Genomic DNA, 57,671 nt, shown 5'->3' with positions numbered 1-57,671 from the left:
AGCAACTTTTATATCTTATCACATCCGAACCAACTTTGCAAGCTCTTTTTTTAAAGTTTCTTTCGAAGCTTATTTCATTTGCTTGCCGCACCGTGTAAACCGTGTTTTCTTGGCCGGAATTAGAATATACCATGTGCAGATATTGAATGCAAGTCTTTTTTTGAAACTATATTAACAATCGGATTGATCTAATAACGGACGTACATATGGTATTCTCCCAACTTAGCAAGTTCATACGCACGTCCACCTAACTTTTTAATGTTTAACATTCCTAGCAGGAACCTTTCTTGGCCATAAACTGTAACTAAAGCTTATCAGAAAATCGATTCCGAGTATCATTCCCCACACTCTGATCAGATTATTGAAGACAGCTGTACGTTCAGCATCTCCAATCCACCATATCATGGCGAATAGAAAAGCACTTCCTATAGCCCAAGCCAATAGATGTCTAAACCATCCACTACGCTCACGACTCGCATGTTCTCTACCATATAACTTGTTACTACGAGGGTTTTCTCCACCTTTGAACCAATATAGGAAATATCGATCCGCCCAAGCGATCATCTGGTGACCATAGGCAATGCTTGCTCCTATATACACCGCAGCTATACCATGAATCATACTTGCTGTAGCTCCTCGCTGTAGATCCATAACTGTAGCTACCAGCAATAACAGATCGATAACCGGCGTCGCCATTAACATACCGATGCCTAATCGCTTCATGCCAAGGAGATACCTGACACTCAGACCCGCGAACACAAACACCCAAAAGGCAATCTCACAACCTATAATGAAATAACCAATCATTTCAGCCTCTCCTTTTTTGATACAAATGTATTAAATATAATTTAGCACGTGTGTACTATAATAATCAACAGTGATATAATATGCCTATGCCTAAAATTGTTGATCACGATAAACAGCGCGTGCTCGTGGCCGAGGCAGCTTGGCGTATTATACGAAGAGATGGCATGGAACAGGCCTCTGTTCGGAATATTGCTGAAGAAGCTGGAGTTTCGGTCGGTTCGATGCGTCACTACTTTTCTACTCAATCGGAACTACTACGATATGCCATGAATTTGGTATCTGAACGGGTGTCTCATCGAGTCCAAAAAATGTCCTTTACCGGCTCTCCCATGGACAATGTGAAATGCCTATTGCTCGAATTCTTACCAAACACAGAAGAAAAACTGGCCGAAATGGAGGTGTGGTACGCTTTTACAGCCAGATCGAAAACCGATTCTACACTCAAAGAACTTGCTAATACCGTATATGATGAACTCAGACAAGCTGTAGGTTCTGTTATCAACTACCTGATAAAGCACGACCTCTCCAGACCCGATCTGGACAAAGAACTGGAGATCGAGAGATTGTATGCACTGGTAGATGGCTTAGGCATACATACCGTGCTTAGACCGGATCAGATGAATGCCAAGCTCATGGACGATGTTCTCACTTTGCATCTTGCTTCCTTGTGCCGTTAAACCAAAAAAACCGCAGCACATTCGTTGTGACTAAGGCCCGTTACGATAACAGGAGTTAGTTCTGAATGTCTGACGGTTTTTCTTTTTATCCGATAATGATCCGGCCCTCCGGATGACGATACAGTTTCTTCTCTTTGCGCGGACGAAGGGCATACGCGATGGTTAATGGCCCAATCCGACCTACAAACATGGTAAAGGTAATAATGATTTTTCCCCAATTGGTCAACTCATCAGTCACTCCCACAGAAAGACCCACGGTACCGATTGCGGATGCAGCTTCAAACATCAGTGAAAGGAATGGCTCATCCTCTGTCGTAAGCAGAAGCATCACCACGATCATGAATATGATCAGAGAAACCATAATAATGGTCAACGCCCTCATCAGCAGTTCTTTCGGAACACGCTGGCGGAAAAACACAATATCCTTATTTCCCCGAATCATGGCATACACCGCACCAATCATGATCAGGAATGTAGTCGTCTTGATTCCGCCCCCGGTCGATCCTGGGGAAGCCCCGATAAACATCAGCAGAATGAAGAAGAATTGGGTAGCCTGCCTCATCTCCGTGATATCGATTGTACTCGTTCCCGACGAACGTGTAGAGACAGACTGGAAGAAGGACGCATAGATCTTCTCGCTCCATGTGAGTGAAGCCAGTGTATGTCCATTGGTGAATTCGAAAACAAACAACACAATCGCTCCTATACCGATCAGCGCTCCGGATACAGACAGCACCAGTTTGGACTGAAGAGATAGACGGCGGCGTTTGCGATACTCGAACAGATCATTTAATACAACAAAACCCAACCCACCAGAGACAACCAGCACAGAAGCGGTCACATTGAATATCCAATCTCCAGTATAGTATTGAAAGCTGTTGCCAAACAGATCAAATCCGCCATTATTAAACAATGAAACGGAATGAAATATTCCATAGTATACGGCCTGACCCAATGGCATCTCCGTTGCCCAGCGCAGCGCTAGTATGACAGCAGCCACCCCTTCAATGGTAAAGGAGAATATCAACACCTTGCGGATAATGCGTACTATCCCTTCCATACTGTCTGCATTAATGGCTTCTTTGAGTAATAACCTGTCCTTGAGTGAGATTCGCTTGCCCAATACAAGTGCAAAGAGAGTAGCCATGGTCATGAATCCGAGTCCACCAAGCTGCATTAATACCATGATGACGAACTGACCAAACAAATTAAACGTTGTCCCTACATCCACAACAACCAATCCAGTCACACATGCAGCAGAGGTTGATGTAAAGAGCGCGTCAATAAACGCCAAATGTATGCCGCTTTGGTTGGAGATTGGCAACATGAGAAGCACCGTTCCAATCGCAATGATAAGCAGAAAACCACCGACCAGAATTAACGGAGGAGATAAGAATTTGGCAAAGTGAAGCCTGAACTTCATGAAGGGCACCTCTTTTAACAAAAATACGAACAGTTAATCTAACAATTTCAAGACGCGGTGTTACCCTAATGATGTGCTGTGAGCAAGGGCCATCTGACAAACTTTATTTTTAGCGTCTATGTAAACCTAAAGAGGAACTTGCCCCAGCATGATACTGAACGGCAGGTTCCTCTTCTATTATGAACGTATCCTACGTTCCTTATTTAATCTTGCGTACGAGGACGCATGTGCGGGAAGAGCAGTACGTCACGAATCGATGGGGAGTTGGTAAGCAGCATGATCAGACGATCCACCCCGATTCCCAATCCGCCTGTTGGTGGCATACCATATTCGAGCGCACGGATGAAGTCGTCATCCATCTCATGAGCTTCGTCGTTCCCATGTTCTTTCTCCAGCATCTGTGCTTCAAAGCGCTGACGCTGATCGATTGGATCATTCAGCTCTGTGAAGGCATTGGCATGCTCGCGTCCAACGATGAACAATTCGAAGCGATCCGTGAAACGCGGATCTACATCATTTTTCTTCGCTAGTGGCGAGATTTCAAGAGGATGTCCCATAATGAATGTCGGTTGAATCAACGTCTCTTCTACAAATTCTTCAAAGAACGCGTTCAGAATATGACCAAATGTCATATGTTTTTCAACCGGAACCTTATGTTCCTTCGCCAAGTTATGCGCTTCCTCATCCGTCATGTGTACGGAGAAGTCAACGCCCACAACTTCCTTAACTGCATCCACCATCGTAACACGGCGCCACTGCGGCGTAAGATCTACTTCATAATCTCCATACTGGATCACTTGCGTACCCAGTACTTCCTGTGCAATATGAGCAACCAGGTTCTCCGTCAATTGCATAATATCCTTGTAGTCGGCATATGCCTCATACAATTCAATCATGGTGAACTCCGGATTGTGACGTGTGGACATACCTTCGTTCCGATATACACGGCCGATCTCGTATACCTTCTCCAGTCCGCCAACAATCAGACGTTTCAGGTGAAGTTCAATCGCAATCCGCATGTACAGTTCCATATCCAGCGCATTGTGATGTGTGATGAACGGACGTGCTGCCGCTCCTCCTGCGATGGTATGCAACGTAGGTGTTTCCACTTCCAGATATCCAAGGGAATCCAGGTAACGACGCATCGATTGAATGATTTTGGAACGTGCGATAAAGGTCTGTTGTACGTCCGGGCTCATAATCAGGTCAACATAACGCTGGCGGTAACGCAGCTCTACGTCAGTGAGACCATGGAATTTATCCGGAAGCGGATAGAGCGATTTGGACAGCACTTCAAGATCTTTCACTTTGACAGAAGTTTCACCTGTTTTGGTCTTAAAGATCACACCTGTTACCCCAACGATATCGCCAAGGTCCAGCAGGCTAAATGCCGCATACTTGTCTTCAGGCATGCTATCCTGACGAACATAGATCTGGATTCTGCCGCTCAGGTCCTGAATATGTGCGAAGCTTGCTTTACCCATTCCCCGCTTCGCCATAATCCGTCCGGCAATACTGACTTCGATGTGCTTCTCTTCCAGCTCTTCCTTGGTCAGTTCTTCATACTTCTTCAGAATGGAGCCGGCTTCTTCGGTACGTACGTATTTTTGGCCAAAAGGGTCGATTCCCAATTTGCGGAGCTCGTCCAATTTGTCACGGCGAATTTGTAAAAGCTCGCTAAGTTCGGTTTCCTGATTCAAGACTTCATCCGTCATGATCTGTATTCATCTCCTTATTTACATTGCAGGCATCGTGAGAGGACGTTTTTCCTCTAATGTTGAAAAAGCTTCCCTAAGGAAGCTTTTGTTTACCGCGCCCAACTGCTTCGTTGCTATAGCTTTTTAATGTCCATAATTTTATATTGAATTACGCCAGCAGGCACACTTACATCAACAACTGTACCTTTTTTCTTGCCGAGAATCGCTTTACCTACAGGGCTCTCGTTCGATATCTTGTTCTGAAGCGGATCTGCCTCCGCAGTACCTACAATCGTATATTCCGTGATGTCGCCAAACTCCAGATCTTCTACAGTGACGGTTGCACCCACGCTTACGGCATCGGTATCGATCTCGTCGCTGTTAATAATCCGCGCGTTACGAAGCAATTTCTCCAACGTAATTACACGTCCTTCAATGAAAGCTTGCTCATTCTTCGCGTCTTCGTATTCAGAGTTTTCACTGATATCTCCATACCCGATGGCTACCTTAATCCGTTCAGCCACTTCGCGGCGCTTCACTGATTTCAATGTTTCCAATTCTTCTTCCAGCTTCTTGAGTCCTTCTGGTGTAAGGATAACTTCCTTGTCGCTCATCTCAACCGATTCTCCTGTCATGGGAATAAATTTGATTGTACGGCAACGGAATCAGTGCTTGTTACAGAGCTCCGCCCGCATACATCTTCAAAACTATATGAAGTTCTCCAGAGAAATAGAATATTCCTCCTGATGCTATAGCCTTATTAACGCACATGGCGAATTTATACTGAGAAATTATAGGGGAACGATCTCGAAAAGTCAATGTTACGTTCCCTATAGGTGTAAACGTTTTACAGATGCGTTTATAATTAAGATGCATTTCCGGCAATTACCGGTTCTGACTCCAAATTACCTTCGCGTTTCAGCTGACTCACAAAGTTCTCCAGAATCTGTACCATCTCGTCCCGCTTGGTTCCTTCCATAATAACGTCCTTGATGCGAGCAGATCCTTTCAAACCTTTCAAATACCAAGCCAGATGTTTGCGCATCTCGCGTACGGCAACCGTCTCATTCTTCAATGCGATCAGGCGATCCATATGCAGGATGGCAACACGGATCTTCTCTTCGCCATTCGGGTCAGGAAGCAATTCCCCCGTGCTTAAGTATTGAATGGTACGATACAGCATCCATGGGTTACCCAGGGCAGCACGACCGATCATAACTCCGTCACAACCCGTTTCATCCAGCATACGGCGTGCATCCTCTGGTGTATGGACATCACCATTGCCGATCACTGGGATAGAGACAGCTTCTTTTACATCTTTGATGTGTGACCAGTCAGCTGTGCCTGTATAGAGTTGCTCACGCGTACGGCCGTGTACACTTACTGCCTGTCCACCAGCACGTTCAACCGCGAGCGCATTCTCCACCGCGAAGATATGCTCGTTATCCCACCCGATACGCATCTTGACCGTCACCGGCTTCTCCACCGCGTCCACGACAGCGGATACCATCTCATAGATTTTGTTCGGATCAAGCAACCAACGTGCACCGGCATCACATTTCGTTACCTTTGGCACAGGGCATCCCATGTTAATATCGATGATGTCTGCATTGGTTTCTTTGTCCACGATTTTGGCTGCTTCTACGAGGGAATCACGATCTCCCCCAAAAATCTGAAGGCTCAGCGGTTTCTCACGCTCATCTACAAACAACATCTCACGTGTACGCTGGTTGCCATGGACAATGGCTTTGCCACTCACCATCTCCGCACATACGAGGCCTGTTCCGAATTCTTTTGCGATCAAACGAAAAGCCGGATTACATACGCCAGCCATCGGCGCAAGTACGACCTGGTTTTTCATTTCAATGCCACCAATGTTAAGCACGGTAGTCGTTCCACTCCTTTTTTAATTCTGTATATATCACGATATAAAGTTTGATCGGTGTCTTGGTTGTTGTAACATGGCGAAACCGAAACGGTCCTAGTTGCCCCGCAACTCCTCGATACTGATTGCCAGCACACCAGCAATTCGATCGAGTTCTTGCTGTGATACCTTACGGTTTCCCCGTTCAATGGTTCCCAGAATGGCCAGCGAGATGCCGGTCTCGGCCGCAAGTTCATGTTGTGTTAAACCTTTCAGCTTCCGGAATGCCCGGATTCGGTTGGCCAATTGCATGTTTTCCAAAGCTGTATTCCATCCTTTCCATCCAGTACAGACAACGATGAGTGTACAAAGGTATACAAACCTGAAATCTCGCCCTCCGGTACGATATCCGACAGTGGTACCAGTACAAAAGCCCGTTCTCCCATGCGAGGATGAGGCAATTGAAGCAATTCGGTATCTCGCGTCTCACCATGCATCCAGAGCAGATCCAGATCAACGGTGCGCGGTCCCCAGCGAATATCACGAACACGACCGAGACGGTTCTCGATATCCAATAATTCCGTGAGCAACTGCTCAGGTGTCAGCATCGCCTGTACGGCGACTGCCATATTCAGAAATGCAGGCTGATCTACATATCCTACAGGCTCCGTCTCATATAGTGCAGAACAACGCAGAACGGATATATGAGGGTGTTCATCCAGCAAAGACAATGCTTCAAACAGCGTCTGTTCCCGGTCACCCAAATTGGCCCCTAAAGCAATATAAGCCTCTGAAGATTCAGAGGTCGAATGTGCAATCATGATCGGTTCTCACTTTCTTGTGCGGCGAAGCTCTACCGTTACGCCCTCAAAATGAATATCGAATGGCGGATGTGGCTTCGTCACCTTGACTGTCAATGCATTGATAATAGTATAAGTGTCTAGTAAAGAAGATGCAATATGTTCGCCCAAAGCTTCAATTAACTGGAATGATTTATTCTCTACAATCTGTTTTACCAGCTCATGGATCTCCGCATAATTAATCGTTTTGGTCAGATCATCGTTACGTCCGGCCTCACCCAGGTCCATATCAATCTCCAGATCAATATAGTACCGCTGCCCAAGCTTCCGTTCTTCTGCAAAAACACCATGATATCCGTAATACTCCATACGATGCAATACCATTCTATCCATACGATCCGCCTGCCCTCTATATATATTGAAATTTTAATCTATTTGAAGTTATGCCTTAGCTTCGCCTTTGAAAAACGCTGCGCTTCCACTGGACGGGTCACCAGGGACCCGCCAACATTATTTCCTCCGTATACCCGGAGAAGCATACAACATGGCATCACACATGTCTGCCGTCCGCCGAATCGACTTCACATCATGAACCCGAACCATCTGGCAGCCTTGGGCAATGCCAAATGCAGCGGTCGCAGCCGTTCCTTCCAGCGCATCATCCGCCCCGACATCCAGAGTGTTCTGGATGAATCTTTTGCGTGAGGTGGCTAGCAGAACGGGATACCCCATTTCATTGAGCAAACCGAGCGATGACATGAGCTTCAGATTTTCTCCGAGATCCTTCACAAAACCAATGCCCGGGTCCAGGATAATTTGATCTGCTTTCACGCCGGCTGTTAACGCAATCTGTATACTCTCCTGCAAATCACTGACGACATCACTCAGATAATCGGTGTAATTCCGATCCTGCCGATTATGCATCAAAATGATGGGACACCCCAGTTCGGCTGCCGTGCGGGCCATATCTGGATCTGCCTTGGCACCCCACACATCATTAATAATATGAGCACCGGCCAGAATAGCCTGACGTGCAACATCGGCCTTATACGTGTCTACCGATATCGGAATGTGCGGGGCTTGCTGATGCAATGCTTCAATAACCGGAATAATCCGGCTAAGCTCTTCATCGGCGCCCACAATATCTGAACCTGGCCGGGTGGACTCCCCGCCGATATCAATCAGGTCCGCCCCATCCTCCATCATCTGCTTGGCATGGGCAACCGCCCGCTCCACGTTGGTATAACGTCCACCATCCGAGAACGAGTCAGGCGTGACGTTAAGAATGCCCATAATCTGTGTTCTTGTACCCAGCTTCAATTCAGCTGGCCCCCATGCATAGTTCCGTTCATAGATGACAGGTGTAAGTGTCATGAAGTATACCCCGCTTTCTGCCGGTACATACCCAGAAGGACTGCTGTAACCGGGCCAATATGTCCGTTGCTAATTATCGTTTCGGCTCCGTCCTGATCCCGCAGAGTTGTCACCGGAACCACTTCGGCCACCGAGCCGGTTAGAAATATTTCATCTGCTTGCAGGAGATCCTCCCAGGAAGCTAACGTTTCTATGCAGGGGATTCCTTGCTGCGAGGCAATCTCCATTACCACAGCTCTCGTGATACCCTGCAGAATGCCGGTTGAGAGTGCTGGCGTGTAAAGCACATTTTCCCGTACCCAAAACACATTGCTGACGATCCCTTCCGCTATATGACCATCCCGGGTTAATTGTAGCCCTTCTGCACCCTGCACATGCTGCCCGTATCCATTAAGCTCCCGTTTCGCCAGAATACTGTTCATGTAATGCAGCGACTTGAACCGAACTTCTCCTTCGGGCGTGTTGCGAGGTGTAGACAACCGTTGAATCATTTTTCCACTCTCATATAAAGAGGGAGAAGGATCAGGTAATGCTTTTGCCAGTAAAATATGATTTGGCTTCGAATAATCACCAGAAGGTAAGCCTAGCGGTGCTTCACCGGCTGATACCGTGTATCGCACATACGCATCCCGAAGTCCGTTCGCATCCATCAAACGTTGAAGCCAACCTGTCACCTCTGCCGCGGTCGTTGTAAAAGGAATGCCAAGTTCCTTACACCCCGAAGCCATGCGCTCCAGATGCCGTTCCAAAAGATATGGGACACCTTGATACGTCCGGAACGTCTCAAACAGTCCAAGTCCGTACAAAAAGCCGTGATCCGTTACAGGAACCACGGCCGCCGCCATATTGACCAACTCTCCGTTTATCGCGGCATATTGCATGTTATACCTTCACTTGTTGGGACAAAAAGTTACGAAGCATCTGATGACCATGGTCTGTAATAATGGATTCCGGGTGGAATTGAACCCCTTCAATCGCATATTCTTTGTGGCGCAAACCCATAATCTCACCTTCAGCTGTCTCCGCTGTAATCTCCAGGCAGTCAGGCAAGCTGCTGCGCTCGACAATCAGGGAGTGGTAACGGGTAGCTGTGAATGGAGATGGCAATCCGGCAAAGACCGATGTCCCGTTATGGTGCATCTCGGATGTTTTGCCGTGCATCATACGCTCCGCACGAATGACATTGCCACCAAACGCTTGTCCAATGGACTGATGCCCCAGGCACACACCAAAGATCGGAATGCTTCCCTTGAAATGATCAATGACTGCCAAGCTAATGCCTGCTTCATTCGGTGTACACGGGCCTGGAGAGATCAGAATATGATCAGGTGCCAGTGCCTCTATGCCTGCCAGATCAATCTCGTCGTTGCGGCGAACTTCCACCGTCTCGCCCAGTTCACCCAGATATTGAACCAGGTTATACGTGAAAGAATCGTAATTATCGATAACCAGTATCATATGCCTGCTCCTCCTCATCTTCCGTCAATGCAAGTGACGGTTGCTTCGTTTTATTTTATTTTAGTTTAGTTTAGTTAACAGCTTCTGTTCTTTTCGCTTGTTCTTGTTGAATAGCTCTGCTTGCTTCCGCCTCTTCGCTGTAATTCACAGCTCTCATCATGGCTCTTGCCTTGTTGCGGCATTCCTTGTATTCCCGATATGGATCGGAATCAATAACAATCCCTGCCCCGGCCTGTACATAACCAATACCATCCTTGATGGCAAGTGTACGAATGACGATGTTCAATTCCATATTCCCACTGTAATCCATCCACCCGATGGAACCCGTATAAGGCCCACGCCGCACAGGCTCAAGTTCCTCGATAATCTCCATGGTGCGGACTTTCGGGGCTCCGGTAATCGTTCCACCCGGGAATGTCGCAGCAATCACATCAAATACGGATAACCCTTCTGCCAGCCTGCCTTCCACTTGGGAAACGAGATGCATGACATGGGAATACTTCTCGATGGTCATCAATTCAGGCACATGAACCGAACCGTAGGCCGCAATCCGTCCGATATCATTACGTTCCAGATCAACGAGCATAATATGCTCTGCCCGTTCCTTCTCACTGCTGAGCAGTTCATCCGCCATAGCTTTATCCTCTGCTTCATCACGGCCCCTTCTTCGGGTCCCTGCGATGGGACGTGCACTGACTTTGCCATTCTCCACTTTGACCAGAAGTTCGGGAGATCCGCTTACCAGTTGGAAGTCTGGGCTACGCAGCATACCCATGTACGGTGATGGATTCACAAGACGCAGCCATTCATAAATATGCTCAGCGCTTGAATGAAGCCGCTTTTCCTGTCTTAAGGACAGATTCACCTGGAACACATCACCCTGCCTGATATATTCCTGCACCGTGCGTACAGCTTGTTCAAAGTCCTCCTGGGGAAAGGAGGTCTCCCATCCTTCGGATTCCCTTTCAGCATCTTCAGGCTGCGGTGTACGATTGACCTGCTTGTTGCGGCGTTCCAGTGCCTGCTGTTGTTCCTCGGCCTGTGCAGCCCCCATAATATGAAGCCAACGTTTCTGCATCGCTGTCGCTCGTACTTCGGCCGTTGCATATAGGCTACGGATATCCGTTTCGTTCCGATTAGGCTCTATAGCCAGATGAACCATGCAAAAAAGCGCCTGCTGCTCATGGTCATACGCCCATATTTCTTCAAAACGCATCCACCAATAATCCGGCATAGCCGGGTTATCTTCAGCCAAAGCTGGAAGCTTCTCCAACGATCTTGCTACATCATAGCTGAGATAACCTGCGTAGCCACCCCCAAAGTCTGGGGCCCCATTAACCTTAGGTGCGCTATAAGGTGCTGTCCATCTCTTCAATACATCAAGCGGCTTGCCGCTGTCTGTCGAGGTGGTTCCTTGCATCACATCATGAATAACCGCTTCTTGACCCTTGCCGGAAATAACAGATACGGGGTCTAGCCCCAGAAATGTATATCTCCCGCCTTTGCCATTCTCCAGCACAATTGCGTATGGTGACGCCTGCTGCCAGGCTGCCTCCCACGATAACGGTAAACCGCCATGATACGGTCCCTCATCCGACTTCATGATATAGGGCATCATGGTCCAGCCTTGTCCAGCCCACTCCGTCCAGTCGGCGTATGTTGTCATCAGGTGTGTCATTGCGGTGTGCCGCCCTCCATCTGTCGCTAGTTCTATTGTCTGATAGTATACTAAAGCGCCGCCCCTTTTAAAAGCATTACGCCAAAAATCCTCCATACCCGTCATACGGGCAAGGAGGATTGGTTTTGTCATTTGCAGACTTAGCCTTCAAAGTTGTAAAGAGGTGTGCTGAGGTAACGTTCGCCGTTACTTGGCACGATTACGACAACGCGCTTGCCTTCACCCAACTGTTTCGCTACCTGAAGACCTGCACGGATCGCCGCACCGGAAGAAATACCAGACAGAATGCCCTCTTCCTTCGCTACCTGACGAGCCGTCTCGAATGCATCATCATTCTCAATGTGAATAATCTCATCATAGATTTCCTGATCCAGAATCTCAGGGATAAAGTTGGCACCAATCCCCTGGATCTTATGTGGTCCTGGTTTGCCGCCCGCCAGAATTGGCGAAGCTGCTGGCTCAACCGCAACAATTTTAATACCAGCGAAAGCTTCTTTCAGCACTTCGCCTGTACCTGTAATTGTTCCACCTGTACCGATTCCTGCAACGAAAGCATCCAACGTACCGCCTACAGATTGAATTGCTTCAACAATCTCAGGGCCAGTCGTTTCACGGTGGATCTTCACGTTGGCTTTATTTTTAAATTGCTCAGCCATGAAATAGGAAGGGTTTTCTTTCAGCAGTTCTTCGGCTTTTTTAACAGCACCATTCATACCTTCAGCTCCAGGTGTAAGCACAAGCTCAGCACCATACGCACGAAGCAAGTTGCGACGCTCCAAGCTCATCGTCTCAGGCATTACAATAACGGACTTGTAACCTTTGGCTGCAGCCACCATCGCGAGTCCAATTCCCGTGTTACCACTTGTTGCTTCAATAATGGTATCACCTGGTTTTAGCTTGCCTTCTTTTTCCGCTTCTTCCACAATGCTAATTGCGATACGGTCTTTCACGCTTGAACCTGGATTCTGGTACTCCAGCTTCACGAATACTTCAGCACTGCCTTCAGGTACGATACGGTTCAGACGAACAAGCGGAGTACCTCCGATGAGTTCTGTTACGTTATTAACTACTTTAGCCATATGAATGCCCTCCTTAGTGGATGAATAAAACTTGAGTCCTGTTAACCTATACTGTGCGGCCGGTAGCCTCTAGCTGTTATAGAAGAACTGCGGAAATCCTGTTAATCCTATCCCTTACTGCTAAGATTTCTAGCAGGGCGGAGGTTTCCGAAAGTTTCTTTGTTCATAAATAAATCTTTTATATCCGAGTAAACGAGTAGGTATTTATTATTTTCATCTTATCAACGTTAACCCTTATTGTCAATATGAGTACTCAAAAAAAATACTCTGCCTTTGGCCCTAAGACCGCAGACAGAGTATTTTTATCAAGATGCAGCAGTACGAGACAATCTTTTCCATTGCATTCAGGAGGCCGGAATCTCGGACAGGATTACGGCTTCATACTTGTTACGCAGCATTTGCTCTACCTGCGGCAACGGATCAGCCTGACTCAGAGCCAGTTGCATTCGAATCTCCTCACGAACCTCTTCGGCCGACTGCACCTGGCGTTCTTCTTTATCATTAAGTCTGATAATAACATAACCTTCTTCCACTCGAACCGGTCCGGCAATATCGCCTACATCCAGCCCGGCAGCAAGTTGAAGGATTTCTTCTGACTGGAATGGATCATTCCGCTCAATCCACCCCAGCCTCCCACCAGCATCACGAGAGAAGCTGTCTGTCGATTGCTTGCGAGCAGCTTCTTCAAAGTCCTCCCCCTTCTCCAACGCATCCAGTAAGGAATCGGCTTCGGCTTCTTCCTTCACTACGATGATGGACAAGTCATATTTCTCGGGGGAAACGTAATCCTCACGGTGTTCAGTCCAGTAATGCTCAATATCTGCATCCTTGATCTGTATGCCGATCGTTGCGATTTTCTCAAGCAGCAGCCTGTAGCCGGCTTCCAACTCAAGTTCCTGTTTCGACAGGCCCAATTGAGACTTCATTTCGTCAAAATATGATTTCTCTGAATCGTACCCATCCATCGCGGCGGCAAGTTCTCTTGCAATCTCTTGGGGAGTGACGATCAGCTTGCGTTCAATTGCTTCGGCAAATACTGCTTTACGGTTTAACATCTGGAGTAATAACTCGCTGCCATAGCGTCTTTTCAGCGCATCGGTCCACTCTTTGTCCGTGATAACTTCTCCGTTGATCGTCGCTACGGTGCTTCCTTCTTCCGTATTAGCATCATGGGATGCATCTGCCTCGTCTTTGCCCTGTCTGAGACCATGCATAGCCATCACACTACCCATGACCAGCATACCTAGCGTCAAGACAATTACAGCCGTCCACAACCCTTTTTCCTGTCTTGTCATTCCGCATCCCGTCCCCGCATAGATCAGTTCTTGGCTTGCTCTAGGATGGTCTCAAGTTGTTCTTTGTTAAAGTCATAGGCTTCATTACAGAATTGGCAGACCACTTCAGCCTGGCCCTCTTCTTCAATTAATTGCTCCATCTCCGTTTGGCCCAGGCTGATTAGTGTCTTCTCTACCCGCTCACGTGAACACTCACAGCTAAAATGAATATCCAATCCTTCCATCACTTGTACATCTGGCAACAATCGGCGAAGCAACTCTTCCAATTCAAGTCCCTGCTCCAGCAACGTCGTCACTGGCGGCAACGTACTAATGGCGTTTTCGATCGCCGTGATCTCTGGATCTGTCAATCCCGGCAACAGCTGCATAATGAATCCACCTGAGACAATAACGGAATTATCCGTATCAACGAGCACACCAACGCCTACAGCAGAAGGGGTTTGCTCCGATTGAGCAAAGTAGTACGTGAAGTCTTCGCCCAGTTCTCCTGAAATAATAGGCACACTGCCACGATATGGCTCTTTCAGTCCCAAATCCTTCGTTATGTTGATGAAACCTTCCGTTCCAACTGCGCCTGCAACGTCCAGTTTTCCCACACTATTGCTTGGCAAATGTACATGCGGATTAGAAACATATCCTCGTACTTCGCCTTTCGCATTGGCATCAGCTACAATCTGTCCAATGGGCCCATCACCGTTGACTTGTACCGTTAACTTCTCTTCACCTTTGAGCATTGCACCCATAATGGCTGCTGTTGTAACCGTACGCCCCATGGCAGCTGTAGCCGTGGGAAACGTATCGTGTCTTCTGCGTAGTTCCTCAACCAGTTCCGTAGTCTGGATAGCAAAGGCTCTTACCTTTCCATTCATTGCTGTACCACGAATTAACCGGTCATGCTTGTTGTTGTTTTCCAAGTCATTCAGCCTCCTTTGGCGTATCGCCATAATAGTCGTAACACAGAAAAAACGGCACAACACTTAAGCTGTAATCTCAGCCCGCTGTATGCCGTCACTATGCTCACCTTTCCCGGTTCCGCTCATATATAATACGCAGCCCTTCAAGCGTAAGCAGCGGATCAACTTCTTCTATACTACGGGTTTCTTCTGCGATAAGTGTAGCGAGACCACCCGTCGCGATAACTCGGGGCTTCGCTCCCATCTCCTCGCGAATACGTTCTACAATACCATCTACCTGCCCTGCATAGCCAAATATAATACCCGCTTGCATAGCATGAATAGTATTACGGCCAATGACCTTTTTAGGTTTCTCCAGCTCTATACGAGGCAACTTGGATGCACGCTCATAGAGCGCTTCAGTGGCGATCTGAATGCCAGGTACAATAGCTCCCCCCAGGTAGTGACCTTTCTCGTCAATACAGTCAAAGGTCGTTGCAGTACCAAAATCGACCACGACGAGAGGGCCGCCATACTTCTCAACGGCTGCCACTGCATTAACAATACGATCTGCACCCACTTCACGAGGGTTCTCGTATCGCAGATTCAAGCCAGTTTTGATACCAGGCCCAACGAGCAAAGCTTTTTTGCCTACATACTTCTCACACATCGCTTCGATTACATTCACCAGTGGCGGAACCACAGATGAGATGATGACACCTTCGATGTCACTTGCCCTGATGCCGGACATATGAAATAAATTATAAATCAATACGCCGTATTCATCCACTGTTGACTGACGTGATGTACTCAGACGAAAGTGGTGCAGCAATTCCCGGCCTTGATATACGCCGAGCACCATATTGCTGTTCCCCACGTCTACAACTAGAATCAAAGAGGTTCACCCCTCTTTCTTTTCATTTAAATCCAGACTAATATCCAGGCTCTCAAAGGAATAGGTTAACCTGCCAACCGAGATTACATCCACACCACTCTCTGCGATACCACGAATGGTCTGAAGAGACACGTTACCGGATGCTTCAACCTTCACATGAGGAGCCTGTTCACGAATAAGTTCAACCGCTTCACGCATCCGCTCTGGATGCATGTTATCCAGCATAATGATATCTGCCCCGGCTTGCAAGGCTTCTCTCACCTGCTCCAGATTTTCAGTCTCCACTTCAATCGTCATCGTATGTGGGATAACGGTTCGCGCACGCTGTACCGCCTCGGTGATTCCGCCTGCACCCTTGATGTGGTTATCCTTAATCATAACGGCATCGTACAGTCCAAATCGATGATTCGCTCCGCCACCCACGCGCACCGCATATTTCTCAAGTAATCGGTGGCCCGGCGTTGTCTTACGTGTATCCACGAGCCTGGTCTCAAGACCATCCAGCACATCCACGTAGCTACGCGTACGCGTAGCTATTCCGGACATACGCTGCAGCAAGTTAAGTGCCAGTCGTTCCCCCGTAAGCAGTGAATGTGTACTTCCCTCTACCTCGGCCAAAATCGTGCCATGGGCAACCTTGTCGCCGTCTGTTACCTTCGGTGAAAATACAAGATCAGGATCAACGACTTGAAATACAAGTTCAGCTACGGTCATGCCTGCAATAATACCATTGTCTTTGGCGTGTATAATGGCCTTGGATTGGTTGCCTGCCGGGATCGTCACACTTGTTGTAACGTCACCTGCACCAACATCTTCACGAAGCCAGTTTTTGATCGATTCGATAAGCCCTTCATTATATCCATTCAGTATCATGACATCAATTCCTCCACAATCGCTTGTTCTCGCTGTTGCAGACTATGCTTCTGCCACACGATATCATCACGCGCCGGGAAATCCTCACGATAGTGAGCACCCCGACTCTCCTCGCGGTGTAATGCCCCGCTGGTAACTAACCAGGCACAGGTCAGAAGGTTGGCATACTCCAGCTCTTCCTTATGAGTGAGTGTCTGATCAAAAAATTGCAATTCCTGTTGCAGCTTGTCCATGGCCTTCTGCAGGTCCTCACCATTCCGGCGCAAGCCTACCTGACGAACCATCATTTTCTGTAATCGTAAACGTCTTTCGGATACCGGCTTTTGCTCTTCCGTGATCTTATTGATCTTGTTATTCATGTCCACAGATGAATGCGCAGCCCCACTTACTTGTAATGAACCGAGCGGGGAAAGTGATTGAATGCGATCAACAATTCTCCGGCCAAATACAATCGCTTCTGACAAGGAGTTGCTTGCCAGACGGTTGGCTCCATGCACTCCTGTAGAAGACACCTCGCCACAAGCAAATAATCGGGAGATGCTGCTCTCTCCACTTAAATCCGTTTTCACTCCACCCATCATGTAATGGGCAGCAGGTGCAACGGGAATCCAGTCCGTTGTCATGTCCAATCCATAACGCATACAAGTCTCATATATGGTAGGGAACCGATGCTTGATCATCTCTGGCTGTTCATGTGTAATGTCCAAGTACACAAAGGTACTGTTGGTGGACTCCATCTCACTAACAATCGCTCGTGCCACGATATCTCGTGGGGCCAGTTCAAGCTGGGCATGATAACGATCCATGAAGCGCTCACCCTTCACATTGCGCAAATATGCTCCTTCGCCGCGTACGGCTTCTGACACAAGGAAACGCGGGGCCCCAGGGTAACATAGAGAGGTGGGGTGGAATTGGATAAATTCCATGTCACGAACAATAGCCCCAGCCCGATAAGCCATGGCTACACCATCGGCAGTAGCTACATCCGGATTCGTCGTGTATCGGTACAGTTGTCCTGCCCCACCAGAACAAAGAACGGTTGCCTGTGCCTTCACGAACACTTGCGATCCGTCATCCTTCTGAACCAGAGCGCCAATGCATTCCCCTCGATCTCGATCCGTAATCAGGTCAACAACAAAATGCTCATCCCAAACTTCAATCCCGAGATGCTCATTCACTTCAACAGCAAGCGCACGTACAATCTCATATCCTGTTGCATCTCCGTTGGCATGCAAAATACGGCGGTGGCTATGCGCACCTTCCTGCGTCAACGCCAACTCGCCGTTCTCCAGATCAAATAAAGTACCCAAACGAATCAGTTCCTTCACTCCGTCCGGCCCCTCATTCACCAATACCTCTACCGCTTCGGAGCGGCATAAGCCCGCTCCTGCTACAAGTGTATCCTGCAAGTGGTAAGCAGGTGAATCATCCTCAGCAATAACCGCAGCGATGCCTCCCTGCGCATATCTGGTGTTACTTTCAAGTAATGACTTCTTCGTGATCATTAATACACGTTGTTGTTCACTTGCCTTAATGGCAGTAAACAAACCAGCAATCCCTGAGCCTATAACCAGTACATCCGTCTCTACCATGGGTAGGGCAGACAGATCAAAATCAACTAAATATTGCGGTATCATGTTATTCACCTGTCTTGGAGCAAGAGTAGCGCATCCTACTTTACCAACAACATGCGCTCTAGCGATTCTCTGGCTTTGTCGGCAACGGCCGGTGGCACGTAGATTTGCGGCTTCATCGTTTCCAGGCATTTCACCAGTTTCTTCAAGTTGTTCACCTTCATGTTGGGACATACGAGGAACTTGGTAGCAAAGTGGAACTGTTTATCCGGACTATCCAGACGAAGCTGATATCCTGTACCATCTTCGGTACCTACGATAAATTCCTTCGCTGATGAATTTTTGCAATACTCCAGAATAGCTGTTGTGCTGCCTACAAAATCACCCATTTCTACAACCTCAGGGCGACACTCTGGATGGACAACAAACTCTGCATTTGGATGCTTGGCTCTCATCTCCACCACATCTTTGACTGTAAGCATATCGTGAGTGTTGCAGTAACCTTCCCAGATAATCATTTTCTTGTCTGTATGCTGCTGCACATAATGTCCCAGGTTTTTATCCGGTACCCAGATAATTTCGTCGGAATCCACCGATTGAATAACCCGGACTGCGTTCGCTGATGTACAACAGATGTCAGTCTCTGCTTTGATCTCAGCCGAGGAATTGATATACGTAACCACCTTGGCATTAGGATGTTGTGCTTTCAATTTGCGTAGTCCATCCACATTCACCATATCTGCCATTGGGCAGCCCGCACGTTCGTCCGGGATAATAACTGTTTTATTTGGCGCAAGAATTTTAGCGCTTTCACCCATAAAATGAACACCACAGAAAACGATCACATCCGCATCTGTCTGTGCTGCCTTCTGGGCTAACAGAAACGAATCTCCACGGAAGTCGGCAACCTCCTGTACTTCGTCACGTTGATAATAATGGGCAAGAATAATAGCATTACGTTCCTTCTTCAACACCATAAGCCGCTCACGCAGCTCGCGGTTCATCTCAGCCTTGCGCTCTAAAGCCAGAGCTTCCACCTGTGATCCTCTCCTTTATCGGGACAGCGTCATGCGCTGTTTCGTGGGCTAACCTAAGTCGTTATCTTCGCTTGAGAAACGAATCACAAGCGGTTTAACAACTAATTTACACAACGTTCACGACTCTGTCAATAAATGAAAAAGGCCCGGAACAGCGCTGTAACCACCTGTTTGCTAACTGGTTCGCCATCTAACTCCCGTTTATCTTTATCTATCCTCTTTTAAAATAATGGATAAAAAAAGAGAGCCTCTAGGGCTCTCTTGATTTCACCTGCTATCATAGCCAGATGTATTGTGCATTAAGACGTTGGCTTAGTTCCGCCATCATCCGGGTTATTGTTATTACCCTTTTCCAGATTCGGAGCTTCGTTTGGAATATCTCCGGCTGGTGGCTCAGGCGTTTCATCTTTACCTTGAATACGAACACGCACATCACCGATGGTGTCGATGATTGGCTCTCCGCCTTCAGTTGGTGTGCCTTCACCATCATTGTCATTCTCTGCTTTTGGAGTCAAAGAACCTGTTTCGATCAATTGCTTGATCTGATCCATTTCCAAAGTCTCAACCTCAAGCAAAGTTTGAGCGATCAGGTGCATCTCTTTTGAATGTTTAACAAGCAAGTCCTTACACTTCTCATAACAGTCATTGATAAAGCGTTGCATTTCCTGATCAATCTCGTAAGCAATGGAATCCGAGTAATTCTGTTCATGACCGATATCCCGACCAAGGAATACCTGTCCTTGTGAACTTCCAAATTGCATAGGTCCCAATTTCTCACTCATACCGTATTCCATAACCATGCTGCGAACAATACCTGTCGCTTGCTGGAAGTCACTGTATGCACCAGTACCAATTTCTCCGATGAACAATTCTTCAGCTACACGACCCCCGAGAAGTCCGGTTACTTTATCCAGCAATTCCTGCTTGGTAACCAGCATACGGTCTTCTTTTGGCAACATGATTACATATCCACCCGCACGTCCGCGCGGAATAATGGTCACTTTATGTACCATATCAGCATGTTCGAGGAAGTATCCGACAATGGTATGACCTGCTTCGTGATAAGCAACGATTCGTTTCTCGCGATCACTGATGACACGGCTTTTCTTCTCCGTACCAACGATGACACGGTCAATCGCTTCGTCAACTTCCTTCATGGAAATATCTTTACGGTTACGACGCGCTGCAAGCAATGCCGCTTCGTTCAAGAGATTCTCCAAATCCGCACCAGAGAAACCTGTTGTACGCTTCGCGATAATATCCATCTTCACATCTTTGGTCAGTGGTTTATTACGGGAATGTACTTTCAGGACAGCTTCACGACCTCTTACATCAGGGCGGTCAACCGTAATTTGACGGTCAAAACGTCCTGGACGCAGCAAGGCAGGGTCCAAAATATCTGCACGGTTCGTTGCGGCAATGATGATAATACCTTCGTTAACTCCGAATCCGTCCATCTCAACGAGCAACTGGTTGAGTGTCTGTTCACGTTCATCGTGACCACCACCGAGACCAGCACCACGCTGACGTCCTACAGCATCAATCTCATCGATAAAGATGATACATGGGGCATTTTTCTTCGCATTTTCAAACAAATCACGAACACGTGATGCACCGACACCGACAAACATTTCCACGAAGTCGGAACCTGAAATAGTGAAGAATGGTACACCCGCTTCACCGGCTACGGCACGAGCGAGCAATGTTTTACCGGTACCTGGAGGCCCTACGAGCAATACGCCCTTAGGAATCCGCGCACCTACTGCTGCGAATTTACGAGGGTCCTTGAGGAAGTCTACAACCTCAACAAGTTCCTGTTTCTCTTCGTCAGCACCCGCAACATCTTCAAATGTAACCCGCTTCTTCTCTTCGTTGTAGAGACGAGCACGGCTTTTACCAAAGTTCATTACTTTACCGCCGCCGCCTTGAGCCTGATTAAACAGGAAGAAGAACAGCAGGAACATAATGATCAAAGGAATAAAGGAAGTCAGCAACGTCAACCAGATGCTGTCACCTTTCATTGGCTCCTGATGATATTGGAAATTGTTAGTTTCACTTGCAGCTACAAGCTCACTAATTGCCTCATCCGTAGGAGGAATATACGTTGAGAAATTTTCTGATTTGGCGCCATCAGGTGCCTTCTTGTATTGACCGGTCACGAGATACGTTTGACCGTTGAATTGAACCGTCAATTCAGAGACATTGTTGGCTTTGATCGCTGCACGCAACTGATCATATCTAGGATTATCGGTGGCTTCGCCGCCATTGCTGACGAACTGGACTATCCCCACCACAACTAAAAAAAGAATCAAATAAAAACCAGAATTCCGGATGAACCGATTCATCCCCTACCTCCTCTCGAGACACTTTAATTATTTTAACATAGCCCGACATGGCTTCTCAACAGAAGCCAAGAACAGCTCAAGGCTTGGGTCGGGCAGGATATTAGCTACTATAGACTTCCGGCTTCAAAATCCCGATATAGGGCAGGTTCCGGTACTTCTCCGCAAAATCCAAACCGTAACCAACGATGAACGCGTCAGGAATGTCAAAGCCTGTGTAATGAGCTTCCAACTCAACTTTACGGCCTGAAGGCTTGTCGAACAGCGTAACCACACGCACCGACTCGGCACCGCGGTTTTCTAGCAGTTCAATCAGATAGCTGAGTGTAAGTCCACTGTCGATAATATCTTCGACAATCAGAACTTCCCGTCCTTCAACGGATACATCCAGATCCTTAATGATTTTGACAACACCTGATGACTTGGTGGAAGCGCCATAACTGGATACCGCCATAAAATCCATTTCAACAGGTACCGTTATGTTTTTAACCAAATCAGCCATAAATATAAACGCACCCTTGAGCACACAAATGACCAAAGGATTGCGATTTGCATATTCGGCACTTAGTGTTGCGCCTAATTCCTTGACTTTACTCTGAATTTCTTCTTCACTGATCAATACTTCCTGAATGTCGTTCTGCAACTGTGCGAACCTCCTAAGTTATACTATGAAAGCCTTACCTGAACCATAACCACTACCCCTGAATCGCTGAATCGCCTACAGTCATGTACAGGATTGCGGAAGTGCCCTCCCTGACAGGAGCCACATTGGACCGTCGAACACCCGGTAACCAGATGATATGACCTGCTCCATCACATACCACAGGAATACGTGGACGGACAGATGGGGGGATTTTCTCATCGATGAAAATATTTTTCACCTTTTTGCTTCCGTTTAATCCCATCACTTTCATGGTATCTCCAGGTAACCGTGAACGCACAACCAGCGGCATAAGCAGTTGATCCGCATCAAACGCGGCTTGATCCGCCGATTCCGGTACATGATAGTCCTCGGGACTCACCGTCATCAACCGAATATACCGGTTAATTGGGGTGAGTGAAAGCTCATAAGTTCCACTCCATTGCGCAAGACGATACTCGTAAGATTGATCCTGTACGTCCGTCCGTATTCCAAAAGAAATCAGATTATACTCCCGAGTGCAGGCGAGTGTCTGTCCTATATCCAGGCTCCAGGTCGTCACATGGGTCTCCATGACCTTGTGCCGAATGGTTTCTATACGGGTAAAGTCCACAAAATCACTGTCCAAAGGCAGATAATTCAATATTAGTTTAATCAACCTTCGTTGTAAAGCGACATGTAACTTCAAGAAGGAAGGCACCTCAAAGGTTTGCCTTCCGCCGTTCACCTGCACTAGACACCTGTATGTGTCATATGCACTCTGCTCCATGAAATCGTCTTCATCACCCACAATTTCGGCAAGCCGATTCAATGACGGCGTGAGTTGTCCATTATACTGCCCCAAAAAAGGAAGCACATCCAAGCGAATGGCATTACGCCGATATTTACGCAGGGCGTTGCTCTCATCATTGAAATACATAAAACCCTGGGTATTACAAGCTTCTACAAGGTCTGTCTTGTTTATACGAAGGCATGGACGAATAAGTTCCACATTTTTTTCTCGTCTTTTAAACTTCATTCCTGAGAGTCCCGACAAGCCGGTTCCACGAAGCAAATGAAGCATGACCGTCTCCGCCTGATCATCGGCATGATGTGCCAAAGCGATGCTTGCCGCATTATATTTGGAAGCCACTTCGTGCAAAAAGGCATATCGCTTGTTGCGGGCTGCTTCCTGTGGTCCTTGACCAGTAAGCTCCATATATGAAGGTACATCGGCCTTGGTCCATTCAAATGTAATACCAAGCTGCTGTGCCAGTTCCATCATTTTCTCCGCTTCATCATCAGATTCACTCCGGAAGCCATGATGCACGTGGGCACAGATCAATTCAAGTGGCACATGCCGCTTGCTGATCTCGTGCATGATATGCAAAAAAGCTACCGAGTCCGGCCCGCCCGATACTGCGACGACAATCCGATCCCCGGGAACCCATAACTGATGCTCTTCCGCTGCATCCAGCACGTTCTTCACCAGCATGTTCCAGCGTAAAGCCTCCATACCTGTTCCTCATTCCTTGCGTTATGTATATGCACTCTCAGAGATCAGAAAAGTAGTGCATAGATGAGCACTCCAATAAGTAATATCACAGATACAGCAAATGCGTTTTTAAGCCAGCGCGGTGTTGTACTTTTGGAACGATGGCGGAGAGGCGTGGGGCGTGCCATCATTTCCTTCCACCCTTGTGCCGCATGACCTGCATCACGAAACTGACCTCGTAATGCCTGAGTCGTCCAATTGCGAAAAGGACCCAGTCGTTCACTGCGCTCCACCAGCGCTACGAGCTGATTCACACTTCGCAGTTGCGGTAATCCTTCGGCTGCCAGTGCCTTGAGCGCGTCTGCTTCAAGTACATGAATCAACAATAATGCAAATGCAAATACATCATAGGTACCATCTGCCGTACGGCTGCCTGCATTCCAGAAGCCCCGATCATACCATTCAGTGAACTGTTTGACGCTTCGACCAATCGACGTAACTCCGCCGTAGTCGATCAATTCCACCTGCCCATAGTCGGATACCAACACATTCTGAGGTTTGAGATCACCAAACACCCATCCCGCCTGATGCAATTGTGCCAGCTTCTGCAAGAGTCTAAGTCCCACCAGAAGTGTCCAGTCTGTCCCCTGACGCCGAATGAAGTGATGAAGTGCCTCACCTCTAACGTAACGCATCACATAAAAGGGAATATCCCGGCCACGAACGGCATAATCATCCACATCTTTAAGATAGGAAGGAATGCCGCTCTGCCGAAGGGCTTCATGATTACGCTGTAGTTGAAAAGATTTGAGCACATTAACTTCCGATTGCAGATCAACCGGATCAAATCCCATTTTTAGCGCGTAGTGTTTGCCATTTTCACCCCGTTGGACAAGAAAAACGATGCCATTGGCTCCTTTGCCCAGTAGCTTCCGAATCGTGTAACGACTGCGATTCCATTTCCCTGTAACCACTGTTCCTGGCGGGAAAGAGGCGTCAGACAACGTTGTCACCGAGCATCCCTTCTCTTTCAATGCGATAGTTCCCTTCTATTTCCTGCTGTTTCTCCAGTGTACCATAACGGTAAAAATCAATCACCTTCTGAATTGCAGGACCTGTCGGCGTTGCACCCTTCATCTGCAACCTCCCAAACAGGGACCGAACACGGCCTGGATCCGTTGTCCAGTCAATATCCATTACCGCATCTTCTCCGCTGTGTCGTCCCGGAAAATGAAATACGGAAAGTTTGCTCTGACCTATACGCGCCTGCAAACTTAACATTAAATCACGAATGCCTTCTTCTACCGCAGCCAATTTGGGCTTCATGCTGGCACTGACGTCGATTAGCAATATAACCTGTAAGGCTGTAGTTTCAGCCATATCATCCATCATTTCCACGACCCGGGCGCGTTGTGCAGGCTCCAGATCGGTTACCGTTTTGGGCTCCTTCTCTCCCAAAATTTGTGTTAACTCTCTATTAACCGCCTGTTGAATGGTCTGAACCACCGTTTTCCTTGTCATCATCTGCATCGTATGGGCAAGCTGACGTGTACCTACAATTTGGCTGATTCCACCTCCGGCTCTGGCAATATCCTCAATCTCCCGACTGCCCAACTCACCAATGGTTCCATAATCAATCACGCCAACCACATTAACCGTAATCCCCTCTTCCAGCGCTTCGGCCGCTGCCAGCACCGGACTTGGTCCTACATTGGAACAACCGTCGGTGATCAATAAGATTTGCTTCATCCGATATCCCTCCGTTATTCGTTACTCTCCAACTCTATGACTAGCATTGCCAGAATGAAGAGACTTCAAACAGAAGAATATGCAATTAACTGACGGTCCGTGGACGCTCCATCCGGTTGATGCCAGGCACACGCAGTGTGGCCCATTCAGGGCGGAAATGCTCTACTTTTCCAACAACGACGGTCATATCATCCAATATCTCATGCTGCTGATATCTTATGACACTTTCAAGCAGGCAATCGGCCAAATCTTGCGGATCATCTGTATCAATCTCTTGAATGAGCCGTTTCATCCATAACTCTTTGTTCACTGCATACCCCGGTGCATCATAGATGCCATCCGTCATCATAATGAGGATATCCCCCGGCTGAAGCTGTACCGTCACCAGATCCACTTCAATATCCTTAATAATACCGATTGGCAAATTGCTGGCTGAAACCTGAATAACCTCCTGTCCTCGTTTGATAAAACTTGGCGTCGATCCGATTTTCATAAACGTGGTCTCTGCCGTATATTCATCAATCAGTGCCATATCCACAGTGGCATACATCTCTTCAGGGGAGCGCAGCATCAGAACGGAGTTCACGGATTTGATCGCCAGTTTCTCGTCCATGCCGGACTGTAACAACTGTTCCAGTATGTTCAGCGCCGCGCTGCTCTCCATGCGTGCCCGTTCTCCATTGCCCATTCCATCACTGAGCGCCACTGCAAATGTACCATTGCCTAACTCAACCGTACTGAAGCTGTCGCCTGACATCACATCTCCCCCTTTTGCGGCGGCAGCAACACCCGTGGTAACCTCGAAGGTTTTGGCCGAACCAAACGTGACGGTTGCCAGTCCCTGACGAGGATCGGTCATGGTCTCATGCAAGACGGCAATATGCTCGTCCAGTACATCCGAGATCAGCGGAGCAATCATTTTCCGGCACTCATCGAATCCACGTGTATATGCATGTACAATCTCAATCTCTACATTGCCCGCTTCCAGATTGATGATCTCAATGGAGTGAATGGACAAGCCCAATGACTCCAGTGCGTCCCGAATCTGCTCCTCCTGCTGTACCATCTCATCACTTTCCCGCTGAATTTCTTTGGCCAGGTCCTCCATGACCTGAGATACACCGGATAATTGCTCTGCAACCAGTTGCCGGCTATCAATAATTTGACGCTTCCATTGCATGTTATGTTGATGCAGTCCATACTGGGCACGCATGACTTCTAGGACCTCTTCCGGTTTCGCACACACCCTGTTCCAGTCCACTGGAATCTGCTTGCCTGAGATCTCCGGGTTTCCTTCAATCGTACTCATCACGTCCGTCATATATTTGTAGGTTTGAATAAACTTCGCATCCCAGCATTGTGTACGCTTGAAGCAGCTTGCACATGTGCTCTCGGCAACCGCATTCATGAAATGGTCCATTCCGCCTTCTTTCTGTACCTGCTCTCCTGCACCCGACATCTGATCGAAGCTACGTGACAATTGACGGAATACCTGTGAGAACCGGGTTACCCGTTCTGCCGTGATATCCCGTATCCGTTTGGCATACTCATGCTGCGATTTGGTATGATCCTGCGTACCCGGTACATATTTGGATATCGCCGTCATCAGGCTTTTAGGTGTTAACATGAATAGTGCGATAGCTGCACACGTCTCCCATAATGAGTTCATCACATCGCCCGGTCCGCCCAGATATATGGATAGAATGGACGAACCCAGCAGCATACCCAGTGCAACCGCCGCACGTTTGCCCTCTCGAAGCATACCCGCCAGCATCCCGGCAAAAGCAAGCAGGCTCATCTGATACACCGCTGACATGTCAGCCAGACTAAGAATCAAGCCGGTAATAACCCCAACTGAGGCTCCGAGGGGGGCTCCGCCCACCAGCGCAAAGATTAATATGAGATAACGGGAGAGCATATGCTCGACGGATAAGGACTGAATGGTCCACCCTACCGCTCCCGTCATAACGGAAGCGAGCAATATGATCAGGCAGAGGATCTCCTCGTTCTTTAGGCTGAACTTTTTTTTGCGGTAAGTGAAGATCGGTATGGCTTGAATAAAAACAAGGGTGAGCACAAAACTTAATACGGAATCCATCGTGAGCATCAGCATGGCGTACCAACTGAAGGATGGCCCGATCACGACCGCGAATAATTTGACCATAAATGTAGTCGTAAACACCATCGTTGGTGCATAAGATAATTCAGCACGATCATATGACTCCAGACCGCGGAAGAGCAGATAAAAGATGGCGATCTCCGATGCAACAATGAGTGGTACCGGAAACGGTGCAAAGAGACTGCCTGCGAGAAGTGCAGCGCCTACCGGAATGATGTAATCCCTGCGCATGAAAGCAATTACAGCGAAGTAAGCAATGGCAAAGGGAGATAACTCATTCAGGATCATTGCCTTTCCGAGCAGGAACCCCATAAACGTAAGCAGCAGTACCCATTTGCGGGAAGCAACCATCTGGACAGCCTTGCGGGAGCCAAGCCATTGTTTCAGACGTACCGACAGCTCCTCCCGAGCTTCCGTACCTCCTTTACCTGCTTTCATTCCCGGAAATTGAATGACATTCCACTTTTCCATCATCCTCAAGGCACCCCATTCGATTAATTTGAATTTTCGTGTTTCGTTCTCGATGGTTCTGATTATAGATAGATTAGAAGACGTAGTTTGTCAGAATAGGTGGGCAGGGTCCAAAAAGTTTACGACAAAAGAAACAAGCCTGGCGCGGTGGAGCGAAACCCCGGCCTTATTGTGGTTTCATTCATTCTCCTACTTGATTCCGACAATCGGAATGTCTGATTTTGAACCGGAGATGGTTTGGTCTCGCCACCATTTGAGCAGGATAACTGTGGAATGCCACGGAAACCTGTCGGTAAAAAATGGTAGACGACAAATGTTCTTATGGTTTCATTTTTCCGTGCAGAAAAACTGGGGATATGGAGCTTCACCTTACAAAAAAAGCTATTCAACTACTTATCTGTGAAAGAAACGCAAAAAAAACCGTTAGCCCATGGGCTAACGGTTTTACTTATATGTTTAGATCAGGTTGTGACAGATTACACACGCTTAGCTCCACGGCCTCCGCGTTTGCCTTCTGTGTTCTTCTTAAGCGAAGAGATCCGCTCTTCACTATCTTTCAGGAAGCGTGACATTTTATCCTCAAATGAAGGTTTGCCTGCTGCGGGCTTGAAAGAACGGCCTCCGCGGTCACCACGGTTAAATCCACCGCCGCCACCACCACGACCTTGGCCACCACTTGGGCCTCCGCCGCTGAATCGTTCGCGATCTCCTCCACTGCGTTCCGGTCTAGGAGCTCTCGGGGGTCTAGATTGGGTTTGTTGCTCAACCGGTTTGTCAACAGCTTGCTTAATGGAAAGTCCGATCTTGCCATCCTTGTCAACGTTGATAACCTTCACTGTAACGAGGTCATTCAGCTTCAGGTGGTCGTTGACATCTTTGACATAATTGTCGGCGATTTCCGAGATGTGAACGAGACCCGTGACACCTCCTGACAGATCCACAAATGCTCCAAAATGCGTGATTCCTGTCACCTTGCCCTCTAACTTGGTGCCCACTTCAATTGCCATAGAATAAAATGATCCTCCCTTAAAAATATACAACCCGATTTTTTGAATGCCAAAATCAATGCTGCGCTAATGTAATTATACCTTATGCCATAAACCAAGGTCAACTGAACACTACCCCATCAGAGAGCCTATTTTTTCCGGTTTAACGGCTTCAGTCACACGGATAACAAACCTAGCTCGGTAATAGACCGAATTCCATCAGTTCCCTGACCCTTCAACCTGGATCGGCGTTTCCTCAGGAAGATAATATCCTTTTTTCCGTGCCAGCTGTCCTATGTATTCAGGGTCATTCAACCGGCTGACTTCGTACTTCAACTGTTCCAGCTTCTTCAACGTATCTTCCTTTGAAGCTTGCTGAGTGGCCAGATGAGAACTCTTGTCCGAAATTTGTGCATTCTGCACAAGGAATGTATATCCTGCCCATATTACAAATACAATCATAAACGTCATCCAAAGCATGAGGCGCCTTTTTGCACCGGCAGATTTTCCTTGGTTAGTTGGAGCCTTTGATCTGCCCACAGGTGTTTTACCCATTACGGACCTCCTTAAAACCAGCGTTTCCACATCGCTGCAATTCTTGTACCCACACGGATCATGAAGCGTGGCGTTACCCAATGTTTCAGGAGCGGCCTAAACATCCAGCGGAACAACTTGCCGAAAGGTACCAAACATTGCAGCACCAGCCTGCCCAGGAATAATAGTATCGCAATTACAAAACCGAATAATACGCGAATTAACTTATAAATTCCTTTAGCCGGCATAACGATCAGGATGTTAAGGATATGTCCACACCAATGAATCAGCGTTCTTGCGAGTTTAATTAACATTACCACAAAACGCTGGGTTGTAACACTTAAAAGCCAAAAATAGAAGCAAACCCCTATAATCAGCCCCAAAAAGACATAAAACCGCAACTGTCCGTGGTTTCCGGCGTATAGCATCCGAAAAACGAACAGCGCGGAAGCAACCCAGTACAACAGATCGAGCGTGTGAATACTCCATCTCGGAAACCGTAGCTGTCCGGACAGTACCCGGTAACTGTCGTAGGCCATTCCCATCACGACCCCCGAAGTAAGCATCCACATCAATGTGATCCATTGAGTATCCGGACTCATCGGAACATCTTGCCAAACAGGCCTTTACCATTTTTGGACTGGGAACCGGGGTCCAGATATTGGAGCGAACTGACTGTGCCTTCAATGGATAACAGTCCTTCCTCCAGGCTCAGGTTTTTGATATGTAAATTGTGCCCCCGGATGGTCAGATGCCCAAGTTCAGTCTGCAGCAAAAATTCCTCACTGTCGAAGCTCTCCACGTTGGAGACACCCGTCAGATCCAGCAGTTTCCGATTCTGCATGCTCAGATGATGCTGTTTGGCCTTACCGTGCTCAACCATGGCATGTACCCCTCCTTCTTACACCTAGCTTATGGGTGTGGAGGTTGGAATAGAACCAGCGTTGTTGAACAAATAACCCGGCATCCAGTTAAAAACAAAAACGCCCTTCCCTGTTACAGGAGGACGTTTTGATTCAACTTGCATTAAATGAATATTTAATACCAGATGTACTGTTACCAGTTCATTCCGTTATCCTTGGCGATCGGCTCTTCCTTCACCAAGGTGTAGAGGCTGCTCGCCTCATCCTTCTTAGTACTCTCGGCAATTCGTTCCACCTTCACGGTGACCAGTTTCTGACCAAACTGAACCGTCAGCTCATCGCCCACTTTGACAGCGGCGCTGGGCTTAGCTTCACGTCCGTTCACCAGAACACGTCCCTGTTCAGAGACGTCCTTGGCCACAGTGCGGCGTTTGATTAGCCGGGAGACCTTCAGGAATTTATCAAGACGCATTATTTTACGGCTTCTTTAAGTTTGTTGCCTGCTTTGAATGCAGGAACAGTGGACTCAGGAATCACGATTTCATTCCCTGTTTGTGGGTTACGTCCGGTACGACCGGAACGTTTGCGGGTCTCAAAAGTGCCAAAGCCGATCAATTGTACTTTGTCTCCGCTGGCAAGTGCATCTGTAATTTCTCCCAAAAAGCCGTTCAATACGGACTCAACGTCTTTTTTAGTCAAACCACTTTTGGTTGAAATGTTGTTAATCAGATCTGTTTTGTTCATTTTTAAAAGCCTCCCAAATTGAAAAAAAAGTATCTGCGAGCCTGAGCAATAGGTTATTGCCGCTGGTTTCGCGTTAGGTTACTACACATGTATTCTGGCTTGGCATCTGAAATCCTGCCTTGGTCCGCGACTTTTTTTAGCTTTTTGTCGATGGTCCGCAGGCAACAGTCTAAGACCAGTACCCGAAACCATCGGTCGCTAAACACCTATCCCAGTCAACACAGATGAACACATGTTCGTATATCATAACACACTGCATAACATGATGGAATAAGGTTTGTCGGTATTTACCAGAAAATTGAACCCGTTATAATCCTGCTTTCTTCGCATCCTGCCAGAATTGCTCCATCTCTTCTACATTGCTATCTGCTGGTGTTCTTCCCTGTTCACGCAAACGCTCCTCGATGTACTGGAACCGCCCAACAAACTTGCGGTTGGTCGCAGCAAGCGCCTCTTCCGGGTCCGTATCGATGAATCTTGCAACGTTGGCAGCTACGAATAATAAATCACCCAGTTCGAGCTTCCGTTCTTCCGCAGACTGGCCTTGTTGCACCGCTTCTTTCAACTCCGCCAGTTCTTCCTCGATCTTGGCAAATACACCTTCAACATCATCCCAGTCAAAGCCTACTTTGGCTGCTTTCTTCTGTAACTTGTATCCCTTCATCAATGCAGGCAAGTCACGCGGTATACCATCCAGCACGGAAACCTTCTGCTGATCCTGGCCTTTGCGCTTCTTCTCCTCTGCCTTCATCTGTTCCCAGTTCTGAAGAGCTTCATTCGCATCTTCTGCCTGATTATCGCCAAAAACATGTGGATGGCGGAAGATCAGCTTATCATTCAAGCCTTCGATGACATCATACACATTAAATGTTCCCACTTCTTCTTCCATCTGTGAGTGTAATAAAATCTGCAGCAGCAGATCACCCAGCTCTTCTTTCATATGGTCGGGGTCATCCTCATCGATCGTCTCAATGACCTCATAGGTCTCTTCAATCAGGTTTTTGCGAATGGACTGATGTGTCTGCTCCTGATCCCATGGACAGCCGCCAGGACTACGAAGAATGTTCACGATCTCATGCAAACGCGCAAAGGATCTGCGACGCAAGGCATCATCGGTGTTCTTCGGTACATAGATCAGCGACAGATTGCCGTACCCTTCGATCCGGTCCAGTTCGTGCAATGGAATCTTGTGAATGACCTCCTGGCCCTGTACACCCAACGCGTGACCAACAAATACCGGATAATCATCCGGGTAAACCTCCATCAGGCACAGCTTCACGTCTGAAGCAGTGAACACATCGTAGACTTGTCCGATCAACGTATGTAGCTGTGGTTGTACCAACTCCGTGTTCAGGCTGCTGGCATCCAGGAGTTGAAACCCTTCAATCGGGTCGAATCCAAGCCGGATAAAAGCTTCATCCAGAAAGCTCTCCCCGCCCATGACACGCAATGAGATACCCATCTGCGGACAACGTTCTTTGAGCAGGCGCACACTTGCTTCTGCTACCATCGGATGACCGGGTACGGCATACACAATCTCCGTTCCGGTCTCACCCTTGCGAGCGGCTTCTATCAGTTGATTCGCGATCTCATCATATACTTCGGGGAAGGAGGACTTCGCCTCATAGATGGCATCAAATGAGGTCATCTCCAGTCCCTCTTGCTTCAGATCATTCAATACGGGATGATCCAGGGTACGTACATACAGCGTAGCTGCATGTTTCATTTTTTTGATAATACCTACGGTCAGTTGGTCCGCATCTCCAGATCCAAGACCCACTACGGTTAAAGCTACACTCATTACGTAAACCTCCATCCGGACTATCCTGTCCAGGCTCACTGATTCATCATGCCTGAACAGGACTAATTACACGTATTATACCAGAATCATTCGATATCCTATAATTGCATATTAGCTGTGCTGGATGCAGAAGCACCGTGAGCATGAAGCTAGCGCAGCACATGCAGTCTGCGCAGCAGCTTGGCAAGGCGAGGCCCTAACTTGGGCACAGCCGCCAGCTCCGCGGCGGTCAGTAGCCCTGTCCGCGCCGCCGCCAGCAAGAACACGGCCGAGCCTGCGGCAATGCCCAGCAGGCTCACGCCCATCGCGGCCAGCCTGCGGTCGGCCGCGACGCCCATGCCGCCGAGCACCGCTTCGGCGGCCCAGGCAGTGCCTAACGCCGCCAGACTCATGGCGGCGATCACCAGCGCCGGCTTCGCCAGGACGGCGCCAGGGGCAGGGCGCAGGGCGACAAGTCGCGCCAGCAGCGCCACATTCAGGCCAGCCGCCAGCATGTAGGCGACTGCGCCTGCCAGAGCCGCGCCGCTGATGCCCAGCGCCGGCACAAGCATGACGTTCAGCAGCGCCTTGACGCCTGCGGCGGCCAGCATGCTGAACGCGGGTGCGCGCACGGCGCCGAGGCCTTGCAGCAGCGCCGCCGCAATAATGCTGACGGTGCTACCTGCAGCCGTCAGCGCCATGTACCGCAGTGCTTCGGTGCCTGCGGCATCTCCGTACAGCATGCGGTTAATCGGCTCCGCCAACACCGCGAGACCGGCGGATGCCGCCAGGCCGATCAACCAGAACCAGCGCAGCGCAAGGCCTGCTTGCTGCCGGACGGCTTCTGGCCCGCCCTTTAACCGGGCTTCCGCCATCGCCGGAATAAACAGCACAGATAGTGACGTGGCCAGCATCGTCACCAGTTGAACCAGCGGCAATCCACGGTTGTAGATGCCGAAGGAAACCATCGACTGGAGCTCATCCAGTCCTTCTCCCCTTAGAAGCCGTGGCACGGTGAAGGTATCCACCAGATTCATCAGTGGCACAGCCAGCGACCCGAGACAGACCGGGATAGCATACATGAGCAGCGTCCGGATCCACTCCCCATTGGATCGTGATCTTTCTGCCAGAGCCGGGTTAATAGCACTCACCGTTTTCTTCAGCGGCGTAACCGGTGTATTCTCCTGACGCTCATGACGTTCTGATCCAACCTCTCCCCCTTTACTGCTCCATTCCGAATCCAATTGCCCGTTGACCACTTCCCTGCCTTTTCGCCGATGACGGACCATGTACCCTAACATGGTTAACAGCCCAACCATTCCACCAGCAACGGAGCCCATCATGGCACCAGCAGCAATAGTCTCAAGCGAAGCGTCCCGTCTCATCAACCACAGAAGCAGAACAATCATGACGGTGACACGTATCGTCTGCTCCACCACTTGTGATACCGCTGTTGGAACCATCTGTTGTAATCCCTGAAAATATCCACGCAGCCCTGTCATCACCGGTACGAACAATAACGCCCATGAAGCTGCACGAATCGATGGAACCACATGGCGGTTGCCAATCATGTCAGCGATCAGCGGCGCACCTGCATACATCAAGAGCGCCATTATAATTCCAATTCCCCCGAGCAGTAGGGAAGATAGTCGAATAATTCTTCTGCTCTCGTCTGGTCTTCCGAGTGCATTCTGTTCTGCTACGAATTTGGATACGGCCAGCGGCAGCCCTGCAGCAGCAAGCGTGATAATGAGCATATATAACGGATACACCGTATTGTAGATGCCAAATACACCGTCTCCCCCCAGATTCTGCAGCGGAATCTTCTGAAAAGCACCAATGATTTTAGAGATAATGGCGGCAAGCCCAAGTATAAATGCACCCTGTAGCAGCCTTGATCCTGTAGACGGCTGTTTCATAATTCCCTCCTGCGTAATCCTTTTAAGCATACCTTGCTATTATAACTGCCTGAAGGCACACAGACTAACCCTCTCCCATCACTTTCATCCGGATTAACTTCGTTGTCCCTTAAAATGCAAAAACTCCCGTATGCCCAAAACAGGGCACCAGGAGTTGATCTGCGATCTATTGTTCCATTTGCTTGCCAAGGAAACCAGCAGCCGTCTCAGACATCTTCACTTCCATCTGAGACATCTTCACCGATTCATCCTTATTGAACAGGATAACCGTTCCGATGGGGTCACCACCTGAAATAATCGGCGCAATAACAAAAGAGGATAACGTCTCGTCATGATCTTTGCTAAGTTCATAAGAACCGTTGTTTGTTTCCAAAATGGTCTTCCTGTTTTCCATACATCCCTCTAACAGTTGACCTACCTGCTTGTCCAAATACTCTTTTTTCGAACCACCTGCCACCGTGATAATGGTATCCCGGTCAGAAATCATCGTTACATGTCCTGTACTCTCATACAGGGATTCTGCATATTCTTTGGCAAAATCACCAAGTTCGCCAATTGGCGAATATTTTTTAAGGATAACTTCTCCATCACGATCCACGAAAATTTCCAGTGGATCACCTTCACGAATACGTAACGTACGGCGGATTTCTTTTGGAATGACCACACGACCAAGGTCATCTATACGGCGGACAATACCAGTAGCTTTCATTTCACATGTTGCCCCACTTTCTCGAGAAGATTTTTCAACTACTGTTCCTTAATGGGTAGAGGAAAGTCCCAGAACGTTTAGTGTGATATCTTGACCATAGTATTCATCTGTTCCCATTTCCTTATACATGCTTCGGAGAATATAGTTGTGTAACTTTCGAAGAAGGCGACCATGTACCCATACGGCTTGAATAGATACAAGAAGAAGCAAGAAGGAGGTCCTAAGTCCTCCCCTTGCTTCTCTGTATGGTTGTCCATATTTACGTAGTACAAGGCATTCATTCGGGCGAATTTAACCCTGAACGTATGCTAACACAGCAATTTTACCAGCTTACTTGCTGCTTGTACCTTCATCTGTAGTTGCATCTTTGTCTGTTCCAGTCGTACCTTGGTCAGTCTTGGTATCCGTACCTGTGGAGTCATCCGTTTTTGGTTCGGTTGTTTTCTCTCCTTCAGTTCCTGTACCCGTAGTACCTTCAGACGTACCTTCTTCAGCTTTTTCTGTTTTTGGCAGTTTAACTTCTTTTACGATTTTGTCCAATTCATTTTGCATGAACGTATCGATTTCAGCTGCAGCCAATTGGCTCTTCAGACTTTCCTTTTGTTCAGCCGACAATTTAGTAAAGTCCGCTTCCGTACGGGATTCTACTTTTATAATGTGATAACCATATTCAGATTCTACAGGATCACTAATCTTATTCAACGGCAGTGTTTTGGTTGCTTCTTTGAAGGAATCGACCCAGTTGGCCACTGGTGCATCTTTAAATAACCCACCATCAGCAACTGAGTTGGTATCGTCAGAATATTCTTTCACTACTTCTGCAAAGTCAGCTCCACCATCCAGTTTGGCTTTGACTTCTTTTGCAATTTTAAGTGCATCTTCTTTTTTACGCTCTTTTTGTGTTTTGGAATCTGTAAATCCAATCAGTACGTGACGAACAGAAGCCGTTGTGAACTGATCTTTGTTTTTCTCAAACTCAGCCTTGATTGCATCGTCCGTAACGCCTGTTTCTTTATCTTTGATTACTGTCATGATCCGAGTCATGTAGTCTTTAATGTTGTCGTCAGTCAGGTTCTGAGCTTTGAGCATTTCTGTCCATTGATCTGCCTGAACAGAAGCTTTCATTTTATCGAATTGCTCAGTTGCCGCTTTTGTACCGGCTGTTTTAGCATCTTCAGTTGCTTTACCACTCAGATATTCATAAGCAACTTCCTGTTTCACCAAATACTCCTTGAAATCGTCCATATCCATCATTTGTGCATACTCCGGATAGAGGAATTTCATAACACGTTGCTCCATGTCGAATTCATTGGCTGTAATGGTACCACCATCATACGTAGCGACTACAGCACTTGTATCCGTCGATTCAGGTGTTTTTGCTTCTTCCTTCTTGCCACATGCAGCAAGCAGTGATAAGGATAGTACTGCGACCATGCTCACAGACAGTACTTTTCCTACTTTTTTATACTTTGGTAACATCCTTTAGTTCCCCCTTTGATTTAAAAGCAGTTTTCATGGACTCCAGAATTTTCTCTACCAGCTCCATCAGTTGCTTATCCCCAAGCCCCTTGCCTTTAGCGTGAATCAGCATATGGGGTCCTTGTTCAAATTGTACACGTCTTTCGAACTGATTTCCAATGTGCGCGATTTTCGAGAGTTCAAAGGCATGTTCACGCCCTTCATAGAACTTCACGGTAATGTCCTCACCGCGTTGGGAAATGGACTCAATACCGTAGATTTTGCCGTATACTTTCATCCGCGCAACAGCCAGCAAGTTAATGACGGCTTCCGGAAGATCACCGAATCGGTCAACCAATTCGTCTTCCAACTCCATCGCATCGTCGAAAGATGCAATAACCGCCACTTTTTTGTAGATCTCAATCTTCTGAATACTGTCATAGATATAATCGGACGGCAAGTAGGCATCGATACTGAGATCCAGCGTTGTGTTCCACTGATCTGAAGGTACCGGCTCCTCGCCAAGCATCGTAACTTTGCGTTTGTTGATCTCCTCTGCGAGCATCTGGGAATACAGATCAAACCCGACGGAAGCGATGAAACCATGCTGCTCCGCTCCTAGCAGATTTCCCGCACCACGAATCGACAAGTCACGCATGGCGATTTTGAATCCTGAACCCAGTTCGGTGAATTCTTTGATTGATTGCAGACGTTTCTCAGCAACTTCAGTAAGCACTTTATCCCGTTGGTACGTAAAATAGGCGTACGCAATACGGTTGGAACGACCCACACGTCCGCGCAGCTGATACAGCTGGGAGAGTCCCATTTTATCCGCATCATGTACGATCAGTGTATTTACGTTTGGAATATCTACCCCGGTCTCGATGATACTTGTGCTCACAAGCACGTCATATTCACCATCCAGGAAGTCCAGAATCGTTTTCTCCAGCTCTGTTTCCGACATCTGACCATGTCCCACACCAACTTTGGCTTCAGGCACAAGTTCAGAAATTTCGGCAGCCATCTCCTGAATTCCCTGAACACGGTTGTAGAGGTAATACACTTGCCCACCACGGGCAAGCTCACGCTCAATCGCTTCACGAACAAGTGCCTGGCTGTGTTCAACCACATAGGTCTGCACCGGGAAACGATTCTCTGGTGGAGTCTCGATAACGGACAGATCACGCACACCCAGCATGGACATATGAAGCGTACGCGGAATCGGCGTTGCCGTCAGCGTCAGCACGTCCACATTGGTTTTCAGCTTCTTCAGTTTTTCCTTATGGGTTACACCGAAGCGCTGTTCTTCATCAACAATGAGCAGTCCCAGGTCCTTGAAGACCAGATCCTGCGACAGCAATCGATGCGTCCCGATGACAATATCCACTGTGCCTGCCTTGATGCCTTTGGCTGTTTCATTCTGCTCTTTACGGGAGCGGAACCGGCTAAGCACATGAATGTTAAATGGATAACCGGAGAAGCGCTCACGGAACGTCTCAAAATGCTGCTGTGCCAAAATGGTTGTTGGCACGAGGACAGCCACCTGCTTGCCTTCAATAGCTGCTTTAAATGCAGCCCGAATAGCCACCTCGGTTTTGCCGTAACCAACATCCCCACACAATAAACGATCCATTGGACGGTTTTGTTCCATGTCCTTTTTGATTTCTTCGATCGCACGCACCTGATCACGTGTCTCATCGTAAGGGAACATGTCCTCAAACTCCTGCTGCTCCGCAGAATCCTTGTCGAATCCAAACCCTTTGGAGGTCTGACGCTCTGCATACAGCTTAATTAGATCATCAGCAATATCCTGTACAGATGTGCGGACTTTATTTTTAACCCGTGTCCACTCATTGCCGCCCAGCTTGTATATTTTTGGTTCTTTCTCTTCGGAACCAACATATTTCTGAATCAGATCGATCTGCTCAATAGGTACAGACAGTTTGTCTCCACCCGCATAGAGAATATGCATGTAGTCCTTATGAATACCGCCAACCTCGAGGGTGCCGATCCCCAGGTACTTACCAATCCCGTGGTTCTGGTGAACGACATAATCGCCCACTTTTAGCTCGCTATAGGATTTGATCCGTTCAGCATTATCTACATTCCGAATCGGTTTGCGTACTTTACGCTGTTTTTGCGAGAACATCTCGCCCTCGGTCACAACAGCCAAATGAATGGACGGCATTTCAAATCCCGTTTGCAAATTACCGATCATCATCTCTGGCTCTGGAATATCATAGTCCATCAGTACCCGGCGCATCCGCTCGAGTCGCTCCTCACCGTTCGCCAGCATGAGCACTTTGACTCCGGCCTTCTGCCAACGCTCCATCTCTGCCTTCAGTACGTTCATCTGTCCATGGAAATCCTGCATGCCACGACTGATGAAGTTCAGAATGTTCTGTGGTTGGGTGTGTGGAACTTGGCGCAAAAAGATCGACATAAACAGCGTCTGGAATGGACGCTCATACAAGAGTTCATCACCGTCTGCGGATAATGGAAGATCCGGAAGTGTTTTTCCGTTTTGCATCAAATGCAGGTTCCACTCTGATTCATCACGGTCCAGCTGTTTTGATGTCTCCGATAGTCTGGCAGGCTCATCAAGAACCAGCAGGGTATCTTCTGGCATATAGTCGTAGATCGTTTTGTTCTCTGGATAGAGCGGAGAAATATATTTATACATTTCGGAGAAATACACGTGTTCCCGCAAAAGCTCGATCTCCCGGTGAATTTCCTCACGAAGACGCAGCTTCGCCTGCCGGTCCGTCATTTTCTCCAGCTGTTGCTCCAGCAAAAGAGCAGCCGCATCGGCAGCCTTCTCCATACGTTCACGATCTGCAATTAACTCCTTGCATGGTAAAACCGTAATTTCTTCAATCCGTTCAATCGAACGCTGATCCGCTGGGTCAAATGTCCGAATGGAGTCGATCTCATCATCAAATAACTCCACCCGATATGCGATCGATGAAGTAACCGGATAGAAGTCGATGATACCTCCGCGTACACTCATCTCACCACGAGATTCCACGCGTTCCACACGCTCGTATCCGAGCTTTACCATCTCCAGTAGGAAGGAGTCCAGTTGAAGTGTGTTACCCTGTTTGATCAAAATTCGAGCATTGGCCATCACTTCCGGAAGCGGAACATAACGTCTAACCCCGGAAAAAGGAATAACAACAACGCCCCTGAATCCCTGGGCGCAGCGGACCAACACATCAATACGCTGACCCAATGTTTCCGGGCTGGAAACAGCAGCTTCCGCAGCGACAAGTTCGTTGGCAGGATAGATCAACACCTGATCAGGTGAAAGCGCTTCCTGTAAATCTTCTGCAATTTTTTGAGCTGAAAACATATTATGTGTTACTACGAGCAATGGTCGGTTCATTTCCTGATGCAGAGCAGCCAGCATAATCTGACGCGCCGAGCCGGATAGACCCGAAACCAATTGTTCCTTCATGCCGGACTTGATTCCGGCTGTAATGGACCCGAAGTCCGGATCTTTGGAAAAAGCCTGTATAAGTGCTTGTAACAAAAGGGGCACCTCTCTTATAACTTACTTGATTATCTCACGCATACGCGTAGCATCACTATTAAAATGGATACAAATTCCTTTTTCTCCTGTTTCATCATATCGGATTACTCGCAACATTGCCACATCTGTTGATGCGGCTGAGCCTGATTTCGAGATAGCGATGGCTTTCATGCCAACTGAAAAGAAGCCTCAGCAGGCTGCCAAGGCTATAAAAGGTGGAGCGTTATTACGCAACCGCCCTCAACTGTCATTCGATCCTGTACGGGCGATGTCTACTGAAGCGGACTCGCGAGCAGGCTAAGCTCTGGATTGTGCTCCAGGGCTTCCTTACAGTAATCACATGTAATCCGAACGGTAATGTCACCACCGGAATTATACGCTATTATATCCCTCCGCTCGTCGGGGGTCAAGAAATGAAAGCCGAGCTCAACTTCCGTTATCCGGGCAGAATCGATTCGTCCGATAAAGGTACGGCAATGCCTACATACGTAATTCACTGACATGTTTATGCCTCCTGAACATGGTTTATACATCCAGTATGTCCAGTATGGCTGAATCGAACCCGTCTTTTATGATCATTTTACCAGTATGCCTTACAAAATTAACCGTTAAACTTCGCCATTGTTTGTTCGAACGTATGGGTCAAGCTATGCTCCAAGGCATCACACGTTTGCTCAATGGTCTGATCAAGGGCTTCCTTTTCTTTCTTCATAAATGTCGACAGTACATAATCAACAATGGCATGTCCTGGTTCAGGCCGGGATATTCCCATGCGCACCCGGTTAAACTGCTGTGTACCGGTATGCTGAATAATGGACTTGATTCCATTATGTCCGCCTGCACTACCTTGATAACGCAATCTGACTTTGCCAATCTCTGTATCCATGTCGTCGTACACAACAATCAGATCTTCAAGACTAACTTTATAAAAATCCATATATGCTCGAACCGATTCACCAGACAAGTTCATATAGGTCATTGGTTTGATCAGTACGATTTTCACACCGCCAATATTGCCTTCTCCAATCAACGCTTTACATTTATTCTGTGTAATGGAGATATTATGACGATCAGCCAACCGATCCAGTGCCATAAAACCGATATTATGACGGGTTTTGGCATAGTTCGAGCCTGGATTTCCAAGTCCGACAATCCACTTCATCTTGTTCCCTCCTTCGGATTAGCCTGAGGTGAGGCATAGACTTCGAATCTTATATTTCATATAATATCAAGAAAGTAAAGATCGATTTACTGTAGTGTCACAGTTAATATTTTATCGACCCAGGAAGGTGAGCGGGTTTTGCGCGAAGACAATGGACAACTGACTCAACATAGCGATTTTATCTATCATCTCGAATATCACGTACCTGTACAGGTATACGACCGCGACACCCATATTGAGATTGGTCTAATCACACGTTTCGATAATCAATTCGTCGAAATTGCCGACACGCTTTTTCATCGGCGTCGTTTCCGATTTATCTCCCGCCCCGGGTATTAGCTGAACAGCGTCTGTTTCACTTTTAATAAAACGGCACGCCGACAGGGGTTACATTTTCCATTGAACCGGAAAACGTAACCCCTCTACTACTTTATGCAGACATCCTTATTCAATTTCAAACAGCTTGCTGATTGACAATTCCTCATGAACCCGGATAATTGCTTCTCCGAGCAAAGGCGCTACAGACAACACTTTGAGTTTGCTTGTCGGATTAGCATGCGTAATTGGAATGGTATCCGTTACGATGACTTCCTTCAATGGTGCATTCTCCAAACGTTCCATCGCAGGTCCGGACAATACCGGGTGAGTACAGCACGCGTATACTTCTTTTACGCCGCCTTCCATCAGAGCATTCGCCCCCAGTACAATCGTTCCCGCCGTGTCAATAATGTCATCGATCAGGATAGCTGTTTTACCCTCGATGTTACCGATAATGTTCATCACTTCGCTCACATTTGGCTCAGGACGACGTTTATCGATAATCGCCAGGGGTGCATTCAGGAAATCAGCCAGTTTACGTGCGCGCACTACGCCACCGTGGTCAGGCGACACAACAACCGGATTTTCGATCTGTTTCGACCGGAAATATTGAGCCAGAATTGGCACGCCAAGCAAATGGTCGACTGGAATGTCGAAGAATCCCTGAATCTGCATTGCATGCAAGTCCATCGCGATAACACGGGTTGCACCCGCTTTTTCGATCAGGTTGGCAACCAGTTTCGCAGTAATTGGGTCACGTGAACGTGCCTTGCGATCCTGTCTTGCATAGCCATAGTAAGGAATAACGACGTTAATCGTCTTGGCAGATGCCCGTTTGAGTGCATCAATCATAACGAGCATTTCCATCAGGTTATCATTAACCGGCAAGCAAGTGGACTGCACGATATAAACGTGACAACCCCGAACACTCTCGGAGAGTTTCACTTGAATCTCGCCATCACTAAAGCTGGTTGTGTGAGATTCACCCATAGGGATCCCGATATAATCAGCAATTTGATGGGCAAGCTTGGGGTTAGAATTGCAAGTAAATATTTTTAATTTCGAATCAAAATAAGTCATAAAATAAAAACCCTCCGTGCTGGTTCATTGGAATCAATAAGCGTCTGCGACATGTCGGCACCTCCCCGATCTTCGGGAGGCAATCTTGTTATCAAAACCCCTTATTGGGGTTTGGCATTTTGTTTCTTGGCTTTGGCACGTCCGCGAATCTTCTCCGCATAACCAGGTTTATTCTCCTGACGTGGACGAGCAATGGCCAGATCATTCTCGGGAACGGAATGGGTAACGGTGGAGCCAGCAACCACATAAGCGCCTTTTCCTACCGTAATCGGTGCAATCAGATTGACGTTGCTGCCTACAAAAGCATCATCTTCAATCGTTGTCACAGCTTTATTATAACCATCATAATTGACAGTTATTGCCCCGCATCCAACATTTACGTTTTTCCCTACTTTGGCATCCCCAATATAGCTGAGATGAGATACTTTGGAACCTTCATCAATTGTAGCATTTTTCACTTCAACAAAGTCACCAATTTTTACGTTGCGACCCAGTTTGGTCCCTGGACGCAAATTAGCAAATGGACCAACCGTTGCATCAGAACCAACCTCGGCATTGGATACTACCGAATGTTTAATTGTAACTCCGTCCTGAATAACGCTGTCTTCCACATCTGCCTGAGGACCAATATGACATGCTTCACCAATGGAAGTTGTGCCTTTGAGGATTGTCCCCGGATACAAAACTGTATCTGATCCAATCGTAACATCCGCTCCGATATATGTCGATGACGGATCAATGATTGTCACACCGTTCAACATATGGCGTACGGCAAGACGTTCACGCATGAAGGCTTCGGCTTGCGAAAGTGCAAGTCGGTCGTTAACCCCGATGGATTCTGCGATGTCATCCGACATGTAAGCTTCAACCACTTCTCCATCATTGCGGAAAATGCCAACTACGTCTGTGAGATAATACTCTCCCTGAGCGTTCTGGTTCGTCACTTTTTCCAAGGCAGCGAACAATTTTGCATTATCGAAACAGTATGTGCCTGTGTTAATCTCATTCACAGCATCTTCCTGCTCTGTGCAATCCTTTTGTTCCACAATCCGTTGTACAGATCCATCTTCTCCGCGAATGACGCGGCCATAACCTTTGGGATTGTCCAACTGAGCCGTAAGAACTGTGGCTGCTGCTCCGCTGCTCTCATGCAGCTTCATCAGACCTTCCAACGTCTCACTGGTCACAAGTGGTGTATCTCCGCAGACCACAATCGTAGAGCCAGTTTCACCGCCAAGCAAGGATTTAACCTGCTTCACTGCATGACCTGTACCCAGTTGTTCCGCCTGAAGTGCATACTCCGCTCTGGAACCCAAAAATGACTGCACCGCTTCGGCACCATGACCGACTACAACTACACTGCGTTCAACGCCTGCGCTGAGTGCTGCATCCAGCACATGTCCAACCATAGGTTTACCGCATACGGGATGCAGTACTTTGTACAATTTTGATTTCATTCGTTTTCCTTGCCCTGCGGCAAGAACGATTGCCATTCGTTTCAAAATTAACGACCTCCTGTTCTGAAAATCCCATTGAAATGCATTGCTGATCTATATCCAATGAGTATCGTTCAGCCGGCTTCAAGCCGGTCCTGTTCATCGCCTGCTGTCTCTGTAATCACACGTAACAACGCGGACACCAACGAATCGTGACCTATATGTATACGCCGTGTACCTGCGAGCTTAACCGAATCCCAATGATTCCTAAGATGCCGCCCTGCCACCAAGCGCACGATGCGCTTTTTGTTCTCTGCTAATAAACTCAATACTGAATATATCTTATTCCGGTCAAAAAGAAAAGAGAGCCATAAGACATGGCTCTCTTTTCCTTCGAACCCCAATAATGTTCTCAGGCACCTTCTTCAATGACTTCTTCCTCAGTTGCCGCACGATCGTATTCAGTCAAAACTGCTGCCTGAATCTTCTCACGCGTACCGGAAGAGATCGGGTGGGCGATATCACGGAACTCTCCATCAGGAGTACGTTTGCTCGGCATAGCAACAAACATTCCGTTGTTACCATCAATGACACGAATGTCATGAACGACGAATTCGTTATCGATGGTAATGGATGCGATAGCCTTCATTCTCCCCTCCGAGTTAACACGGCGGAGTCTGACATCCGTAATTTGCATGTGTGTGTTCACCACCTTTTTCCATCAGAACTTGGTGTATAATTCCACACAGCATATACGAACTCCTTCTTTTTATAACCACAAAAATTTCCTAATTTCAGGAATTTTTTTATTTAATACACAATTCGACAACGTTAGTGCCAGGTCGATGGAAAAGACCTTTTAACGACATAACATTCGTCATCTTTCTACAGGTCAAAATAGTTGCCAGGCTTGACGGAAATCTGTCTGCTCTTGGCATCAACCGCTGTAAGTTTCGCCAGAGATACGTAATCTGTTAACAGGCGTTCTTCTGAATCTACAGAACCAGATTCCACCAGTACCCCTACCCCGGCTACTGTAGCATTAAACTCGGCCAAAAGATCGATCATTCCTTGCACCGTACCCCCGGCCTTCATGAAGTCATCCACAATAAGTACTCTGGAATGCTCACGCATCGCCCTACGGGACAGGGACATGGTATGCAGACTTTTATGGGACCCGGATACATAATTGATACTTACGGCCGATCCTTCTGTAGCCTGATGGTCCCTGCGTACGAGCACGACAGGCAGGTTGAGCTGGGCTCCGGTCGCATAAGCCAGTGGAATTCCTTTGGTCTCTACCGTCATAACCACATCAATATTCATATTGCCAAAGGCCGTTGCAAAAATCTTGCCGGCTTCATTCATCAATGCGGGCTGACCAAGCAAGTCGGACATGTACAGGTATTCTCCAGGCAAGATCCGATCAGGTTGCGCGAGCTGGGTCGAGAGTCGCTCCGCAAATGCAAGTGCCAGTTCTCGGGATACCTTCGGAATCCATCTTACTCCCCCTGCTGCTCCAGCCAGTGTATGCAGCTCTCCTGACCCACCTTCTTCGAACACTTCTTTGATAATCGCCAAATCTTCACTAATTGAAGACTTTGCGGCACCATAACGTTCGGCAAATGTGGTCAACGGAATAACCGTATGCGGTCTGGACAATAAGTATTGCGTCATTTCAACCAGCCTTGCGCTTCGTTTTAACTTCTTCACAGAGATCCATCCTCACGATCACGGAAACATCCAAATCCGAATAATTATTTAAGAATATAACACCTTTATACGTGTTTGTACATTATAAAAGCGAATTTTACGTTAACATACGTACAGCATACACTTCTTTACAGAACCCACGCAGACCGTTATATATCCGGGCAACCTTGGATTCTTTGGAAACCAGACCAAATACCGTTGGACCGCTACCAGACATTAACACGCCGTCTGCACCCAATCGAATCATGGCATCCTTCAGATGCTGAACTTCCGGATACAGCTTCAACGTCACATCTTCAAGCACATTGCCCATCTGGTCACAGACTTCCGTAAATGATTGATTGCGAATAGCCTGCTCCATTTTAGCTGCACTCGGATGACGAACAATCTTGTCACTGCGGAACCTTCCGTACACATCGGCTGTAGACACATTAATCGGAGGCTTGGCCAGAATTACCCAGCATTGCGGCGGATTAGGAATGGGAGTTAACTTCTCACCACGGCCTGTAGCGAGTGCAGTCCCTCCTGTGATACAGAATGGAACATCCGACCCAAGTTCAGCTCCAAGCTCCTGAAGTTCGTGATCCGGTATATTCAACCGCCACAGACGGTTCAATCCACGCAGCGCTGCTGCTGCGTCACTGCTGCCGCCGGCAAGTCCGGCTGCAACTGGAATCTTTTTATCCAGATGAATATGGACACCCGTACGCACGTTATAGCGCTCCTTAATGAGTCTGGCTGCTTGGAAAGCCAGATTCTTCTCGTCGAGCGGGATATAACCCGCCTGACTGGAGATGAAAATAGTATCTCGCGGCAGCTCCGACATTTCCAGTCGATCAGCCAGATCGACCATGGTCATGATCATTTCAACTTCATGGAATCCATCTCTTCTTTTATGTAAAACGTCCAGCATCAAATTAATTTTAGCAGGCGCTTTTTCGTAAATTTTCAAGGCGTTCACCCGTCCTCACCTTTTCCCTAAGACAACTTAACATATTATATCAAAATGGGGCTGTCAAGTCATTTGTATTCCGCATCTAAGGGGAAAAAGCGGGGTTATTCCTGACGGATTTCCCCGCTTTTCAGTCTGCTTGAAACGGATTAAGATTTGCGCGCAGCCTGTTCAGCAAGTTGAATTGCACGTTTTACCATGTTTCCTGCATCCTTGGCTTTAATTCCGCCCCAGCCTTCCTGTTGCACAGTATCATAGAAGCCCAGGTCTTTCGCGAGCTCATTCTTCAGATCCTCTGACATGACACTTCTTCTTCTGCGACTCATGAACCATCCTCCTCCAAAGTATCCTTCATAATGTGATGAGTTCGTAGTTCGTTCACGTTTTGGACATTTTGTCATCAGGCCATATTCAGTTTCCTGCATTGCTTAAGAAACTGTCCGTTCACCTGTCCATATAGTATGCCGCGACCGTTCCTCGCTCATTCCTGAGTATGTATGGGTTACGTTAGAGGGAAAATTGGTGTTTAAAAAACAAAAAAGCGATCCGCCTTATGGGGCGAATCGCCTGTAAATCGATACTTACGTCTCCATATAGGAGCTATGCGTCTGGCTGCCCGGGTCATAAACCATGACTTCCACCGATTCCGTAAGTATATCCGCATAACTATAAGATACTCGCTTGAAGGTTTCTTGCTCCTCATCAAGCTTAACAATAAAAACAGAAGGGTACGTTTCTTCCAATACACCCGTACGCTCAATGGTCTTACGGCGGCCACCATTAGCCCGCAACATAATTTTCTGACCAATATGTGCATCGAGATTGCGTTTGATATCCAACAGCGTGTTTTTAGCCATTGTCGACGACCACCTCTTTTCTTGTCCATTATACCGGATTTTACAGTCATTGTCAAATCAAAACTAATTATTATATCAGCATCAAAAAGTTGTTGTCAATGAATTTTTTTGCAAACAAAAAAAGCCCCAAATTGGGACTTAAAATGGCCTACATCAGACTGCCGACGGGTTCACTTTTAGCGTAGATAAATCATTCAGCCCAGGCAGACCTACCCGGTAACTCCCCCGTGTCTCGACACCACCCACACCCTGGCTGCCACTGATGGTATTGTGCAGAACATCACTCATGTTGACCGTATCGCGCACAGAAGTAAAGGAGGCCTTGGCTGCCACATAGACCGGATCAAGTGCATGAATGAGAATTCTGCCTGGAGAACTGGCAAAGTTCGCTCCAGCGCGCAGCAGTGCCTCAAAATGGGACTGACAGGCCCCTGCCACAATAGTGAGTGCGTCCAGATGGCGTTCATATTGTCTGGCCACCTGAATGGCCGACACAAAATTTTGCGAGTTCTTGTAGCTACCGAGACTATATAAGTCATAGGGCTGACGTGTCTTTAACACCCCATCATGACCCGTAATAACTACGATATCCGGACGTACTTTGGGTAATAAGCGGTATAAGGTATCTGCCATTGCCGATTCATGGACATACTGTCCCTCTGCGGGCACACGAAGTTGCTCATAGAGATCCATACTTTTTTTCAAATAGTTCGGATCTCCATCCAGATGAAGCACCTTTCCAGGCATTTCAAAATAAGCCGGTTCCTGCTGGGCAGACCAATCCTGTACCAGACCTTCACGATTCCGCTCAGCCTGTTCCATACGATTCTGCTGCAGACGGGACAGGGTCTGATGTGCTTTAATATGCGCCTGTCTGGTCTTGGCGCTTTGTGGTTCGTAGGGAACCTGTATCAAATCGTCCACCGGGGAATCGGCAATCAGCCGGAACTCAGTCCCTTTAATGACCGCAGCATCCAACTGGAGGCCTTCCACCCGAAAAGTCACATCGCCGCCGTATGACTTCCGAACGACCAAGTCTCCGATATTCATCAACGTAATCACCTCTACCCCATCGTATGGGCAGAGACCCGGTTTGGTTCATTCAAATTTTACAGCGCTGCACGTACCCCAGCTTCCCACATTACGGTGCTGAGTGTGGCATACTCTTGCAGACTCAACGTCTCTCCACGTCGGGACGGTTGAATACCTGCCTGCTCCAGCAGAATGTCTGCCTGTTCCCGGTTCTCCTTTGTGAAGAAACGTGCCTTCAAATTGTTTGAGATTGTTTTTCTCCGCTGGGCAAAAGAAGCCTGTACCACTTCGAAGTAGTGTGTTTCATCCGGAATCTCCACTGGTGGCTGCTCACGCACTTTCAGCTTAATGACAGCTGATTCCACATTAGGTTGCGGAATGAAGACCGTAGGAGGCACAATACACACAAGTTCCGGCATACTGTAGTACTGAACTGCGATGCTCAGACTGCCGTAGTCTTTTGATCCTGGTGCAGCAGCCATGCGTTCAGCCACTTCTTTTTGAATCATGACAACAATGCTGTCTACCGGCAGCTTCTCTTCCAGCAGTTTCATCATGATTGGAGTCGTTACATAATAAGGCAGGTTAGCCACGACACTGACTTTGTCCACGGATGCAAAATCCGTATTAAACAACTCAGCCAGATCAAGCTTCAGCACATCCCCATGATGAACACGTACATTCGAATAAGGCTGCATCACTTCTCCCAGGATTGGGATCAAGCGCTGATCAATCTCTACGGCTGTGACAGGACCGGCTACCCGAGCCAGTCGCTCCGTAAGGGCTCCAATACCCGGCCCGATCTCTAACGCACCCTTGGACTCGTCCAAATCGGCTGCATTAACAATTTTGTTCAGTATATTTTGATCGATCAGAAAGTTCTGACCCAGACTTTTCTTAAATGAGAATCCGTGTCTTTGAATAATCTCTTTCGTACGCTTGGGCGTTGCAATTTCAATCGTTTCTTCCATGTTCTTCATATGCTCACAATCCTTCACGTTCAATTTGCGCTAATGCTGTAGAGAACTCTTCCCGTGTAATCTGAAATACACTGAGACGTTTGTGGAACTGCTTACCGTTACAATAACCGATGCCCAGCAGATTACCCATCTCCATGCGACGTGCAGCAGCCTGCGGATGCACAATAAGTCCTGCCGCGATCAGGTCCTCCCAATCGATCAGGCTCGGAGCACCTTCGTATGAAGTATGTACGCGTGCCAACGCATGACGGATCGCCTCTGGTGAGGCATTCTCCACCCCAATGTCCCCTTTGCGCGTTGCATCGGCTTCCGGAATGAAGGCATGTTTGCAGCCTGGCACCTTGTTCGCAATAATTTTACGAATGCGTTCGCCAGCATGATCCGGATCTGTCAGTACAATGACTCCCCGTCTCTCCTGAGCAAGCGCAATCCGCTTCAGAATGCGTTGGTTGATGGCTGATCCACCTGTTTCTATGGTATCGGCTTCCACGGCCCGACGGATAGCCACCGTATCGTCACGGCCTTCCACCACAATGACTTCTTTTATCATGTTCCATTTCTTCCTTTCTAACGCAAAGAGAAGAGGAATATCCTCTTCTCTGCCAAACGGCGGGGGAGACTGAATTCAGACTCCTCCGCCGCATATTCCGCATGAATCATTCATGCAACTATTTTATAGCATTCCCATTTCAAAGTAAAACGATTTTAGTTCGCTTCCGGCTTCACCGGACCGATCACGTAGACCGTCTTGCCTTTCTTACGTCCAAAATTCAGGGCATGCTTCACACTGTCATAATACACATCAATTTTGTTGCCTTTAATGGCACCGCCTGTATCTTCCGCACGACGGAATCCCAGACCTTCGATATATACCCACCAGCCAATTGGAATGACTTTGGGATCAACCGCAATGGTGCGTCCTTCCGTTACACGAGTACCGGAAGCTGTTTTAGTTCCAATGCCAGGCTCTTCGGAAGAGTAGGCAGTCATGGATACATTTTTAAGTACTTTGGAGTATTTAAAAGAAGTCCCGGATACGGTAATCACTTTGCTGCCCGAGGCAGATGTTTTCTTCGAGTTCGTTGTTGTAGCCTTTTTGGTTGTTGACGTTTGAGCCGATACGGTCTGAATCTCAGGTTCTTTCACGACCGGTTTTGCTTTGGTGCCGACAGCGATCACTTTATCTACACGATTATTCGCGACAGATTTGCCGACCATTTTTTTGGAGACCAATTCTCCATCCTGAAATACCTTTTCGATATGCTGCACAATTGTGCCTTCTTTGCCGTTCACAACGACACGGTTATCCCCTTTGTACAAGCTAGGGTCAGCCGTTTTAATGACTTTGTAAGCGATCGGTTGCTCTACATCCACTGTACGCTTTGTTACGCGCACTACACGGATCTTCATCTCCGCTTTGATCGCAGTTCCAAGCGCCGGATACACTTTATCATTACTTTCAACTTGAATACCTGATTTTTGAATTGCATCTTCTACCGATGAATCGGTTGTATAGAGAGTCTTGGTGTCTCCGTCTGCCGTAATGTTAACTGGAACGGCCCGCTCAATAACGATTCGGTCTCCATCTGTTAACGCCCCATTCATGGACATGGATACCTTATCGTGAGGGCTGACTGTGATCGACTGCTCCTCCAGCATTTCCTGAAGCATTCCTGTACGAGTCTCTACCACCTGAGCTTTGCCATCAATAACCAGTGAAATTTGTTTCCCGGCCTGACCGTAAACGACTAACAAGATCATGATTGTAAGCGCAATTGAGAAAATCGCGATCAATGCCATTTGACGCATGTTCTCATGCTTCCACCGCAACGCGAAAGACTTACTGGATGATCGTGACTCATGGGTCTCTTCTGGTTGGAATGTGCCCACTTCTCCGTCCTCCTTCATAGCCTCGCCGTCTAAAGTAATGCATGATGTCTTTGACGTGACTATACCAAATTTTCTACAGAACACAGATTGGACCAACATAATCCGGTTCTGCACCATGAATCAATCTTCGCAACATGATGTCATCCTCCTGAATACCTACCGTATGATGACAATATTTCTTTTATTCAAAAACAAAAAAGCCAAAGAAAGAGTGTAAGAGGAACTCTTTCGTGGCTTCCGAATGATTTTGAATATCGGAAATTCATGCACGAGGTTGCCTCTCTTTTTCCGCTTGCGAGGTTAGCTGTCGGGTTCGGGCGAAAGAGAGCCGCCCTATCTTGGGTCACCCGCTCATGGCGGACGCCCTTGAATTCACCCCGAGACCCAAAGAAGAAATCAAATACGGCTTCGCAGTTCCCTTCGCTGCTTTTGGGTCAGCGAACGTTGCGCATCGGCTAAATACACCGATGTTTAAGCCCTATTGGTTCCCCCGCTCTCCGTTAACGGAGACTCAGCGAGACTGATTCATGAAAGTAATGTTGTTTCATCGGAAAGTGTCCCTTTGTTCATCCCCCGAACATCTGTCCAATTTTCCGCACAACAATTCACTGAAAAGATGATATCCTGTTTTGATGCATGTTGTAAAGCGTTGATCAAGTACGTTTTTCTGAATATTTGGTTAAAATATTGTAATATTCTTGATTTATTTGGATCAAAGGGCAAATTACCTCCGCTTACCTGCCTTTTTCACCTCATTTGCTCGTTTTTTTAACGAATCCCAAATCGTTCCATGGCATTTTTGGTTGTTATTGCAGCAATTTCCTCCACCGAAATGCCTTTAATTTCCGCAGCTGCCTCTGCAACCAGACGTACATGCGCTGTCTCATTTCGCTTCCCACGATAAGGGTGAGGTGTCAAATATGGAGCATCTGTTTCAATGAAAAACCGGTCCATAGGAACCTTCTCCAGCACCTCTTTAGGCTGCTTTGCATTTTTGAATGTGATCGGTCCTCCGAAGGAGAGATGGAAGCCCATATCGAGGCAACTTTTTGCTGTTTCCCAGCTGCCCGAGAACGAGTGCATCACACCACCAACTTCACCCGCCTTCTCTTCACGCAAAATTCTTATGATATCCTCATGCGCATCCCGATTATGGATGACAATTGGCATGTTCACTTCACGCGCCAAAGCAATTTGTTGTCGTAATACGCGATGCTGTATTTCTTTTGGTGAAGTATCCCAGTGATAATCCAATCCAATCTCACCGATCGCAACCACTTTTTCATGCTTGCATAAAGATGCAATCCAATCCAAATCGCCCTCCTGCATTGTGATCGCATCTACAGGATGCCACCCTACAGCTGCATATATAAAGTCATATGTTTCGGCGAGTTTCATTGTGGTTGGAATTGTCTCCCGGTTAAAGCCAATGTTGATCATGCGACCAACTCCTGCATCCACAGCACGCTGAATCATGTCCTCGCGGTCCTCGTCGAATTGTGGTGCATCCAGATGTGTATGTGTGTCGAACAGCATCATGTCTGTATCTCCCTTCATGTCGAAATAACGACTATCTTCTTTTTCAAAATCCAATTTGTAAAATTCAATAATTCAATGACTCATACATAAAACATTTTGGGTAATCTGTGTATTACATCATTACGTTTGTTTCTTCACAACTACAATATATAGAAGATATACGGATATTCTGATCTATATATTGCTAATTGTGCTCATTCTGCCTGCTTGCATTTACAAAATTATGTCGATCTACATATACTCCCCATTAAAGCAGATTACTGTATCATGGAAAATAGCTCTTTTAGAAAGTGTTTTGATATCGAAATTCTTCATCGGATTATACCCACACGATTACAAGAAATAGGGGCGTATATGTGACGGTAATTCGTGAATAATCGCATCCACCTTGTTTTGCGGGTAATACAAATGATGTTTCCCTCGGTGAAGCCCACTGATGGAACGGACAATGTCAGATACTTCTGACAACTCACGTAAATTGTCCTGTCGATCCAGAAGAAGAATCTGCTTATCTGTGGATTCATCCGGACGAAACACATCATACGGATTATCCGAAGGAAAATCAATTTCAAGATCATATTCGGGATCGAGGCCAGCCTGTACAAAAGCTTCCCGAATCTCTTCCATCATTGTCAAGTCGACCTGTTCAAGCTCTACATACTTATATAACTTGCGATCCATAAAACGTTCGCATAACTCACTCAGAACAGTATCGTCCTCCTTGCGCCACTGCGTAAATGCCGTCTGAATTAATGCTTCATCCAACTGCAAATATTCATCCACGGATAATTCTCCTTCAAATAATTGAGGGAGTGGATCAATCATGAAGCGGAATTGAAAACCATGTTGTAGGAGTGTTTTCGCTCGCTTGAATATTTGCCGCAATATAATTTCAGAACTACGAGTTACCGGATGGAAGTAAATCTGCCAATACATCTGATACCGAGACATTAGGTAATCCTCCACAGCATGCATGCCTGACTCCTTGACTACAATCCGCCCATGATAAGGACGCAGCATCCGAAGGATACGATCAAGGTCAATCGTGCCGTAATTTACACCTGTAAAATAGGCATCCCTGAGCAAATAATCCATTCGGTCTGCATCAAGCGGACTGGTCACCAAGTTCACCACAATCGGCTTTTCATACGTTTTTTGAATGACAGACGCTACTTTCTCAGGAAAATCAGGAGCATACCGTCTTAAGATCGCCCCTACTTCGGTATCACCTGTAATAATGCGACAAGTCCAATCTTCGTGATTCATGTCAAAAGCTTCCTCGATGGAGTGAGAGAATGGCCCATGCCCGAGATCATGAAGTAGAGCTGCACACAGAGCTACAATCTTTTCTTCCTTCGGCCAATCCGAATAATGACTTCTTTCAAATTGAGAGATGATCTTGCGTGTGATCTCATAAACACCTAGTGAATGTGAGAACCGACTATGCTCTGCTCCGTGAAAGGTAAGGTAAGAAGTACCCAGCTGACGAATCCGGCGTAAACGTTGAAATTCCGGGGTGTTAATTAACTGCCATATAACCGGATCTTGCACGTGGATATAATTATGTACCGGATCTTTGAATACTTTCTCTTCCGTTAAACGTTGTTCCATGTCGACTCACTCCTTTAATTTCTTTTATATTAACGCTTTGAGCTCTGCGATTCACCTAAGATTCGACACCATATGACGAACTTTGTCGAATGAAGTAGTTTTGTCGTTTTCCAAATCGACAAAGCTGACATTGAGGTTTAAATGCGAAAAATGGCTTCCAATCCCTTACCACCAGTAACCTTGTGAAAAACAGCCTTAATTTTAAGCTAATTTTAAGGTTGACTGATTTGGGAATCGTTGGTATGATGAGTATCATAAAACATAAAATTATGTCGAATAATGACAAAGATAGTTAGCTGAGAGGAGCACTGATTATAATGATGAAATCAACAGGTATTGTAAGAAAAGTGGACGAACTGGGACGGGTAGTTATTCCAATTGAATTGCGCCGTACGCTCGGTATTGGTGAAAAAGATGCTCTGGAAATCTATGTTGACGGCGAGCGCATCATGTTGAAGAAATACGAGCCTGCTTGTATCTTCTGTGGTAATGCAGAGAACGTTACTTACTTCAAAGGTAAAATTGTTTGTAACGAATGTATTTCCGAAATCCCTGCACCTGTAGCAAAATAAAAAAATACAGGTATACTGGACTTATCTGAATTGTTATTTCTAACCTTTTTAATATTCCTTAATGACCTTCCCGGTGTGAATCCCACCGCGGAAGGTATTTTTTTGCCTTGTTATGGGTTCCATTACCCAAAATGATTCTGTCACACGCGAACTGGGAGAGAACGGTGAAATTTGTTCGGAATTTTTTTTAGCCACTCTGCTCTTTTTAATATTCCACTAAGGTTGGATATAAGCTTCTTTTCAGGTTATGTTCCCCACAACAGAAGATATTTGGTTAGATTACTACTCGATTAATGCATTATATACATCACGCTTCGCCAGACCGCGATCGGTAGCCGTTTTTTTCATTGCATCTTTGCGGTTATGTCCTTCACCCTCATAATGGCTGACATGATCCGCGAGTGACATGAGCTGCCACCATGCTTCGCGCTCAGCCTTACGCTCCTCTTCCTTAATGCCTTCTACCAGCAAGCAGTACTCGCCAAGAGGTGGATGTTCTTCAAGCCAGTCTATGCATTCCCTCACAGTGCCCCTTGCGAATTCCTCATGACGCTTGGTTAGTTCACGTGCCAGGACAATCGAGCGATCACCCAGAATTTCTTCAAGGTGGACTAATGTTTTCCGGATACGGTGAGGCGATTCATAAAATAACAAAGTCCCGTTGGATTCGTCAAATGCCTCAAGCACTTTTCGCATGTCCTTTTTCTCCCGCGGCAAAAAACCGCCGAATGTAAAACGCTCCGTCGGTAATCCGGACACGATCAGAGCAGACAACGCAGCGTTGGGCCCCGGGATGGGAATGACCGTTATTCCGGCTTCCAATGCAAGCTGTACAAGGTCAGAACCAGGGTCCGAAATGGCTGGCAAACCGGCATCGCTGACGAGTGCCAAATTTTTTCCTTCTATTATATAGCGTATCAGTTCAGGTCCACTCGCCCCCTTATTATGCTCATGATAACTAAACAGCATCGAAGGTGTAATTTCAAAATGGGTGAGCAGCTTTCGGGTTTGGCGTGTATCTTCTGCTGCAATGATCTCACAACTCTGCAATGTCTTGATGGCACGGAAGGTCATATCCTCCAGATTACCAATGGGGGTTCCAACCAGATAGAGCTTGCCTGATCCTTCAGGCTGCTCCGCATAGCTTTTTTGGATATGCAAAGTCATCTAAAGCCCTCCTTTCGTAGTACGCTCAGCATGCTGCTGACCATAGTAAATATCCATAATCTCTTCGCAGTATTTCCCCTCTTCATTGTAGACAATGAGTGGAGGAAGCATCCTAACTTCCGGTTTACCATCTTTCATTCCTTCAATTAACACCATGTTGGCTTCCAAATGAGCACGGGGATGTACCATCCGAATCCGTTTTGGTTCCAGCTTATATTCGCGCATGAGCGAGATAATCTCTGCAAGGCGCTGTGGACGATGAACCATCGATACTTTACCGCCATTACGTACAAGTCGACTGCAAGCTTGTATCACTTCTTCCAGGGTACATCCGATCTCATGACGTGCCATTGCCTGATGTGTGTTCATCTTGAGATCACTGCCATTCAGAGGCATGTATGGAGGATTAACCGTTATTGCATCGTATACAGCATGTCCTGTTTCTTTCACGAGTTCTCGCAAATCACCTTCACGAATCATAATCGATTCATCCAATGCATTTAATTGCACACTGCGACGCGCCATATCAGCCAAACGTGGCTGAATCTCGATCCCTTCCAGACTAGCCTGCGTACGCGTTGTAAGCAAAATGGGAACCACCCCGTTACCCGTACACAA

The 57,671-nt window shown here is 47.3% G+C and carries 57 protein-coding genes and 1 riboswitch (1 of these 58 only partly in view); of the genes, 3 read left to right on the top strand and 54 right to left on the bottom strand.

Features of this window, described 5'->3' with window-relative positions:
- Positions 1 to 255 precede the first annotated feature (255 nt).
- Positions 256 to 807, bottom strand: a complete 552-nt coding sequence (locus BS614_RS03430; RefSeq protein WP_074092933.1) for a hypothetical protein — start codon at positions 805 to 807, stop codon at positions 256 to 258.
- Positions 808 to 893: 86 nt separating this feature from the next.
- Between BS614_RS03430 and BS614_RS03425 the strand changes: the two genes are divergently transcribed.
- Positions 894 to 1,484: a TetR/AcrR family transcriptional regulator gene (locus BS614_RS03425; protein WP_074096672.1), complete on the top strand. Its 591-nt coding sequence runs from the start codon at positions 894 to 896 to the stop codon at positions 1,482 to 1,484.
- A gap of 85 nt (positions 1,485 to 1,569) precedes the next feature.
- On the opposite strand, the gene BS614_RS03420 is transcribed toward BS614_RS03425, so the two are convergent.
- From BS614_RS03420 to pth, 37 genes are all read right to left on the bottom strand, one after another.
- Positions 1,570 to 2,907 (bottom strand): TrkH family potassium uptake protein, encoded by a 1,338-nt coding sequence (locus BS614_RS03420; protein ID WP_074092932.1) that lies wholly within the window; start codon positions 2,905 to 2,907, stop codon positions 1,570 to 1,572.
- A 203-nt stretch (positions 2,908 to 3,110) separates the two neighbouring features.
- Complete coding sequence (gene lysS, locus BS614_RS03415; protein ID WP_074092931.1) at positions 3,111 to 4,622, bottom strand: lysine--tRNA ligase; 1,512 nt, start codon at positions 4,620 to 4,622, stop codon at positions 3,111 to 3,113.
- 116 nt (positions 4,623 to 4,738) lie between these two features.
- On the bottom strand, positions 4,739 to 5,218 hold the full coding sequence (gene greA / locus BS614_RS03410; RefSeq protein ID WP_036606099.1) for a transcription elongation factor GreA: 480 nt from the start codon (positions 5,216 to 5,218) through the stop codon (positions 4,739 to 4,741).
- A gap of 251 nt (positions 5,219 to 5,469) precedes the next feature.
- Positions 5,470 to 6,489: a tRNA dihydrouridine synthase DusB gene (gene dusB, locus BS614_RS03405; protein WP_074092930.1), complete on the bottom strand. Its 1,020-nt coding sequence runs from the start codon at positions 6,487 to 6,489 to the stop codon at positions 5,470 to 5,472.
- Positions 6,490 to 6,585: 96 nt separating this feature from the next.
- Positions 6,586 to 6,780 (bottom strand): helix-turn-helix domain-containing protein, encoded by a 195-nt coding sequence (locus BS614_RS03400; protein WP_036668438.1) that lies wholly within the window; start codon positions 6,778 to 6,780, stop codon positions 6,586 to 6,588.
- Positions 6,741 to 7,289, bottom strand: a complete 549-nt coding sequence (gene folK, locus BS614_RS03395) for a 2-amino-4-hydroxy-6-hydroxymethyldihydropteridine diphosphokinase (RefSeq protein ID WP_047844503.1) — start codon at positions 7,287 to 7,289, stop codon at positions 6,741 to 6,743. Before folK ends, BS614_RS03400 begins: the two co-directional genes overlap by 40 nt.
- A 9-nt stretch (positions 7,290 to 7,298) precedes the next feature.
- On the bottom strand, positions 7,299 to 7,661 hold the full coding sequence (gene folB / locus BS614_RS03390; protein WP_036606103.1) for a dihydroneopterin aldolase: 363 nt from the start codon (positions 7,659 to 7,661) through the stop codon (positions 7,299 to 7,301).
- A gap of 117 nt (positions 7,662 to 7,778) precedes the next feature.
- Entirely contained in the window at positions 7,779 to 8,642 is an 864-nt protein-coding gene (folP, locus tag BS614_RS03385; protein ID WP_074092929.1) for a dihydropteroate synthase, read from the bottom strand.
- Entirely contained in the window at positions 8,639 to 9,523 is an 885-nt protein-coding gene (locus BS614_RS03380) for an aminotransferase class IV (RefSeq protein ID WP_074092928.1), read from the bottom strand. Before BS614_RS03380 ends, folP begins: the two co-directional genes overlap by 4 nt.
- Before the next feature lies 1 nt (position 9,524).
- Entirely contained in the window at positions 9,525 to 10,100 is a 576-nt protein-coding gene (gene pabA, locus BS614_RS03375) for an aminodeoxychorismate/anthranilate synthase component II (RefSeq protein ID WP_036606106.1), read from the bottom strand.
- A gap of 70 nt (positions 10,101 to 10,170) precedes the next feature.
- Complete coding sequence (locus BS614_RS03370) at positions 10,171 to 11,778, bottom strand: anthranilate synthase component I family protein (RefSeq protein WP_074092927.1); 1,608 nt, start codon at positions 11,776 to 11,778, stop codon at positions 10,171 to 10,173.
- A gap of 140 nt (positions 11,779 to 11,918) precedes the next feature.
- Entirely contained in the window at positions 11,919 to 12,857 is a 939-nt protein-coding gene (cysK, locus tag BS614_RS03365; protein WP_036668448.1) for a cysteine synthase A, read from the bottom strand.
- Positions 12,858 to 13,201: 344 nt separating this feature from the next.
- Positions 13,202 to 14,152, bottom strand: coding sequence for a peptidyl-prolyl cis-trans isomerase (locus BS614_RS03360; RefSeq protein ID WP_074092926.1), 951 nt, complete (start codon positions 14,150 to 14,152; stop codon positions 13,202 to 13,204).
- Positions 14,153 to 14,175: 23 nt separating this feature from the next.
- A complete protein-coding gene (hslO, locus tag BS614_RS03355) occupies positions 14,176 to 15,096 on the bottom strand; it encodes an Hsp33 family molecular chaperone HslO (protein WP_047844508.1) in 921 nt (306 codons plus the stop codon).
- Between the two features lie 73 nt (positions 15,097 to 15,169).
- Positions 15,170 to 15,940, bottom strand: a complete 771-nt coding sequence (locus BS614_RS03350) for a type III pantothenate kinase (protein WP_026081372.1) — start codon at positions 15,938 to 15,940, stop codon at positions 15,170 to 15,172.
- Between the two features lie 6 nt (positions 15,941 to 15,946).
- Complete coding sequence (nadC, locus tag BS614_RS03345) at positions 15,947 to 16,813, bottom strand: carboxylating nicotinate-nucleotide diphosphorylase (protein WP_074092925.1); 867 nt, start codon at positions 16,811 to 16,813, stop codon at positions 15,947 to 15,949.
- On the bottom strand, positions 16,810 to 18,450 hold the full coding sequence (gene nadB / locus BS614_RS03340; protein ID WP_074092924.1) for an L-aspartate oxidase: 1,641 nt from the start codon (positions 18,448 to 18,450) through the stop codon (positions 16,810 to 16,812). Before nadB ends, nadC begins: the two co-directional genes overlap by 4 nt.
- Positions 18,451 to 18,485: 35 nt before the next feature.
- Entirely contained in the window at positions 18,486 to 19,424 is a 939-nt protein-coding gene (gene nadA, locus BS614_RS03335; RefSeq protein ID WP_036606114.1) for a quinolinate synthase NadA, read from the bottom strand.
- Between the two features lie 299 nt (positions 19,425 to 19,723).
- Complete coding sequence (ftsH, locus tag BS614_RS03330; protein WP_036606115.1) at positions 19,724 to 21,769, bottom strand: ATP-dependent zinc metalloprotease FtsH; 2,046 nt, start codon at positions 21,767 to 21,769, stop codon at positions 19,724 to 19,726.
- Positions 21,770 to 21,869: 100 nt separating this feature from the next.
- Entirely contained in the window at positions 21,870 to 22,409 is a 540-nt protein-coding gene (gene hpt, locus BS614_RS03325) for a hypoxanthine phosphoribosyltransferase (RefSeq protein WP_017691352.1), read from the bottom strand.
- Between the two features lie 52 nt (positions 22,410 to 22,461).
- Entirely contained in the window at positions 22,462 to 23,901 is a 1,440-nt protein-coding gene (gene tilS / locus BS614_RS03320) for a tRNA lysidine(34) synthetase TilS (protein ID WP_074092923.1), read from the bottom strand.
- 44 nt (positions 23,902 to 23,945) lie between these two features.
- Positions 23,946 to 24,893, bottom strand: coding sequence for a serine/threonine protein kinase (locus BS614_RS03315; RefSeq protein WP_074092922.1), 948 nt, complete (start codon positions 24,891 to 24,893; stop codon positions 23,946 to 23,948).
- Entirely contained in the window at positions 24,877 to 25,629 is a 753-nt protein-coding gene (locus BS614_RS03310; protein ID WP_074092921.1) for a VWA domain-containing protein, read from the bottom strand. The genes BS614_RS03315 and BS614_RS03310 overlap by 17 nt, the downstream gene beginning before the upstream one ends.
- Before the next feature lie 85 nt (positions 25,630 to 25,714).
- Positions 25,715 to 28,222, bottom strand: a complete 2,508-nt coding sequence (gene spoIIE, locus BS614_RS03305; RefSeq protein WP_210436965.1) for a stage II sporulation protein E — start codon at positions 28,220 to 28,222, stop codon at positions 25,715 to 25,717.
- Positions 28,223 to 28,695: 473 nt separating this feature from the next.
- Positions 28,696 to 29,226, bottom strand: a complete 531-nt coding sequence (locus tag BS614_RS03300; protein ID WP_017691357.1) for a S1 domain-containing RNA-binding protein — start codon at positions 29,224 to 29,226, stop codon at positions 28,696 to 28,698.
- A gap of 198 nt (positions 29,227 to 29,424) precedes the next feature.
- Positions 29,425 to 29,760 carry an FtsB family cell division protein gene (locus tag BS614_RS03295; RefSeq protein WP_074092920.1) on the bottom strand — a complete coding sequence of 112 codons (336 nt, stop codon included), beginning with the start codon at positions 29,758 to 29,760 and terminating at the stop codon, positions 29,425 to 29,427.
- Between the two features lie 11 nt (positions 29,761 to 29,771).
- Positions 29,772 to 30,341: a spore cortex biosynthesis protein YabQ gene (gene yabQ, locus BS614_RS03290; protein WP_017691359.1), complete on the bottom strand. Its 570-nt coding sequence runs from the start codon at positions 30,339 to 30,341 to the stop codon at positions 29,772 to 29,774.
- Positions 30,338 to 30,622 (bottom strand): sporulation protein YabP, encoded by a 285-nt coding sequence (gene yabP / locus BS614_RS03285; protein WP_036606119.1) that lies wholly within the window; start codon positions 30,620 to 30,622, stop codon positions 30,338 to 30,340. Before yabP ends, yabQ begins: the two co-directional genes overlap by 4 nt.
- Before the next feature lie 173 nt (positions 30,623 to 30,795).
- Positions 30,796 to 31,074 (bottom strand): RNA-binding S4 domain-containing protein, encoded by a 279-nt coding sequence (locus tag BS614_RS03280; protein WP_036606120.1) that lies wholly within the window; start codon positions 31,072 to 31,074, stop codon positions 30,796 to 30,798.
- Positions 31,074 to 31,346 carry an HU family DNA-binding protein gene (locus BS614_RS03275; protein WP_017691362.1) on the bottom strand — a complete coding sequence of 91 codons (273 nt, stop codon included), beginning with the start codon at positions 31,344 to 31,346 and terminating at the stop codon, positions 31,074 to 31,076. Before BS614_RS03275 ends, BS614_RS03280 begins: the two co-directional genes overlap by 1 nt.
- 307 nt (positions 31,347 to 31,653) lie before the next feature.
- Entirely contained in the window at positions 31,654 to 33,147 is a 1,494-nt protein-coding gene (gene yabN, locus BS614_RS03270) for a bifunctional methyltransferase/pyrophosphohydrolase YabN (RefSeq protein WP_074092919.1), read from the bottom strand.
- A gap of 149 nt (positions 33,148 to 33,296) precedes the next feature.
- A complete protein-coding gene (locus tag BS614_RS03265; RefSeq protein ID WP_074092918.1) occupies positions 33,297 to 35,045 on the bottom strand; it encodes a putative polysaccharide biosynthesis protein in 1,749 nt (582 codons plus the stop codon).
- Between the two features lie 166 nt (positions 35,046 to 35,211).
- Positions 35,212 to 35,754 carry a stage V sporulation protein T gene (gene spoVT, locus BS614_RS03260; RefSeq protein WP_036606123.1) on the bottom strand — a complete coding sequence of 181 codons (543 nt, stop codon included), beginning with the start codon at positions 35,752 to 35,754 and terminating at the stop codon, positions 35,212 to 35,214.
- A gap of 330 nt (positions 35,755 to 36,084) precedes the next feature.
- Positions 36,085 to 37,233: a peptidylprolyl isomerase gene (locus BS614_RS03255; RefSeq protein ID WP_074092917.1), complete on the bottom strand. Its 1,149-nt coding sequence runs from the start codon at positions 37,231 to 37,233 to the stop codon at positions 36,085 to 36,087.
- Positions 37,217 to 40,744: a transcription-repair coupling factor gene (mfd, locus tag BS614_RS03250; RefSeq protein WP_036606125.1), complete on the bottom strand. Its 3,528-nt coding sequence runs from the start codon at positions 40,742 to 40,744 to the stop codon at positions 37,217 to 37,219. Before mfd ends, BS614_RS03255 begins: the two co-directional genes overlap by 17 nt.
- 272 nt (positions 40,745 to 41,016) lie before the next feature.
- Positions 41,017 to 41,247, bottom strand: coding sequence for an anti-sigma-F factor Fin (gene fin, locus BS614_RS03245; protein WP_017691368.1), 231 nt, complete (start codon positions 41,245 to 41,247; stop codon positions 41,017 to 41,019).
- A gap of 98 nt (positions 41,248 to 41,345) precedes the next feature.
- Positions 41,346 to 41,906: an aminoacyl-tRNA hydrolase gene (gene pth, locus BS614_RS03240; RefSeq protein WP_074092916.1), complete on the bottom strand. Its 561-nt coding sequence runs from the start codon at positions 41,904 to 41,906 to the stop codon at positions 41,346 to 41,348.
- Between the two features lie 138 nt (positions 41,907 to 42,044).
- Here pth and BS614_RS03235 point away from each other — a divergent pair, with 138 nt between their 5' ends.
- Positions 42,045 to 42,245, top strand: coding sequence for a hypothetical protein (locus BS614_RS03235; protein WP_024633712.1), 201 nt, complete (start codon positions 42,045 to 42,047; stop codon positions 42,243 to 42,245).
- A gap of 105 nt (positions 42,246 to 42,350) precedes the next feature.
- Here the strand turns inward: BS614_RS03235 and BS614_RS03230 are convergent, their stop codons facing one another.
- The 14 genes from BS614_RS03230 to BS614_RS03165 all read right to left on the bottom strand — a co-directional run bounded on the left by BS614_RS03230 (position 42,351) and on the right by BS614_RS03165 (position 55,314).
- A complete protein-coding gene (locus BS614_RS03230; RefSeq protein WP_017691370.1) occupies positions 42,351 to 43,304 on the bottom strand; it encodes a ribose-phosphate diphosphokinase in 954 nt (317 codons plus the stop codon).
- A gap of 101 nt (positions 43,305 to 43,405) precedes the next feature.
- Complete coding sequence (glmU, locus tag BS614_RS03225; protein WP_260633062.1) at positions 43,406 to 44,797, bottom strand: bifunctional UDP-N-acetylglucosamine diphosphorylase/glucosamine-1-phosphate N-acetyltransferase GlmU; 1,392 nt, start codon at positions 44,795 to 44,797, stop codon at positions 43,406 to 43,408.
- Positions 44,798 to 44,874: 77 nt separating this feature from the next.
- Complete coding sequence (locus BS614_RS03220) at positions 44,875 to 45,069, bottom strand: hypothetical protein (protein WP_124118801.1); 195 nt, start codon at positions 45,067 to 45,069, stop codon at positions 44,875 to 44,877.
- A gap of 83 nt (positions 45,070 to 45,152) precedes the next feature.
- Positions 45,153 to 45,437, bottom strand: a complete 285-nt coding sequence (gene spoVG, locus BS614_RS03215) for a septation regulator SpoVG (protein ID WP_017691372.1) — start codon at positions 45,435 to 45,437, stop codon at positions 45,153 to 45,155.
- Positions 45,438 to 45,625: 188 nt separating this feature from the next.
- The gene (gene purR, locus BS614_RS03210) at positions 45,626 to 46,453 is read right to left on the bottom strand and encodes a pur operon repressor (RefSeq protein ID WP_017691373.1); all 828 of its coding nucleotides are present in this window, start codon (positions 46,451 to 46,453) and stop codon (positions 45,626 to 45,628) included.
- A gap of 97 nt (positions 46,454 to 46,550) precedes the next feature.
- A complete protein-coding gene (ispE, locus tag BS614_RS03205) occupies positions 46,551 to 47,405 on the bottom strand; it encodes a 4-(cytidine 5'-diphospho)-2-C-methyl-D-erythritol kinase (protein WP_074096670.1) in 855 nt (284 codons plus the stop codon).
- Positions 47,406 to 47,554: 149 nt separating this feature from the next.
- Positions 47,555 to 47,731 carry a small, acid-soluble spore protein, alpha/beta type gene (locus BS614_RS03200; protein WP_017691375.1) on the bottom strand — a complete coding sequence of 59 codons (177 nt, stop codon included), beginning with the start codon at positions 47,729 to 47,731 and terminating at the stop codon, positions 47,555 to 47,557.
- Positions 47,732 to 47,986: 255 nt separating this feature from the next.
- Positions 47,987 to 48,262 (bottom strand): biofilm formation stimulator Veg, encoded by a 276-nt coding sequence (veg, locus tag BS614_RS03195; protein ID WP_017691376.1) that lies wholly within the window; start codon positions 48,260 to 48,262, stop codon positions 47,987 to 47,989.
- A 153-nt stretch (positions 48,263 to 48,415) separates the two neighbouring features.
- Complete coding sequence (yabG, locus tag BS614_RS03190; protein WP_017691377.1) at positions 48,416 to 49,312, bottom strand: sporulation peptidase YabG; 897 nt, start codon at positions 49,310 to 49,312, stop codon at positions 48,416 to 48,418.
- A gap of 59 nt (positions 49,313 to 49,371) precedes the next feature.
- Positions 49,372 to 50,274 carry a 16S rRNA (adenine(1518)-N(6)/adenine(1519)-N(6))-dimethyltransferase RsmA gene (gene rsmA, locus BS614_RS03185; RefSeq protein ID WP_210436964.1) on the bottom strand — a complete coding sequence of 301 codons (903 nt, stop codon included), beginning with the start codon at positions 50,272 to 50,274 and terminating at the stop codon, positions 49,372 to 49,374.
- Positions 50,275 to 50,278: 4 nt separating this feature from the next.
- Positions 50,279 to 50,824 carry a ribonuclease M5 gene (gene rnmV, locus BS614_RS03180; protein ID WP_017691379.1) on the bottom strand — a complete coding sequence of 182 codons (546 nt, stop codon included), beginning with the start codon at positions 50,822 to 50,824 and terminating at the stop codon, positions 50,279 to 50,281.
- A gap of 155 nt (positions 50,825 to 50,979) precedes the next feature.
- Positions 50,980 to 52,164 (bottom strand): resuscitation-promoting factor, encoded by a 1,185-nt coding sequence (locus tag BS614_RS03175; protein WP_074092915.1) that lies wholly within the window; start codon positions 52,162 to 52,164, stop codon positions 50,980 to 50,982.
- A gap of 273 nt (positions 52,165 to 52,437) precedes the next feature.
- Positions 52,438 to 52,691, bottom strand: a riboswitch (cyclic di-AMP (ydaO/yuaA leader).
- A gap of 241 nt (positions 52,692 to 52,932) precedes the next feature.
- Positions 52,933 to 53,703, bottom strand: a complete 771-nt coding sequence (locus tag BS614_RS03170) for a TatD family hydrolase (RefSeq protein ID WP_210436963.1) — start codon at positions 53,701 to 53,703, stop codon at positions 52,933 to 52,935.
- Positions 53,704 to 54,036: 333 nt separating this feature from the next.
- Positions 54,037 to 55,314: an HD domain-containing protein gene (locus BS614_RS03165; RefSeq protein ID WP_036606129.1), complete on the bottom strand. Its 1,278-nt coding sequence runs from the start codon at positions 55,312 to 55,314 to the stop codon at positions 54,037 to 54,039.
- A 317-nt stretch (positions 55,315 to 55,631) separates the two neighbouring features.
- Here BS614_RS03165 and BS614_RS03160 point away from each other — a divergent pair, with 317 nt between their 5' ends.
- Complete coding sequence (locus BS614_RS03160) at positions 55,632 to 55,886, top strand: AbrB/MazE/SpoVT family DNA-binding domain-containing protein (protein ID WP_017691383.1); 255 nt, start codon at positions 55,632 to 55,634, stop codon at positions 55,884 to 55,886.
- Positions 55,887 to 56,168: 282 nt separating this feature from the next.
- On the opposite strand, the gene rsmI is transcribed toward BS614_RS03160, so the two are convergent.
- Complete coding sequence (rsmI, locus tag BS614_RS03155; RefSeq protein WP_074092914.1) at positions 56,169 to 57,053, bottom strand: 16S rRNA (cytidine(1402)-2'-O)-methyltransferase; 885 nt, start codon at positions 57,051 to 57,053, stop codon at positions 56,169 to 56,171.
- On the bottom strand, positions 57,054 to 57,671 hold the 3' portion of the coding sequence (locus BS614_RS03150) for a tRNA1(Val) (adenine(37)-N6)-methyltransferase (protein ID WP_074092913.1). 162 nt of this gene lie beyond the right edge of the window; the window shows 618 of its 780 coding nt (coding positions 163-780); the start codon falls outside the window, past its right edge; the stop codon is at positions 57,054 to 57,056.

Origin of the sequence: Paenibacillus xylanexedens (assembly GCF_001908275.1) — a bacterium.
Lineage (GTDB): Bacteria > Bacillota > Bacilli > Paenibacillales > Paenibacillaceae > Paenibacillus > Paenibacillus xylanexedens_A.
The sequence above is the reverse complement of the archived record's forward strand: the minus strand, read 5'-3'. Positions and strand labels throughout refer to the sequence as shown.

Coding starts and splice junctions, on each gene's coding strand:
- BS614_RS03430 (WP_074092933.1), bottom strand. CDS start 807: ATGATTGGTTATTTCATTATAGGTTGTGAGATTGCCTTTTGGGTGTTT.
- BS614_RS03425 (WP_074096672.1), top strand. CDS start 894: ATGCCTAAAATTGTTGATCACGATAAACAGCGCGTGCTCGTGGCCGAG.
- BS614_RS03420 (WP_074092932.1), bottom strand. CDS start 2,907: ATGAAGTTCAGGCTTCACTTTGCCAAATTCTTATCTCCTCCGTTAATT.
- lysS (WP_074092931.1), bottom strand. CDS start 4,622: ATGACGGATGAAGTCTTGAATCAGGAAACCGAACTTAGCGAGCTTTTA.
- greA (WP_036606099.1), bottom strand. CDS start 5,218: ATGAGCGACAAGGAAGTTATCCTTACACCAGAAGGACTCAAGAAGCTG.
- BS614_RS03400 (WP_036668438.1), bottom strand. CDS start 6,780: ATGCAATTGGCCAACCGAATCCGGGCATTCCGGAAGCTGAAAGGTTTA.
- folK (WP_047844503.1), bottom strand. CDS start 7,289: ATGATTGCACATTCGACCTCTGAATCTTCAGAGGCTTATATTGCTTTA.
- folB (WP_036606103.1), bottom strand. CDS start 7,661: ATGGATAGAATGGTATTGCATCGTATGGAGTATTACGGATATCATGGT.
- folP (WP_074092929.1), bottom strand. CDS start 8,642: ATGACACTTACACCTGTCATCTATGAACGGAACTATGCATGGGGGCCA.
- BS614_RS03380 (WP_074092928.1), bottom strand. CDS start 9,523: ATGCAATATGCCGCGATAAACGGAGAGTTGGTCAATATGGCGGCGGCC.
- pabA (WP_036606106.1), bottom strand. CDS start 10,100: ATGATACTGGTTATCGATAATTACGATTCTTTCACGTATAACCTGGTT.
- BS614_RS03370 (WP_074092927.1), bottom strand. CDS start 11,778: ATGACACACCTGATGACAACATACGCCGACTGGACGGAGTGGGCTGGA.
- cysK (WP_036668448.1), bottom strand. CDS start 12,857: ATGGCTAAAGTAGTTAATAACGTAACAGAACTCATCGGAGGTACTCCG.
- BS614_RS03360 (WP_074092926.1), bottom strand. CDS start 14,152: ATGACAAGACAGGAAAAAGGGTTGTGGACGGCTGTAATTGTCTTGACG.
- hslO (WP_047844508.1), bottom strand. CDS start 15,096: ATGGCGATACGCCAAAGGAGGCTGAATGACTTGGAAAACAACAACAAG.
- nadC (WP_074092925.1), bottom strand. CDS start 16,813: ATGATACTGAATGGATATAATGAAGGGCTTATCGAATCGATCAAAAAC.
- nadB (WP_074092924.1), bottom strand. CDS start 18,450: ATGATACCGCAATATTTAGTTGATTTTGATCTGTCTGCCCTACCCATG.
- ftsH (WP_036606115.1), bottom strand. CDS start 21,769: ATGAATCGGTTCATCCGGAATTCTGGTTTTTATTTGATTCTTTTTTTA.
- tilS (WP_074092923.1), bottom strand. CDS start 23,901: ATGGAGGCTTTACGCTGGAACATGCTGGTGAAGAACGTGCTGGATGCA.
- BS614_RS03310 (WP_074092921.1), bottom strand. CDS start 25,629: ATGAAGCAAATCTTATTGATCACCGACGGTTGTTCCAATGTAGGACCA.
- spoIIE (WP_210436965.1), bottom strand. CDS start 28,222: ATGATGGAAAAGTGGAATGTCATTCAATTTCCGGGAATGAAAGCAGGT.
- BS614_RS03300 (WP_017691357.1), bottom strand. CDS start 29,226: ATGGCAATTGAAGTGGGCACCAAGTTAGAGGGCAAGGTGACAGGAATC.
- BS614_RS03295 (WP_074092920.1), bottom strand. CDS start 29,760: ATGGGTAAAACACCTGTGGGCAGATCAAAGGCTCCAACTAACCAAGGA.
- yabQ (WP_017691359.1), bottom strand. CDS start 30,341: ATGAGTCCGGATACTCAATGGATCACATTGATGTGGATGCTTACTTCG.
- yabP (WP_036606119.1), bottom strand. CDS start 30,622: ATGGTTGAGCACGGTAAGGCCAAACAGCATCATCTGAGCATGCAGAAT.
- BS614_RS03280 (WP_036606120.1), bottom strand. CDS start 31,074: ATGCGTCTTGATAAATTCCTGAAGGTCTCCCGGCTAATCAAACGCCGC.
- BS614_RS03275 (WP_017691362.1), bottom strand. CDS start 31,346: ATGAACAAAACAGATCTGATTAACAACATTTCAACCAAAAGTGGTTTG.
- yabN (WP_074092919.1), bottom strand. CDS start 33,147: ATGAGTGTAGCTTTAACCGTAGTGGGTCTTGGATCTGGAGATGCGGAC.
- BS614_RS03265 (WP_074092918.1), bottom strand. CDS start 35,045: ATGAAACAGCCGTCTACAGGATCAAGGCTGCTACAGGGTGCATTTATA.
- spoVT (WP_036606123.1), bottom strand. CDS start 35,754: ATGAAAGCTACTGGTATTGTCCGCCGTATAGATGACCTTGGTCGTGTG.
- BS614_RS03255 (WP_074092917.1), bottom strand. CDS start 37,233: ATGTTACCAAAGTATAAAAAAGTAGGAAAAGTACTGTCTGTGAGCATG.
- fin (WP_017691368.1), bottom strand. CDS start 41,247: ATGTCAGTGAATTACGTATGTAGGCATTGCCGTACCTTTATCGGACGA.
- pth (WP_074092916.1), bottom strand. CDS start 41,906: ATGAAGTGGATTGTCGGACTTGGAAATCCAGGCTCGAACTATGCCAAA.
- BS614_RS03230 (WP_017691370.1), bottom strand. CDS start 43,304: ATGACTTATTTTGATTCGAAATTAAAAATATTTACTTGCAATTCTAAC.
- glmU (WP_260633062.1), bottom strand. CDS start 44,797: ATGGCAATCGTTCTTGCCGCAGGGCAAGGAAAACGAATGAAATCAAAA.
- spoVG (WP_017691372.1), bottom strand. CDS start 45,437: ATGCAAATTACGGATGTCAGACTCCGCCGTGTTAACTCGGAGGGGAGA.
- BS614_RS03200 (WP_017691375.1), bottom strand. CDS start 47,731: ATGAGTCGCAGAAGAAGAAGTGTCATGTCAGAGGATCTGAAGAATGAG.
- veg (WP_017691376.1), bottom strand. CDS start 48,262: ATGGCTAAAAACACGCTGTTGGATATCAAACGCAATCTCGATGCACAT.
- yabG (WP_017691377.1), bottom strand. CDS start 49,312: ATGAATATCGGAGACTTGGTCGTTCGGAAGTCATACGGCGGCGATGTG.
- rsmA (WP_210436964.1), bottom strand. CDS start 50,274: ATGAAGAACATGGAAGAAACGATTGAAATTGCAACGCCCAAGCGTACG.
- rnmV (WP_017691379.1), bottom strand. CDS start 50,824: ATGATAAAAGAAGTCATTGTGGTGGAAGGCCGTGACGATACGGTGGCT.
- BS614_RS03170 (WP_210436963.1), bottom strand. CDS start 53,703: ATGATGCTGTTCGACACACATACACATCTGGATGCACCACAATTCGAC.
- BS614_RS03165 (WP_036606129.1), bottom strand. CDS start 55,314: ATGGAACAACGTTTAACGGAAGAGAAAGTATTCAAAGATCCGGTACAT.
- BS614_RS03160 (WP_017691383.1), top strand. CDS start 55,632: ATGATGAAATCAACAGGTATTGTAAGAAAAGTGGACGAACTGGGACGG.
- rsmI (WP_074092914.1), bottom strand. CDS start 57,053: ATGACTTTGCATATCCAAAAAAGCTATGCGGAGCAGCCTGAAGGATCA.